The 57,030-nt window shown below is 71.4% G+C and carries 48 protein-coding genes and 2 tRNA genes (1 of these 50 only partly in view); 24 read left to right on the top strand and 26 right to left on the bottom strand.

Annotated features, from left to right (window positions below):
- From OHB00_RS18230 to OHB00_RS18215, 4 genes are all read right to left on the bottom strand, one after another.
- Positions 1-85: the start of a carbohydrate ABC transporter permease gene (locus tag OHB00_RS18230; protein ID WP_406435952.1), read on the bottom strand. The gene continues 857 nt to the left of window position 1, outside the view; only the first 85 of its 942 coding nucleotides appear in the window; the start codon lies at positions 83-85; the stop codon falls past the left edge of the window.
- A gap of 2 nt (positions 86-87) precedes the next feature.
- On the bottom strand, positions 88-1,431 hold the full coding sequence (locus tag OHB00_RS18225; RefSeq protein WP_406435951.1) for an ABC transporter substrate-binding protein: 1,344 nt from the start codon (positions 1,429-1,431) through the stop codon (positions 88-90).
- 73 nt (positions 1,432-1,504) lie between these two features.
- Positions 1,505-2,716, bottom strand: a complete 1,212-nt coding sequence (locus OHB00_RS18220) for an ROK family protein (RefSeq protein ID WP_383704410.1) — start codon at positions 2,714-2,716, stop codon at positions 1,505-1,507.
- A gap of 441 nt (positions 2,717-3,157) precedes the next feature.
- A complete protein-coding gene (locus OHB00_RS18215; RefSeq protein WP_406435950.1) occupies positions 3,158-4,261 on the bottom strand; it encodes a mechanosensitive ion channel family protein in 1,104 nt (367 codons plus the stop codon).
- A 361-nt stretch (positions 4,262-4,622) separates the two neighbouring features.
- On the opposite strand from OHB00_RS18215, the gene OHB00_RS18210 reads away from it, so the two are divergent.
- Positions 4,623-5,159, top strand: coding sequence for an HNH endonuclease (locus OHB00_RS18210; RefSeq protein WP_181805740.1), 537 nt, complete (start codon positions 4,623-4,625; stop codon positions 5,157-5,159).
- 36 nt (positions 5,160-5,195) lie between these two features.
- On the opposite strand, the gene OHB00_RS18205 is transcribed toward OHB00_RS18210, so the two are convergent.
- Positions 5,196-5,600 carry a hypothetical protein gene (locus tag OHB00_RS18205; protein ID WP_406435949.1) on the bottom strand — a complete coding sequence of 135 codons (405 nt, stop codon included), beginning with the start codon at positions 5,598-5,600 and terminating at the stop codon, positions 5,196-5,198.
- A 15-nt stretch (positions 5,601-5,615) separates the two neighbouring features.
- Between OHB00_RS18205 and OHB00_RS18200 the strand changes: the two genes are divergently transcribed.
- The 3 genes from OHB00_RS18200 to OHB00_RS18190 all read left to right on the top strand — a co-directional run bounded on the left by OHB00_RS18200 (position 5,616) and on the right by OHB00_RS18190 (position 9,177).
- Positions 5,616-5,825, top strand: coding sequence for a hypothetical protein (locus OHB00_RS18200; RefSeq protein WP_406435948.1), 210 nt, complete (start codon positions 5,616-5,618; stop codon positions 5,823-5,825).
- Entirely contained in the window at positions 5,826-7,871 is a 2,046-nt protein-coding gene (malQ, locus tag OHB00_RS18195) for a 4-alpha-glucanotransferase (protein WP_406435947.1), read from the top strand.
- A gap of 262 nt (positions 7,872-8,133) precedes the next feature.
- Positions 8,134-9,177, top strand: coding sequence for a helix-turn-helix transcriptional regulator (locus OHB00_RS18190; RefSeq protein ID WP_406435946.1), 1,044 nt, complete (start codon positions 8,134-8,136; stop codon positions 9,175-9,177).
- Positions 9,178-9,208: 31 nt separating this feature from the next.
- Here the strand turns inward: OHB00_RS18190 and OHB00_RS18185 are convergent, their stop codons facing one another.
- A complete protein-coding gene (locus tag OHB00_RS18185) occupies positions 9,209-10,174 on the bottom strand; it encodes an SDR family oxidoreductase (protein WP_406435945.1) in 966 nt (321 codons plus the stop codon).
- Between the two features lie 132 nt (positions 10,175-10,306).
- Here OHB00_RS18185 and OHB00_RS18180 point away from each other — a divergent pair, with 132 nt between their 5' ends.
- Positions 10,307-10,558 (top strand): hypothetical protein, encoded by a 252-nt coding sequence (locus tag OHB00_RS18180; protein WP_406435944.1) that lies wholly within the window; start codon positions 10,307-10,309, stop codon positions 10,556-10,558.
- Between the two features lie 89 nt (positions 10,559-10,647).
- Here the strand turns inward: OHB00_RS18180 and OHB00_RS18175 are convergent, their stop codons facing one another.
- Positions 10,648-11,247 carry a TetR family transcriptional regulator gene (locus OHB00_RS18175; RefSeq protein ID WP_406435943.1) on the bottom strand — a complete coding sequence of 200 codons (600 nt, stop codon included), beginning with the start codon at positions 11,245-11,247 and terminating at the stop codon, positions 10,648-10,650.
- Positions 11,248-11,389: 142 nt separating this feature from the next.
- On the opposite strand from OHB00_RS18175, the gene OHB00_RS18170 reads away from it, so the two are divergent.
- Complete coding sequence (locus tag OHB00_RS18170; protein ID WP_406435942.1) at positions 11,390-12,886, top strand: FAD-dependent monooxygenase; 1,497 nt, start codon at positions 11,390-11,392, stop codon at positions 12,884-12,886.
- Positions 12,887-12,891: 5 nt separating this feature from the next.
- Here OHB00_RS18170 and OHB00_RS18165 read toward each other — a convergent pair whose 3' ends face one another.
- From OHB00_RS18165 to OHB00_RS18150, 4 genes are all read right to left on the bottom strand, one after another.
- On the bottom strand, positions 12,892-13,350 hold the full coding sequence (locus tag OHB00_RS18165) for a DUF5707 domain-containing protein (protein WP_406435941.1): 459 nt from the start codon (positions 13,348-13,350) through the stop codon (positions 12,892-12,894).
- Positions 13,351-13,561: 211 nt separating this feature from the next.
- Complete coding sequence (pepN, locus tag OHB00_RS18160) at positions 13,562-16,135, bottom strand: aminopeptidase N (RefSeq protein WP_406435940.1); 2,574 nt, start codon at positions 16,133-16,135, stop codon at positions 13,562-13,564.
- Positions 16,136-16,236: 101 nt separating this feature from the next.
- A complete protein-coding gene (locus tag OHB00_RS18155; protein ID WP_406435939.1) occupies positions 16,237-17,025 on the bottom strand; it encodes an SDR family NAD(P)-dependent oxidoreductase in 789 nt (262 codons plus the stop codon).
- Between the two features lie 91 nt (positions 17,026-17,116).
- The gene (locus OHB00_RS18150; RefSeq protein WP_406435938.1) at positions 17,117-18,133 is read right to left on the bottom strand and encodes an aspartate-semialdehyde dehydrogenase; all 1,017 of its coding nucleotides are present in this window, start codon (positions 18,131-18,133) and stop codon (positions 17,117-17,119) included.
- A gap of 298 nt (positions 18,134-18,431) precedes the next feature.
- On the opposite strand from OHB00_RS18150, the gene OHB00_RS18145 reads away from it, so the two are divergent.
- Together OHB00_RS18145 and OHB00_RS18140 are read left to right on the top strand one after the other, a co-directional pair.
- Positions 18,432-18,959 (top strand): RNA polymerase sigma factor, encoded by a 528-nt coding sequence (locus OHB00_RS18145; protein WP_406445842.1) that lies wholly within the window; start codon positions 18,432-18,434, stop codon positions 18,957-18,959.
- Between the two features lie 2 nt (positions 18,960-18,961).
- A complete protein-coding gene (locus OHB00_RS18140) occupies positions 18,962-19,762 on the top strand; it encodes a hypothetical protein (RefSeq protein WP_406435937.1) in 801 nt (266 codons plus the stop codon).
- A gap of 47 nt (positions 19,763-19,809) precedes the next feature.
- On the opposite strand, the gene OHB00_RS18135 is transcribed toward OHB00_RS18140, so the two are convergent.
- Positions 19,810-23,115 carry a S8 family serine peptidase gene (locus tag OHB00_RS18135; RefSeq protein ID WP_406435936.1) on the bottom strand — a complete coding sequence of 1,102 codons (3,306 nt, stop codon included), beginning with the start codon at positions 23,113-23,115 and terminating at the stop codon, positions 19,810-19,812.
- Between the two features lie 237 nt (positions 23,116-23,352).
- On the opposite strand from OHB00_RS18135, the gene OHB00_RS18130 reads away from it, so the two are divergent.
- The 3 genes from OHB00_RS18130 (at position 23,353) to OHB00_RS18120 (ending at position 27,854) form a co-directional block, all read left to right on the top strand.
- On the top strand, positions 23,353-23,799 hold the full coding sequence (locus OHB00_RS18130; protein WP_406445840.1) for an NUDIX hydrolase: 447 nt from the start codon (positions 23,353-23,355) through the stop codon (positions 23,797-23,799).
- 244 nt (positions 23,800-24,043) lie between these two features.
- Positions 24,044-25,822: a TIGR03767 family metallophosphoesterase gene (locus OHB00_RS18125; protein ID WP_406435935.1), complete on the top strand. Its 1,779-nt coding sequence runs from the start codon at positions 24,044-24,046 to the stop codon at positions 25,820-25,822.
- An 811-nt stretch (positions 25,823-26,633) separates the two neighbouring features.
- Positions 26,634-27,854 (top strand): glycosyltransferase, encoded by a 1,221-nt coding sequence (locus OHB00_RS18120; RefSeq protein ID WP_406445838.1) that lies wholly within the window; start codon positions 26,634-26,636, stop codon positions 27,852-27,854.
- Between the two features lie 31 nt (positions 27,855-27,885).
- Here the strand turns inward: OHB00_RS18120 and OHB00_RS18115 are convergent, their stop codons facing one another.
- The 3 genes from OHB00_RS18115 to pepN (OHB00_RS18105) form a co-directional block, all read right to left on the bottom strand.
- A complete protein-coding gene (locus tag OHB00_RS18115; RefSeq protein ID WP_406435934.1) occupies positions 27,886-28,422 on the bottom strand; it encodes a GNAT family N-acetyltransferase in 537 nt (178 codons plus the stop codon).
- A gap of 221 nt (positions 28,423-28,643) precedes the next feature.
- Positions 28,644-29,681 (bottom strand): hypothetical protein, encoded by a 1,038-nt coding sequence (locus tag OHB00_RS18110; protein ID WP_406435933.1) that lies wholly within the window; start codon positions 29,679-29,681, stop codon positions 28,644-28,646.
- A gap of 207 nt (positions 29,682-29,888) precedes the next feature.
- Positions 29,889-32,474, bottom strand: coding sequence for an aminopeptidase N (gene pepN, locus OHB00_RS18105; RefSeq protein WP_406435932.1), 2,586 nt, complete (start codon positions 32,472-32,474; stop codon positions 29,889-29,891).
- Between the two features lie 147 nt (positions 32,475-32,621).
- Between pepN (OHB00_RS18105) and OHB00_RS18100 the strand changes: the two genes are divergently transcribed.
- A complete protein-coding gene (locus OHB00_RS18100) occupies positions 32,622-33,284 on the top strand; it encodes a DsbA family protein (protein ID WP_406435931.1) in 663 nt (220 codons plus the stop codon).
- Positions 33,285-33,454: 170 nt separating this feature from the next.
- On the opposite strand, the gene OHB00_RS18095 is transcribed toward OHB00_RS18100, so the two are convergent.
- The 6 genes from OHB00_RS18095 to OHB00_RS18070 all read right to left on the bottom strand — a co-directional run bounded on the left by OHB00_RS18095 (position 33,455) and on the right by OHB00_RS18070 (position 39,827).
- Positions 33,455-34,345 (bottom strand): TauD/TfdA dioxygenase family protein, encoded by an 891-nt coding sequence (locus OHB00_RS18095; RefSeq protein WP_406435930.1) that lies wholly within the window; start codon positions 34,343-34,345, stop codon positions 33,455-33,457.
- Positions 34,346-34,358: 13 nt separating this feature from the next.
- Entirely contained in the window at positions 34,359-35,699 is a 1,341-nt protein-coding gene (locus OHB00_RS18090) for an LLM class flavin-dependent oxidoreductase (protein WP_406435929.1), read from the bottom strand.
- Between the two features lie 124 nt (positions 35,700-35,823).
- A complete protein-coding gene (locus OHB00_RS18085; RefSeq protein WP_406435928.1) occupies positions 35,824-36,537 on the bottom strand; it encodes an ABC transporter ATP-binding protein in 714 nt (237 codons plus the stop codon).
- Positions 36,513-37,355, bottom strand: a complete 843-nt coding sequence (locus tag OHB00_RS18080; protein ID WP_406435927.1) for an ABC transporter permease — start codon at positions 37,353-37,355, stop codon at positions 36,513-36,515. Before OHB00_RS18080 ends, OHB00_RS18085 begins: the two co-directional genes overlap by 25 nt.
- Positions 37,352-38,419, bottom strand: a complete 1,068-nt coding sequence (locus OHB00_RS18075) for an ABC transporter substrate-binding protein (RefSeq protein WP_406435926.1) — start codon at positions 38,417-38,419, stop codon at positions 37,352-37,354. The genes OHB00_RS18080 and OHB00_RS18075 overlap by 4 nt, the downstream gene beginning before the upstream one ends.
- 226 nt (positions 38,420-38,645) lie before the next feature.
- Entirely contained in the window at positions 38,646-39,827 is a 1,182-nt protein-coding gene (locus tag OHB00_RS18070) for an ROK family protein (RefSeq protein ID WP_406435925.1), read from the bottom strand.
- A 442-nt stretch (positions 39,828-40,269) separates the two neighbouring features.
- Here OHB00_RS18070 and OHB00_RS18065 point away from each other — a divergent pair, with 442 nt between their 5' ends.
- A complete protein-coding gene (locus OHB00_RS18065) occupies positions 40,270-40,854 on the top strand; it encodes a biotin transporter BioY (protein WP_406435924.1) in 585 nt (194 codons plus the stop codon).
- 64 nt (positions 40,855-40,918) lie between these two features.
- On the opposite strand, the gene OHB00_RS18060 is transcribed toward OHB00_RS18065, so the two are convergent.
- Entirely contained in the window at positions 40,919-41,575 is a 657-nt protein-coding gene (locus tag OHB00_RS18060; protein WP_406445836.1) for a hypothetical protein, read from the bottom strand.
- 381 nt (positions 41,576-41,956) lie between these two features.
- On the opposite strand from OHB00_RS18060, the gene OHB00_RS18055 reads away from it, so the two are divergent.
- Positions 41,957-43,654: a protein kinase domain-containing protein gene (locus OHB00_RS18055; RefSeq protein WP_406445834.1), complete on the top strand. Its 1,698-nt coding sequence runs from the start codon at positions 41,957-41,959 to the stop codon at positions 43,652-43,654.
- A 3-nt stretch (positions 43,655-43,657) separates the two neighbouring features.
- Here OHB00_RS18055 and OHB00_RS18050 read toward each other — a convergent pair whose 3' ends face one another.
- Positions 43,658-45,091, bottom strand: a complete 1,434-nt coding sequence (locus OHB00_RS18050; protein WP_406435923.1) for an amino acid permease — start codon at positions 45,089-45,091, stop codon at positions 43,658-43,660.
- Positions 45,092-45,296: 205 nt separating this feature from the next.
- Between OHB00_RS18050 and OHB00_RS18045 the strand changes: the two genes are divergently transcribed.
- Together OHB00_RS18045 and OHB00_RS18040 are read left to right on the top strand one after the other, a co-directional pair.
- Positions 45,297-45,791, top strand: a complete 495-nt coding sequence (locus OHB00_RS18045) for a ribose-5-phosphate isomerase (RefSeq protein ID WP_406435922.1) — start codon at positions 45,297-45,299, stop codon at positions 45,789-45,791.
- A 134-nt stretch (positions 45,792-45,925) separates the two neighbouring features.
- Positions 45,926-46,729, top strand: coding sequence for an Fpg/Nei family DNA glycosylase (locus OHB00_RS18040; protein WP_406435921.1), 804 nt, complete (start codon positions 45,926-45,928; stop codon positions 46,727-46,729).
- Here the strand turns inward: OHB00_RS18040 and OHB00_RS18035 are convergent.
- On the bottom strand, positions 46,726-47,967 hold the full coding sequence (locus OHB00_RS18035; RefSeq protein ID WP_406435920.1) for a GNAT family N-acetyltransferase: 1,242 nt from the start codon (positions 47,965-47,967) through the stop codon (positions 46,726-46,728). The genes OHB00_RS18040 and OHB00_RS18035 overlap by 4 nt on opposite strands.
- A 174-nt stretch (positions 47,968-48,141) precedes the next feature.
- Here OHB00_RS18035 and OHB00_RS18030 point away from each other — a divergent pair, with 174 nt between their 5' ends.
- Positions 48,142-49,305: a PP2C family protein-serine/threonine phosphatase gene (locus OHB00_RS18030; protein WP_406435919.1), complete on the top strand. Its 1,164-nt coding sequence runs from the start codon at positions 48,142-48,144 to the stop codon at positions 49,303-49,305.
- A 302-nt stretch (positions 49,306-49,607) separates the two neighbouring features.
- The gene (locus OHB00_RS18025) at positions 49,608-50,063 is read left to right on the top strand and encodes an HD domain-containing protein (RefSeq protein ID WP_406435918.1); all 456 of its coding nucleotides are present in this window, start codon (positions 49,608-49,610) and stop codon (positions 50,061-50,063) included.
- A gap of 15 nt (positions 50,064-50,078) precedes the next feature.
- On the opposite strand, the gene OHB00_RS18020 is transcribed toward OHB00_RS18025, so the two are convergent.
- Positions 50,079-51,221 (bottom strand): acyltransferase family protein, encoded by a 1,143-nt coding sequence (locus OHB00_RS18020; RefSeq protein WP_406445833.1) that lies wholly within the window; start codon positions 51,219-51,221, stop codon positions 50,079-50,081.
- Positions 51,222-51,697: 476 nt separating this feature from the next.
- On the opposite strand from OHB00_RS18020, the gene OHB00_RS18015 reads away from it, so the two are divergent.
- Positions 51,698-51,892: a hypothetical protein gene (locus tag OHB00_RS18015; RefSeq protein WP_093503029.1), complete on the top strand. Its 195-nt coding sequence runs from the start codon at positions 51,698-51,700 to the stop codon at positions 51,890-51,892.
- Between the two features lie 60 nt (positions 51,893-51,952).
- Here the strand turns inward: OHB00_RS18015 and OHB00_RS18010 are convergent.
- A tRNA-Gly gene (locus OHB00_RS18010) sits at positions 51,953-52,023 on the bottom strand.
- Between the two features lie 185 nt (positions 52,024-52,208).
- On the opposite strand from OHB00_RS18010, the gene OHB00_RS18005 reads away from it, so the two are divergent.
- The 5 genes from OHB00_RS18005 to clpX all read left to right on the top strand — a co-directional run bounded on the left by OHB00_RS18005 (position 52,209) and on the right by clpX (position 57,012).
- Positions 52,209-52,285 (top strand) — tRNA-Pro (locus OHB00_RS18005).
- Between the two features lie 187 nt (positions 52,286-52,472).
- Complete coding sequence (gene tig / locus OHB00_RS18000; protein WP_406435917.1) at positions 52,473-53,861, top strand: trigger factor; 1,389 nt, start codon at positions 52,473-52,475, stop codon at positions 53,859-53,861.
- 312 nt (positions 53,862-54,173) lie between these two features.
- A complete protein-coding gene (locus tag OHB00_RS17995) occupies positions 54,174-54,779 on the top strand; it encodes an ATP-dependent Clp protease proteolytic subunit (RefSeq protein WP_406445831.1) in 606 nt (201 codons plus the stop codon).
- A gap of 75 nt (positions 54,780-54,854) precedes the next feature.
- Positions 54,855-55,520 (top strand): ATP-dependent Clp protease proteolytic subunit, encoded by a 666-nt coding sequence (locus OHB00_RS17990; protein WP_406435916.1) that lies wholly within the window; start codon positions 54,855-54,857, stop codon positions 55,518-55,520.
- A gap of 202 nt (positions 55,521-55,722) precedes the next feature.
- Positions 55,723-57,012, top strand: coding sequence for an ATP-dependent Clp protease ATP-binding subunit ClpX (gene clpX, locus OHB00_RS17985; protein WP_360238737.1), 1,290 nt, complete (start codon positions 55,723-55,725; stop codon positions 57,010-57,012).
- Positions 57,013-57,030: the final 18 nt, after the last annotated feature.

Genomic DNA, 57,030 nt, shown 5'->3' with positions numbered 1-57,030 from the left:
CGAACCCGATCAGCCAGGGCGACATGAAAGCGACCGTACGAAGCGCCGACCTGCGGCGCCTCGACGCGAGCGTGATGGTGCTCATCGCTACTTGGCCTGCGCGATGTCCGTGTCGATCTGCTTGGCCGTGGCCTCCAGACCGGACTTGAGATCCTTGACCTTGCCGCTCTCGTAGTCGTATCCGAAGTTCTGGATCGTCGCCAGGTACACACCGCCGTTGATGGAGGCGGGAGAGGTCGTCGAGTTCGGGTTGGCGGCGATGTCAAGGAAGGTCTTGAAACGCGGGTCGTACTTCAGCTCCGGCGACTTCAGCGCGGCCAGCGTGGACGGCACGTTGTGGATGGCGTTGGAGAAGTTCACCACCGCGTCGGTGTCCGTGCTGATGTACTTGACGAACTCCCAGGCCGCGTTCTGCTTCTTGCTGGTCGCGGCGATACCGGCGATGGTGCCGGTGATGTAGCCCTTGCCGTACTGCGCGACCTGGTCGTCCGGTACGGGCAGCGGGGCGACGCCGATGTCGAACTTCGGCTTGGCCGCGAGCGCCATGCCGAGCCGCCACTCGCCGTCGAGCTGCATGGCGACCTGACCGGTCTGGAAGGGGTGCTTGTCGCCCCACTCGTCGCCGAGCGTCGACCGGTACTTCTCCAGCTTCTGGAATCCGCCGAGTTCGTCGACGAGGTCCTTCTGCAGCGTGAACGCCTGGGTGAAAGCGGGGTCCTTGGCGATGTCCGACTTTCCGTCGGCGGTGAAGTACGTCGGCGAGAACTGCGCCGCGTAGTGCTCGGTCGTGGTCTCCCAGCCGTGGTAGTCCGGCATGAAACCGAGCTGCTTGTAGCTGTCGCCCTGGTTGATCGTCAGTTTCTTGGCGTCCTTCTGGAACTCGGTCCAGGTCTTCGGCGGACTGGTGATGCCGGCCTTCTGGAACGCCGTCTTGTTGTAGTAGAGGCCGTAGGCGTCCCCGAGCAGCGGAACCGAGCAGCGGTTGCCGTCGTACTGGGTGTACTCGTTCATCGCCTTCGGGAACGTCGTCGCCGGGTCGATGCCGGCCTTCTTGAAGAACGGGTTGAGGTCGACCAGCGCGCCCGAGGAGCAGAACTTGCCCACGTTGTTGGTGGTGAACGACGAGATGACGTCCGGGGCCTTGTCGCCGCCGCTGCGCAGCGCCTGGTTGATCTTGTCGTCGGTCATGTTGCTGACGACGTTGACGTGGATGTTGGGGTGCGCCTTCTCGAACCCGGCGATCAGTGCGTTGACCGCCTTCACCTCGTTCGGGGCGCTCCAGGCGTGCCAGAAGTTGATGGTGGTGTTCGCGGAGGCGTTGTCGTCGGCTCCGGAGGAGGACTGGCCGGTACAGGCGGTGAGCAGGGCCAGCGAACTGGCCGCCGCGGTCAGGGCAAAAGCCGTCTTTCGGGCAGCGGAGGGTATGGGCATGGCGAGATCTCCCGAGGCGGGCGGTGAGCGAGGGAAGGAAGGGCGGTGTGGCTGTGCGGGGGTCTGAGGGGACTCAGCGCGAGGTGTCGAAGACCTCGTCGCGGGTGGTCGCGAGCGCGCTCTCCAGCGCGCCGCGCAGCACGGGGTGTTCACGGACGTCGCCGACGACGAGCCGCGGCCGGGCGGCCGCCAGCTCCTCCAGCTCGGCCTGGACGAGGGCGCGCAGCACCTCGCCGCCCGAGGTCAGGGCGGTGCCGCTGAGGACGACGAGTTCGGGGTCGAGGACGGAGACGAGGGAGGCCAGACCGGTGGCGAGCCGGGTCGCGTAGGTCCGCAGCAGCTGGTGGTAGGGCCCGGTGGCGTGGTCGGCGGCGCGGGCGACGAGTTCGGCGGCCGCCTCGTCGTACGGCCCGTCCGGCAGGTCCTCGATGCCCAGTTCGCGCGCCAGCCGGGGTACGGCCTGCGAACCGGCGAGTTCCTGGTAACCACCGCTGTTGGCCTTGGTGACCTGGCGTACCAGCGGGGTGCCCGGCACCGGCAGGAAGCCGACCTCGCCGGCGCCGCCGGTCCAGCCGCGGTGCAGCCGGCCGCCGAGGACCAGGGCGGCGCCGAGGCCCTCCTGGTTCCACAGCAGCACGAAGTCGCCGTGGCCGCGGGCCGCGCCGAGCCGCTGTTCGGCGATGGCGGCGAGGTTGACGTCGTTCTCGTACTCGACCGGCATCGGCAGCGCGGCGGCGAGGTCGTCGAGCAGCGCGGGGGAGTGCCAGCCGGGCAGGTGCGAGGCGTACCGCAGCCGGCCGGTGTTGGGGTCGAAGGCGCCGGGCGTGCCGATGACGACGCGGTGCACGTCGTCCCGGGCCAGCCCGGCCGCCTTCACGGCGCCGTCGAGGGCGTCGGTGACCTGCCGTACGACGGACTGCGCGGAGCGCCGGCCGGGGGTCGGCAGCTCGTACTCGCCGACCGTGCGGCCGGTGACGTCGGCGACGGCGGCCCGGATCCGGCCCGGGTTGACGTCCAGTCCGGCGGCGTGGGCGGCGGCCGGGTTCACCGAGTACAGCTGGGCGTTGGGGCCCGGCCGGCCCTCGCTGGTGCCGGTCGCCAGCACCAGGCCGGCCGCCTCCAGGCGGGCCAGCAACTGGGAGGCGGTCGGCTTGGAGAGGCCGGTGAGCTTGCCGATCCGGGTGCGCGACAGCGGGCCGTGCTCCAGCAGCAGGTCCAGTGCGGCGCGGTCGTTCATGGCGCGGAGCACGCGCGGGGTGCCCGGCGTACCGGCGGTTCCTGCCATGGGTTCGACACCTGCCTTTCCAGCCGCTCAGTTTCCCAGTGACCTGGGTGATCGGTCCACCCGGGTGACCCGCTCGAGGCGTCATCCGCCGATCACTGTTAGGAAAGTTTCCTGTTGGCTGGAAAACGTAGGCCGCCGGAAGGAGAGCGTCAATAGCCCGCCGGGGCGGCAACCCAGTCGTTACCTGGGCTTGGACATGCGAAGGGCCCGCCCGGAGGATCCGGGCGGGCCCCGCAGGGTGTCGCGGCGGCGGTGGGCCGTCACTTCACCTTGACGTAGTCACCGGTGGCCGTCGCCGCCGCGGTGGTCGTGCCCGCGAAGACGTACTGGCAGGGAACCTGGAGAACAGCCTCTTCCGGGGTGCCGCGTTCACGGTGCTCTGCCAGATAGCGCGCACGCTCGAAGGCCGATGAGCAGAGGGTCGCCCAGTCGCCCGTTCCGCTACCTTCCCGCGGACGCCGACCGCGGCGAAGCGATCGGGGTCGTCGCCGCCACCTGGGGCGAGTCCGAGTCGGAGAACGCCGACGGTGCCGCCACCCCGGACGTGCCGTCAGGGGTCTCCTCGTCCAGGAGCACGGCCGTCTCGCCGCCCACGATGCGGATGTGCGCCGCGTCGAACGCCCGCTTGATCCGCCAGCGCAGCTCGCGCTCCACGGTCAGCGCCTTGCCCGGCATGGTCTTCGCGGAGACGCGCACCACCATCGAGTCGATGAGCACGGAGTCCAGGCCGAGCACCTCGATCGGGCTCCACAGGACCTCGTTCCAGGGCTCTTCCTTGGTCATCTTCTCGGCGACCTCGTCAAGGGTGGCCCGGACCCTGTCCAGGTCCTCGCCGGCCCGCACGGTGACGTCGACGCCCGCCGTCGCCCAGCCCTGCGAGAGGTTGCCGATGCGCTTGATCTCGCCGTTGCGGACGTACCAGATCTCGCCGCTCGCCCCGCGCAGCTTGGTCACGCGCAGACCGACCTCGACCACCTCGCCGGAGGCCACCCCCGAGTCGATCGTGTCGCCGACGCCGTACTGGTCCTCCAGGATCATGAACACGCCGGACAGGAAGTCCGTGACCAGGTTCCGGGCGCCGAAACCGATCGCGACACCGGCGACACCGGCGGAGGCCAGCAGCGGCGCGAGGTTGATCTGGAAGGCCGACAGCACGGTCAGCGCGGCCGTGCCCAGGATCACGAAGCTCGCCACCGACCGCAGCACGGACCCGATCGCCTGCGAGCGCTGCCGCCGCCGCTCGGCGTTGACCAGCAGCCCCCCGAGGGCCGTGCCCTCGCCGGACTCGACGGTCCGGTTCATCCGGTCGATGAGTTTGGTTATCGCCCGCAGCACGACCCTTCTGAGCACCACTGCGATCACCAGGATCAGCAGCACCTTCAGACCTGTCGCCAGCCAGGTCGACCAGTTCTGCTCGACCCAGCTCGCGGCGTTGGTGGCGCTCTCCTGGGCGTCCTGGAGCGTGGGCACCGCCGGGGTCGGCGAACCCGAGGGGGTCGGCGACGGCGACGAACCGGCGGCCAGTAGGACGGCGGGCAAGGACACGGCGGGTACCTCCAGGCGGTGCGCTACTGCCCTCCGGCACGGCCAACAGGTTCGGGTACGGCTTTCAAGGTCACGGAAAGGTCACCGGACGGGCAGGAACACCACACTAACGGGGCATTGTGTGTGGGCCCGGCCGTTACGAGAAGGAGAGACCGTGCTCACGCCTCTTCTCGCCACCGCTCACCACCGCTTGCACAGGCCCGCTTGAAAAGGGGTGGGACCGGGGGATGAATGCGGTGTGGTCGAAAACACTCCCAGCCCGTTACCGGGAGATGGTGGCGCGTCCACCAGGCATGAGGGGAGACTGGCCACAGATCGTCCCGGCGCGAGCCACGCGCCGCCGACGCCCAAGGAGGCACCCGTGCCGCATGTCCTGGTCCTCAACGCGTCGTACGAGCCGCTCGGCGTCGTACCGCTCCGCCGCGCGCTCGTCCTCGTCCTGGAGAACAAGGCAGTCGCCTTGGAGGAATCCGGCGCCTATATGCACAGTGCGACCGTCACAGTCCCCGCACCCAGCGTGGTCCGGCTCAAGCGATTCGTACGGGTTCCCTACCGGGGGCCCGTTCCTCTCACCCGCAGGGCGCTCTTCGCGCGCGACGGGGGCCGGTGCATGTACTGCGGTGGCGTCGCAACCAGCGTCGACCACGTCATCCCGCGCAGTCGCGGGGGTCAGCACGTCTGGGACAACGTGGTGGCGTCCTGCCGCCGCTGCAACCACGTCAAGGCCGACCGCCATCTCTTCGAGATCGGCTGGCGGCTGCGGCACAAACCAGCCCCGCCCACCGGCCTGGCCTGGCGCATCATCGGGACCGGCCATAGGGACCCGCGCTGGCTGCCGTACTTGCAGCCGTACGGCGCGGACGACGCCCTGGCCCGGATCGACGGCATCTCCGCCTGACGATCCGGGCCTTCGCATACCCCCGTGGCTGCCCGTTCAGCCACGGGGCCCTTCGGCACGCGCGCCCCGTACGACGAACAGCGCGCCGCCCACCGCGAACGCCCCCAGCGCCGCCGCCCAGGCGCCCGGTTGCGCCCCCGGTTGCACCGGCCACACCCACACCGTCACCGCGCTTCCGCGCGCCCCCGCCGAACCCGGATACACGGCACTCAGGTGACCGAACGCCGGCAGCCGGCTCAGCCGGGCCCCGAACAGCGCGGCCGCGGCCGCCGTGACACCCGTATCCCAGCGCCGCGCGTCACCGCCCGCGCCGTCGTCCTTCCAGCGGTCGATCACCCGGACGCGACCGGTGCACGGGGCGGGACCGGCCGTCACGCGTGCCCTCGCGACGACGGGGTAGGGCTCCTTCGACCCGGCATTCGCCGCCGTACCCGACGTCATGACGAGGAGGCCGCCGTGGCCGCAACGGTTCATCATCCGATCCCGGCCCAGTTCAAACCCCCGGTGCGGACCGAGGGGGAGCCCCACCTGTGCGTGTTCAGCGCCGAGAGCACATGCGCCGAGGCCCCGCTGACCAGTGAGCCGCCGCTGCCCGACGCCGAGCCCCTCACCAGTGAACCGCCGCTGGCCGACGCGGTCCCGCTGACCAGCGAGCCGGGGTTGTAGATGAACGAAGCCCTGGACCCGGGGCTGTGCCGGCTCGCGGAGCTGCACGGCGTCGCCACCTCCTACAGCCCCGCCCCGGACCGTACGGTCGCCGCCTCCGCCGGTGCCGTGACGGCCGTGCTGGGCGCCCTGGGCGTCGACGCGAGCGGCCCGGAGGCCGTCCGCACCGCGCTCGCCGACCGGGAGCGGGAGCTCGCCGGACGGCTGCTGCCGCCGACGGTCGTCCACTGGGCGGGCACCGGCGAGATCGCCCTCGGCCTGCCCGCCGGCACCCGCCTGGAGGTGCGGACGGAGGACGGGGAGAACCGGGACGATGTGCGGGACCTGCCGCCCGGGGTGCATCTGCTGACCGTCACCGCCCCCGACGGCCGCACCGCCCGCGCCCACCTGATCGTCGCCCCCGACCGGCTGCCCACCCCCGCCACCCGCTCGTACGGCATCCTCGTCCAGCTCTACTCGCTGCTGTCCCGCCGCTCCTGGGGCATGGGCGACCTCGGGGACCTCGCCGAGCTGGCCGACTGGGCCGGACGCACGGCCGGGGCGGGGTTCGTGCAGGTCAACCCGTTGCACGCGGCCGTGCCCGGAGCCCCGACCGATCCGTCGCCCTACCGGCCGTCCTCCCGCCGGTTCCCCGACCCGGTGCACCTGCGGCCGGAGGCCGTCCCGGAGTACGCCCCCACCCCTTCCGCCGCGGACCGTGCCGGGCGGCTGCGCGCCGCCGTCCTCGACCAGGGCGCCCTCATCGACCGGGACGCGGTGTGGGAGCTGAAGCGCGAGGCGCTGGAGGCGGCGGCCGCCGCGCCCCTCGCCCCCGAACGGCAGGCCGCCTACGACGCCTTCCGCGCCGCGGAGGGACAGGCCCTGGAGGACCACGCCACCTGGTACGCGCTCGCCGAGCGGCACGGCTCCGACTGGCACCGGTGGCCCGAGGCGCTGCGCGACCCCCGCTCACCGGAGACCGCCCGCTCCCGCGCCGAACTGGCCGACCGCGTCGGCTTCCACGCCCGCCTCGCCTGGCTCACCGTCACCCAGCTCACCGCGGCCCAGCGCGCCGCCCGCGAGGCCGGCATGCCGGTCGGGATCGTGCACGACCTGGCCGTCGGCGTGCACCCCGTGGGCGCCGACGCCTGGGCCCAGCAGGACCACTTCGCCGCCGGGATGTCCGTCGGCGCCCCGCCCGACGCCTTCAACGCCCGCGGCCAGGACTGGGGCCTGCCGCCCTGGCGCCCCGACCGCCTCGCCGCCTCCGGCCACGCACCCTTCCGGGAACTCCTGCGCGCCCTCTTCCGCTACGCCGGGGCCCTGCGCATCGACCACGTGATGGGCCTGTTCCGGCTGTGGTGGGTGCCGCAGGGCGGCCCGCCCACCGAGGGCACCTACGTCCGCTACGACGCCGAGGCCATGCTGGCCCTGCTGGCCCTGGAGGCGACCCGGGCCGGGGCGGTGGTGATCGGGGAGGACCTGGGCACGGTGGAGCCGGGGGTGCGCGAGACGCTCCAGCGGCACGGGGTGCTCGGCACGTCCGTGCTCTGGTTCGAACGGGACTGGGCGGGCGACAGCCGCCCACTGCCCCCGGAACGCTGGCGCGCCGACTGCCTCGCCACCGCCACCACCCACGACCTGCCGCCCACCGCCGCCCGCCTCACCGGCGAACACGTCGAACTCCGCGACCGCCTCGGCCTGCTCACCCGCCCGCTCGCGGAGGAACGGGCCGAAGCGGCGGCCGACACCGCCGAGTGGCTCGCCCTGCTGACCCGCCTGGGCCTGCTCGCCGCGTCCGAGTCCGGCGACGAGGAGGCCGAGATCAGTGCCGTCCACCGCTTCCTGCTGCGCACCCCGGCCCGCATGATCGGCGTCTGGCTCCCGGACACCGTCGGCGACCGCCGCCCCCAGAACCTCCCCGGCACCTGGGACCAGTACCCGAACTGGCGCCTGCCCATCGCCGACACGAAGGGCCGCCCGGTGACCCTGGAGGAGCTGACGGCCTCGGAGCGGGTACGGGCGCTGTTCCGGACCCTGCACACGGACAGCCCGGCCACGGCGTGACGACGACCGCCCGGTCCGCGACCGGTCCGGCCACGGCGGGCGGAGGTCTACCGGGCGGACGTGGACCGGGGCGGACGTCTACCGGGCGGACGTGGACCGGGGCGGACGTCTACCGGGCGGACGTGGACCGGGGCGGACGTCTACCGGGCGGATGCGGACCGGGGCGGACGTCTACCGGGCGGATGCGGACCGGGGCGTGACGTCCGGGCAGGCGGAGGCGGCCGGGGGCCGTGCCGGGGCGCCGGTCCGCGATCCTTGAGTCATGCGTGCCGCCCGTCTGATCCGCATGGCGCTTCTCGTCCAGTCGAGCCCCGGGATGACCGCCGACGCCCTCGCCCGCGAACTGGACGTCTCCAGGCGCACGGTGATCCGCGACGCCCAGGCGCTGCAGGAGGCGGGCGTCCCCCTCCGCTCCGACCGCGGCCGCGCGGGCGGCTACCGGCTGGCGCCCGGCCACCGGACCCGGCTCACCACGCTCCACCCCACCGAGGCGGAGACGCTCTACCTCTCCGGCCTGCCCACCGCCCTGCGCGACCTGGGACTGGCCGACGCGGCGGACACCGCCCGGCTGAAGCTGTCGGCCACCCTGCTCCCCTCGCTGCGCGCGGCCGCCGAGTCATCGGTGCGCCGCTTCCACCTGGACGCCCCGGCCTGGTTCCGTGAACCGTCGGCACCGGAACTGCTCCCGGAGCTGGCCCGCGCCGTGTGGTCCGACCGCACCGTGGAGCTGGCCTACGCGCGGCCGGCCGGGGACGGCACACCGCCCCGCACGGTGACCCGCCTGCTGGAGCCGTACGGGCTCGTCCTCAAAGCAGGGGTCTGGTACGTCGTGGGCCGCGTCCCCGCCGAGCGGACGACGGGCCGGGACGGCATCTGGCGTACCTACCGCGTCGACCGCGTCACGGCGCTCTCGTCCGTACCCGGCGCCGGCGAGCCCTTCGTGCGCGATCCGTCCTTCGATCTGGCCGCGCACTGGCGGGCCCAGGCCACCGAATTCGCCCGGGCGCTGCTGCGCACGACCGTCACCGTGCGGCTGACCGGGCGCGGCCTGCGGCGGCTGCCCGCCGTGATGGACCCGGCGGGCGTGGCCGAGGCGCTGGCGTCCGCGATCGCGAGCGCGCCGGACGCCGCCGGGCGGGTCACGCTCGACCTGCCGGTGGAGTCGGAGGACGTCGCCTTCGGCCAGCTGACCGGGCTCGGCGCGGATGCGGAGGTGCTGGCCCCGGCGGGCCTGCGCGCCCGCTTCCGCGAGCACGCGCGGGCCCTGGCCGCGCTGTATGACGCGGCGCCCGGGGACCAGCGGTAGTCGGCGGGGGATCGGCGCTTGTCGCCGGGGATCAGCGGTAGTCGTCCGGTGAGCCGTTCTTCCCGCCGAACCTGACCTCCTCGAAGTACGCCAGGGCGTCCGGCCGGCTGCCGTCCACGTCCCGTACGCCGTACGCCCTGGCCAGCTCCCCGCTGGAGGTGGACCTGCCGTTCCAGCGGGCGGCCCGGTCCGGATCGGCGGCGAGCGCGGCGACCGCGCGGGCGAGGTAGTACGGCGACTCGGCGACGGCGAAGTCCGGTTCCCGGGCGACGGCGTCCCGCCAGTTCTCCTCGGTGACGCCGAAATGGCTCAGCATCTGCTCCGAGCGCAGGTAGCCGGGTGTGACCGCGACCGCCGTGCCGCCGTACTCCGCCAGTTCCTCGCCCAGCCCGAACGCGATGCGGATCGGCGCGTTCTTCGCGAGGTCGTAGTAGAGGTTCTCGCGGTAGCGCCGGTTGAAGACCGCCGTGCCGTCGGTGACCTCCACGTGCAGCGGCGCGGCCGAGCGGACCAGGAGCGGCAGGGCGAGTGCCGCGGTGATCAGGTGCGAGCGCACCCCGAGGTCCAGGATGCGCAGGCCGTCGGCGAGCGGCGTCTCCCAGCTCTTCTTGCCGAAGACGGAGCCGACGAGCAGGTGCTCGCCGCCCCAGAGGTCGTTGACGAGGATGTCGAGCCGCCCCTGTTCGCGGTCGATCCGCTCGACGAGGACCCGGACCTGGTCCGGCTCCAGGTGGTCGGTGGGCACGGCGATGCCGGTGCCGCCGGCCGCTGTGACCAGCTCCGCGGTCTCCTCGATGGTCTCCGTGGTCCGGCCGACCTCGCTGGCGTGCCCGCGGGTGGTGCGGCCCGTGACGTAGACGGTGGCGCCGGCCCGGCCGAGTTCGACGGCGAGGGCCCGTCCGGCGCCGCGGGTGGCCCCGGCGACGAGCGCGATCCGGCCGGCGAGCGGGCCGGTGTCCTGGGTGGCGGTGTCCTGGTTGCAGGTGTCCTGTTCCATGGCACCACGGTGCCCGCCAAAGGTGACAGGTTCCGTCACCTTTTTCCGGGAATCCTCCCCGGCGCCGGGTGGGGGCGGCTTACAGGTACCCCGGGCGCGCGTCCCCCGGACGGGCCAGCTAACTTTGGCTTCGTGGACAAGAAGAACGCCCTGCGCGCCGGCGCCCTGGCTGCCGGTACGACGCTGATGATGCTGCTCATGTCGTCGCCCGCCCTCGCGCTCACGCGTGACGACGGTGACGACCCCGGCAAGGGCCTGAGCGTCATTCAGACGCTGGGTCTCTACGTCCTGATCCCGCTCGTGCTGTTCGGGGTCATCGCCGGCCTGGTGATGGTGCTGGACAAGTCCAAGGTCCGGGTCGTCAAGCCGAAGGCCAAGGCGTAGGCCCGAGGCCTCCAGCTCCACCGAGGGCGCCGGCCGACCTCCGTACGTACCGCACGTACGGGAGCCGACCGGCGCCCTCGGCGCGTTGTTCAGGGGCTCGGCGCGGTCAGGTACCGCTGTACGGTCGGCCCGAGCCACGCCACGATCTCCTCCCGGGCCAGCGCCACGACCGGCGGCAGCCGCACCACGTAACGGGTCAGGGCGAGCCCCAGCAGCTGCGCCGCGCACAGCCCCGCCCGGGCCGTCACCTGCTCGGGGTCCGGGCAGACCTGCTGCGCCACCGGCACCACCTGCTCCCGGAAGATGCCCTGCAGGCGCTCGGCCCCCGCCTTGTTGGTGACGGCGACCCGCAGCACCGCGGTGAGCTCCTCGTTCGCCTCCCAGACGTCCAGGAAGTGGCCCGTCAGGGCCCGCCCCACCTCGGTGCGCGGCACCTGGGACATGTCGGGCATCCGCAGGTCGAGCGTGACGGCGGCCGCGAAGAGGCCGTCCTTGCTGCCGAAGTAGCGCATGACCATCGAGGGGTCGATGCGGGCGTCCTTGGCGATGGCGCGGATGGTGGCGCGCTCGTAGCCGTCGGCGGCGAAGCGTTCGCGGGCGGCGGCCAGGATGGCGGAGCGGCTGGCGTCGGAGCGGCGCGCCGCCGGGCCGTTCGCGGAAGACGAGCTTCTACTGGGGGTGCCGGTCATGTCAACGAGCGTAGGCCAACAAACGTAGGCCAACAAGTGTTGACTGCCGAATGGGCGCGACCTAGGCTTGTCAACAATCGTTGGCCAACAGGTGTTGGTCATCGGGTGTTGGCAAACGAGTGCAGGCATCCAGGAGGCCTCCATGAACGGCACGACCGGCACCCCCGAGAACTCCCGTGTGATCGTCGTGGGCTCCGGCCCCACCGGCCTGCTCCTCGCCGGTGACCTCGCCGCCGCCGGCATCCCGGTCACCCTCCTCGAAAAGCGCCCCCACGAGATCAGCAACCTGTCCCGGGCCTTCGTCCTGCACGCCCGCGCCCTGGAGCAGCTCGATGCCCGCCCGTCGCCCACCACCACCCCCAACGGACGCGCTGCGCGCGCGCCTCTTGCCCGGAGCCTCGCCGACGACCTGGAGGCCGTCGGCCGGCCCATCACCCGGATGAACCTCTTCGACGGGCTCACCCTGGACCTCGGCGCCCTTCCCTCCCGCTTCAACCACGTCCTCGTCCTCCCGCAGTACGAGGTGGAGAAGGTCCTGGAGCGCCGGGCCGCCGAGGCGGGTGTCGACTTCCGCCACGACTGCGAGGTGACCGGCCTGACCCAGGACGCGGACGGCGTGACCGTCCGGGTCAAGGGCCGGGAGGACCTGCGCGCCGCGTACGTCGTCGGCACCGACGGCATGCGCAGTGTGGTGCGGGAGGCGGTCGGGCTGCCGTTCCCGGGCAGGTCGGCGATCCGGTCCGTGGTCCTCGCCGACGTGCTGCTCGCCGAGAAGCCCGAGACGCTGCTGACGGCCGCCGCGGTCGGCGACGCGTTCGCCTTCCTCGCACCCTTCGGCGACGGCTACCACCGGGTCATCTGCTGGCACCGCGGCCGAGACGTCCCCGACCACGAGCCGGTGGACCTCGACGAGATCAAGGAGATCACCCGCCTCGCCCTGGGCCGGGACTACGGGATGCACGACGCCCGCTGGATGTCCCGCTTCCACAGCGACGAGCGCCAGGTGCCCAGCTACCGGGTCGGCCGGGTCTTCCTGGCCGGCGACGCGGCACACGTGCACACCCCGGCCGGCGGTCAGGGCATGAACACCGGCCTGCAGGACGCGGCCAACCTGAGCTGGAAGCTCGCCGCCGTGCTGCGCGGCCACGCGGACCCCGCGCTGCTCGACACCTACCAGAGCGAACGGCACCCCGTCGGCCGGACAGTGCTGCGCAGCAGCGGCGCGATCGTCCGCCTCGCGATGGCCAAGGGCTGGCAGCTGCCCGTGCGGGCCGCGCTCGCCACCGCACTCGACCACTTCGCTCCGGCCCGCCGTAAGGCGGTCGGCCAGGTCACCGGCATCGGCTACCGGTACCCCGCCCCCAGGGGTGCGCACCGCCTCACCGGCACCCGCGTCCCCGACCTCGCCCTGGCCGGCGGCGGCCGTCTCTACGAGGCCCTGCGCGGCGGCCGGTTCGTGCTGGTCACCCCGGGCTCCTACGACCCGGGCACGGAACGCGCGGACCGCCTGACCGTGGCCCGCTGGGCGAGCGACCGTCGTACGACGCTGCTGGTACGCCCCGACGGCTACGTGGCCTGGGCGGCCGGGAGCGCCCGGGCGCCGGAGATCGAACAGGCCCTGGCCACCCACCTCGGGTGACGGGTTCAGGCGAGGGTGAAGTCCGCGGCCTCGGTGTCCAGGGTGGTGTGGCCGTCCTTCGCCGTGGCGAGCACGGCGATGTGCCAGGCACCGTGCGCGGACGACGCGGCGTCGGCGGCGGACACCGGAGCCCTGTACACGCACCGGACGGTGCGGGCGCCGGCCGGGGTGCAGGTCGCCGACTCCACCTCCGCCATGTCCTTGGCGGTCAGCGGCTTCTTCGCGAACGGCGACTTCCCAGGCCACGCCAGCACCTTCAGGTTCTTGACCCCGGAGGGCGCGCTGACCTCGGTGGTGAAGGAGAGCGAGCCGTCCCGGCCACCGTCGGGAGCGGTGTAGTGGACGCTGCTGTGCGCCAGGGCGGGGGAGGGGTCCTGGTCCCCGGCATAGGCGAGGGCGAAGGCCCCGGCTCCCGCGAGCACGACGGCACCGGCGACGACGGACAGGGCGATACGACGGGACATGGCGAGTTCTCCGTGACTGGCTCAGGCCGGCCCGGACTGTCCGAGCCGAATGGACCGGCGCTCGCTGCCGCGCCGTCGCGTCGATCCTCGCAACGCGCGGCCGCCCCGGGCGTGAGCACGGATACTCAACTCGTCCTGGGTGATGAGTACTTCGCGAGTGAGGCGGGGCGCCCGGTGCGTGTCACCACCGGGCGCCCCGCCGACGTGCCGCCTACTGGGCGGCCGCGTCCGCCGCCTGGGCCTTCAGGGCCCGCTCGACGCCCGCGCGGGACTCGGAGACGAGCCGGGCCAGGGCCGCGTTCGGCTGGGCCGAGGCCAGCCAGGCGTCCGTCCTGGACAGGGTCTCCTGGGAGACCTGGAGGGACGGGTAGAGGCCGATCGCGATCTGCTGGGCCATCTCGTGCGAGCGGGAGTCCCACACCGACTTCAGGATCTCGAAGTACTTGTCGGTGTACGGCGCCAGCAGCTCACGCTGGTCGGTCTGGACGAAGCCGCCGATCACCGCCTCCTGCACGGCGTTCGGCAGCTTGTCGGAGTCGATGACCGACGCCCACGCCTCCGCCTTGGCCTCCGTGGTCGGGCGGGCGGCGCGGGCGGTGGCCGCGTGGCGCTCGCCGGCGGCGGTCCGGTCCCGCTCGTACTCGCCCGCGATCTCCGTCTCGTCGAAGCGGCCGACCGCCGCCAGCCGCTCCACGAACGCCCAGCGCAGCTCGGTGTCGACGGCCAGGCCCTCGATGGTGTGGGTGCCCTCCAGCAGGCTGTCCAGGAGGTCCAGCTGCTCCGGGGTGCGGGCGGCGGCCGCGAAGGCACGGGCCCAGGCCAGCTGGTGGTCGCTCGCCGGCGCGGCGGACCGCAGGTGGGCCAGGGTGGCGTCGGTCCAGCGGGTGAGCAGGGCCTCGCGGGCGGCCGGGTCGGCGTACAGCTCGATGGCGAGCTTCACCTGGCGGTGCAGGGACTGCACGACACCGATGTCCGACTCCTTGCCGATGCCGGACAGCACGAGGGACAGGTACTCGCGGGTGGGGAGCTCGGCGTCCCGGGTCATGTCCCAGGCCGACGCCCAGCACAGCGCGCGGGGCAGCGAGGCCTCGAAGTCGCCGAGGTGCTCGGTGACGAAGCGCAGGGACTCCTCGTCCAGGCGGACCTTGGCGTAGGACAGGTCGTCGTCGTTGAGCAGGAACACCGCCGGGCGGCGGCGGCCGGCCAGCTGCGGTACGGCCGTCAGCTCGCCGTCCACGTCCAGCTCGATCCGGTCGGTGCGGACCAGCTTGCCGGTCGCCTCGTCGAGGTCGTACAGGCCGACCGCGATCCGGTGCGGGCGCAGGACCGGCTCGCCCTTGGCGCCGGCCGGCAGCGCGGGGGCCTCCTGGCGGATGGCGAAGGAGGTGACGACACCGTCGGCGTCCGTCTCCACCTCCGGGCGCAGGATGTTGATGCCGGCCGTCTGCAGCCACTTCTTCGACCAGGTGCTCAGGTCACGCCCGGAGGTCTCCTCCAGGGCGCCCAGCAGGTCGGACAGGCGCGTGTTGCCGAACGCGTGCCGCTTGAAGTAGGCCTGCACGCCCGTGAAGAACTCGTCCATGCCGACGTACGCGACGAGCTGCTTGAGGACCGAGGCTCCCTTGGCGTACGTGATGCCGTCGAAGTTGACGAGCACGTCGTCCAGGTCGCGGATCTCGGCCATGATCGGGTGCGTGGAGGGCAGCTGGTCCTGCCGGTACGCCCAGGTCTTCATGGAGTTGGCGAACGTCGTCCACGAGTGCGGCCACCGCGACCCCGGCGCGTACGCCTGGCAGGCGATGGAGGTGTAGGTGGCGAACGACTCGTTCAGCCACAGGTCGTTCCACCACTCCATGGTGACCAGGTCGCCGAACCACATGTGGGCCAGCTCGTGCAGGATGGTCTCGGCGCGCGTCTCGTACGCCGCGTCCGTCACCTTCGACCGGAAGACGTACTGGTCGCGGATGGTCACCGCGCCCGCGTTCTCCATCGCGCCCGCGTTGAACTCCGGCACGAACAGCTGGTCGTACTTGGTGAACGGGTACGCGTAGTCGAACTTCTCCTGGAACCAGTCGAAGCCCTGCCGGGTCACCTCGAAGATCGCGTCCGAGTCGAGGAACTCCGCGAGCGACGGCCGGCAGTAGATGCCGAGCGGGACGCTCTGGCCGTCCTTCTCGTACACGCTGTGCACCGAGTGGTACGGGCCGACGATCAGCGCGGTGATGTACGACGAGATGCGGGGCGTCGGCTCGAAGACCCAGACGTCGTCCTTGGGCTCGGGCGTCGGCGAGTTCGAGACGACCGTCCAGCCGCTCGGCGCCTTCACGGTGAACTGGAAGGTCGCCTTCAGGTCCGGCTGCTCGAAGGAGGCGAAGACCCGGCGGGCGTCCGGCACCTCGAACTGGGTGTAGAGGTAGGCCTGCTCGTCGACCGGGTCGACGAACCGGTGCAGACCCTCACCCGTGTTGGTGTACGCGCAGTCGGCGACGACCCGCAGGATGTTGCGGCCCGCCGGCAGGCCGGGCAGCGCGATCCGGGAGTCCGCGAAGACCTCGGCGGGGTCGAGGGTGTCACCGTTCAGGGTGACCTCGTGGACCGCGGGGGCCACCAGGTCGATGAAGGATTCGGCGCCGGTTTCGGCGACGTCGAAGCGCACCGTGGTCACGGACCTGTAGGTACCGCCCTCCTGCGCGCCGGAGAGGTCGAGATCGATCTCGTACGAGTCAACGGTGAGCAGCTTCGCCCGCTGCTGTGCCTCTTCGCGAGTCAGGTTTGTGCCAGGCACGCGGTCATCTCCTCGTTATGTGTGGGTTGCGCCATCCTTCCACGGGAGCGGGGAGGAGGGCGACGAGGGAAAACCCCAGAGATCGCGCGGGACCGGCGCGGTCAGGCCGCCGTCGTGCCGCCGTCGACCGGCATCGCCGCGCCGGTGACGAAGGAGGAGCGGTCGCTGCACAGCCAGAGCGCGGCCTCCGCGACCTCGGCGGGGCCCGCCATGCGCTTCTGCAGCGTCTCGTCCTCGAACCGCGCCCGCAGCTCCGGCATGGTCCGGACGGCCCGGTCCATCATCTCGGTGCTGGTGCTGCCCACCACCAGCGCGTTGACCCGGATGCCGCGCTGGGCGTACTCGGCCGCGGCGGCCCGGGTCAGCCCGAGGACCGCGTGCTTGGCGGCCACGTACGCAGCCGACGCGCCGGTGGCCCGCTGTCCCGCGACACTCGACGTGTTGACGATGGTGCCGCCGCCGGCCTCCAGCATCTCGGGGATCTGGAAGCGCAGACAGTTCCAGACCCCGCGCACGTTGACGTCCATGGTCTGCTCGTAGACGTCCTGGCCGGTCTCGTGCAGCTCGGTGCCGGCGGTGCCGAAGCCGGCGTTGTTGAAGGCGCAGTCGAGGCGGCCGAAGGCGTCGACGCCGGCGCGGACCACCCGCTCGACGTCCTCGGCACGGACGACGTCCCCCGGCACCGCCAGGGCCCGGCCGCCGTCGGCGGAGATCTCCTCGGCCAGCGCCGCCAGCCGCTCCGCGCGCCGCGCCGTCAGCACCACGGCCGCCCCCTCCCGCGCGAACAGCCGCGCGGCAGCCGCCCCGATCCCACTGGACGCCCCAGTGATCATGACGACCTTGCCGTCGAGGACGCGTGAGCTGCCGCAGGCAGACCGGGTGTCACTCATATGTGAAGGCTCCCCTGTATGACGGACGTGAGCATCAGCGCCCCGTCAGGGGCGCGGGGCTGTGCCGATATGCGGCTCCGCCGCGCGTTCCCTAAGCCGACAGCTCCTCCGCCACCAGCTCGGCGATCTGCACGGCGTTCAGCGCAGCCCCCTTGCGGAGGTTGTCGTTGGAGACGAACAGCGCGAGCCCGTTCTCCACCGTCTCGTCGCGCCGGATCCGGCCGACGTACGACGGGTCCCGGCCGGCCGCCTGGAGCGGGGTCGGGATGTCGGACAGCTCCACGCCGGGAGCGGCCGCGAGCAGCTCCGTCGCCCGCTCAGGGGAGATCGGACGGGCGAACCGCGCGTTGACCTGGAGGGAGTGCCCGGAGAAGACCGGGACGCGGACACAGGTGCCGGAGACCTTCAGCTCGGGGAGCTCCAGGATCTTGCGGGACTCGTGGCGCAGCTTCTGCTCCTCGTCGGTCTCGTTCAGCCCGTCGTCGACGAGGTTGCCGGCGAAGGGCAGCACGTTGAAGGCGATGGGCCGCTTGTAGACCTGCGGCTCGGGGAAGTCGACCGCGCCGCCGTCGTGCGTGAGCTTGTCCGCGTCGGCGGCGACCTTCTGCACCTGCCCGTGCAGCTCCGCGACGCCCGCGAGACCGGAGCCGGACACCGCCTGGTAGGTGGTGGCGACCAGCGCCTCAAGGCCCGCCTCCGCGTCCAGCACCTTCAGGACCGGCATCGCGGCCATGGTCGTGCAGTTCGGGTTGGCGATGATGCCCTTCGGGCGGACGGCGATCGCGTGCGGGTTCACCTCGGAGACGACCAGCGGGACCTCGGGGTCCTTGCGCCAGGCGGAGGAGTTGTCGATCACGACGGCACCCTGGGCGGCGACCTTCTCCGCGAGCGCCTTCGAGGTGGCCCCGCCCGCCGAGAACAGCACGATGTCCAGGCCCGAGTAGTCGGCGGTCGCCGCGTCCTCCACCGTCACACCGTCGAGCACGGTCCCGGCCGAGCGGGCCGAGGCGAACAGGCGCAGTTCCGTGGTCGGGAAGTTCCGCTCCTTGAGGATCCTGCGCATGACCGTGCCGACCTGACCGGTGGCTCCGACGATTCCGACCCTCACAGCGACTCCCTCTGCATACGTTGACGTGTGTCTGCGGCCTTTCCATCATGCGGCCGACCCGGGTCAGCCTGTCCAATTCTTTGCGCGCCACGCCCACCGACTGGACCACCCGCTCCGTGGAACTCCCGCCCCCACCCCCGCTGAGCTGCAGGAATTACCTCCACCTGGCCGTCGTACCGCAAGCTGTGCTGCCCGGCGCGCCGGTGTGACGTACGCCTCGGAAAAGATTTCCGGGGATCCGGGCGAACGTTTCCGGGGGCCCGGGCGTCGTAGGAGAAACGCGGTGAGGGGGTGGGTTGTGCTGCGCAGAAAGGCCCGCCGCGCCCAGGGGGACCAGCAGGGGGATCCTCTGGACGCGGACCAGGAGCGCCGGGTGCGGGCGGTGCTCGCGCTGGGCGGCGTACCGCAGGCGGACCTGCCGGACGGGGTACAGCAGGTACGTCTGCGGTTGCTGGAGCGGGCCGCGAGCGGCCAGGAGGCGCCGCGGGACGTGTCGGCGTGGGCGGCGGTCGTCGCCTCCCGGCTCGCCATGGACTGGCACCGCGCCAAGCGCCGCCAGGAACGCCTCGGCGAACGGCTCGCCTCCCTCCGCCAGCCCGACCACGCCTCGGGCGAGGACAACAGGCTGCTCTCCGTCGCCGTCGCCCGCGGCCTGGACGAACTGCCGGACGCCCAGCGCCAGGTCCTCGTCCTGCGCTTCTACGCCGATCTCCCGGTGCGCGGGATAGCCGAGGAACTGGGCATTCCCGAGGGCACGGTCAAGAGCCGGCTGCACACGGCGGTACGGGCCCTGCGCGCCCGCCTGCACGAGGACGAGGTGGTGTGAACATGCCCGCCGAACACGACGCCCACGAGCGTGACGACGACCGGGACGGACGCGACGGTCAGGACGGAGCGGGGACCGACGCGCTGTTCGCCGTTCTCATGGACGAGCCGCTCTCCGCCGAGCAGCGGGCCGACCCCGCCTTCATGGCCGAGCACCGCGCCGCCACCACCGACGTGGCACGCCTGCGCGAGCACCTCGGAATCATCGGCGACGCCCTTGCCGACGGGCCGGGTCCGCAGCCGGCGCCCCGCCCCCGGCCCCGCCCGGCCGAGCGCCGCAGGCTGCGGGAGCGCCCCGGCGTCCGGGCCCTCGGTCTCGCCGGTGCCCTCGCGGCCGCGTTCACGGGGGCCGTGTTCGGCATCGGCTGGCTCGCGGCGAACGGCGGATCCGGCGCCATGTCGAACGGTGCCAGTGCGGACAAGGCCGCCGGCAGCGCGGCGAGCTCGGCGGGCCAGGGCGGCAAGGAGCAGGGCGGCGGTCCCGGCTACCTCGCCTGCGCCCGGCTGGTCGTCGAGGGCACGGTCACCGGAGTGCAGCGGCTCGCGGGCTCCGGCGAGGAACGCGTCACCCTGCGCGTGACCCACGCCTACAAACCGGCGAAGACCGCCGCGGAGGTGGAGTTCCGCTTCGGTTCCGGCACCGACGCCCGGGTCCGCACGGGCGTCCGCCTCCTGGTCGGCATCACGGACGGGCAGCAGGTGCCCGACCGGTACGCGGTCGGTGCGGCGGAGATCGCGACGGAGCGGTCCTGGATCGTCCGCGACCTGCCCGAGTCGCGGACCATGACGTGCCAGGACAGGTGAAGGGGCGGGCGCCCCGCAGGACGCCCGCCCCCCGGCAGCCGACCTGCCTACTGCGTGACCTTCTCGATCTTCACGCTGCCGACGCCCGCGGCCGTGCCGCGCGCGTTGACCAGCTGGACCTGCCCGAAGAACTCACGTCCCTCGGGGGCCGCCGCGGCCGCCGTGACCTGACCGGTCACCGTGGTCGAGGCGCCCGTGCCGAGCTTGACCGGCGTCGAGCCGTCCACCGTGACGGAACCGAGCGCGGCGGAGAAGAACACGTCCCGGTAGTCGTAGTCGGTGGAGCCGGACGGGACCGAGTAGCCCACGACCTCCACCGTGTACGTCCCGGCGGCCGGCGAGGCGATGGAGACAGCCTCCTCCGAGTCGCCGTCGGCGGACTGCGCGACCTGCTTGCCGGACGCGTCGTACACGGTCAGGTCGAGGTCGGCCGAGGCGTCCGACACGTTGCCGATCGCGACGTCCAGGGAGGTCGCGCCCTCCGGCACGGTCACCGTCGTGCTCTGGGTCTCGCCCTCCTTGATGGCCGGGCGGGTCGTCTTCGAGGAGCCGAGCGGGCCGCCGACCAGCTTGCCGTCGAGGGCGGCGAACCCGTTGGTCACCTTCCAGGAGGCGGTGACCGGGGTGCCGACCTTCGCCTCGGGCACGGTCACGGTCTCCGGGTCGAAGGCCGCGCCGAGCACGGTGACGCCCAGCCGGTACGGGTTGTCGAGCAGCGGCGAGGTGCGGCGCGCCTCGACCTCGATCTCCCAGACCCCGGCCTGCGGGTCGGCGTACGAACGCACGTCGGGGGCGCAGCCGTTGCCGTTCAGGTAGTTGTTGTAGCAGTACGGGGTGCCGGTGTTGTCGACCGGAACGCCGTAGGGGTGGATGGCGATGAACCGCGTCTGGCTCTTGTCGGCGAGCCCGCTCATCGCGACCTCAAGGGACTTGGCGCCCTCCGGCACGGTCACGAAGTAGGAGATGGAGCTGTTGCGCTGCACCGAAGCCGACGCCGAGTACGTGTAGTCGACCGGAGCCGACACCACGACGGTCGTCAGGATCTGCTTGTCGACGCCCTCGGTCCGCGGGTCGTCGACTTCGAGGATCGCGGACTTGATGCCTGAACTCTTCGCCCTCGCCTGCACCTTGATGGTCACCGGCTGGTTCAGCGGCAGCTTCACCTCGTCGGAGCCGAGGATCCTGAAGGTGTGACCGGCGTTGTTCTCGAAGCGCAGCTCGTGCCGGATCGCCCGGTCGGCGCCGGAGGTCCGGGTGACCGTGATGTCGTACGTCTTCTTCTGCCCGGCCTTCAGACCGCCCTCGCGGTCGTAGAGCCCGGTGCCGTAGCCCGGGGTCTTCAGCGCGGAGTCGATCGCGGTGTCGACCGGCGCCTTGACCGAGTAGTCGTGGGCGGTGGCGTGGTCGCGGATGGACTCCCACGCGTCGACGATGTCGATCCGGCCCGCGCCCTCCTCGTAGGCCTGGACACCCTTGATGTGATGGGCGGTCGAGGTCAGTGCGGTGCGCAGGCCGGCGGGGGAGAGGGCGATGCCCTTCTCCTTGGCCGCGCTCAGCAGCAGCGCCGAGGCGCCCGCGGCCTGCGGGGAGGCCATCGAGGTGCCCTGGAGCATGGAGTAGCCGGCCGGCAGCGAGTAGCCCGCCTCGGCGACCGGGGCGCCCGGCAGCCAGGTCTGGGTGGTGTTGATCGCGGCGCCGGGTGCGACCAGGGTCGGCGTGAAGCCGCCGTCCTCCCGCGGGCCGCGCGAGGAGAAGGGGAGCAGCTGGTACTTGGTGGTCACCTGGGAGCCGTAGTTGGCGGCCCAGGTCTCCTTGGAGATGGCCGCGCCGACCGAGATGACCTTGTCGGCCAGGCCGGGGTCGCCGATGGTGTTGGCGCCGGGGCCGGAGTTCCCGGCGGAGATCACGAGCTGCACGCCGTAGGTGTCGATGAGCCGCGTGTACAGCTCGGCGCGGGCGTTGTTGCCGTCGTTCAGCGCCGGGAGGCCGCCGATCGACATGTTGACGATGTCGACGCCCCGGTTCGCGACCAGGTCGATCATGCCCTCGGTGAGGGCGACGTTGGTGCAGCCGCCGGTCCAGGTGCAGGCCCGCGAGGAGACGATCTTCGCGCCCGGGGCCGCGCCGTTCATCTTCCCGCCGAACAGGCCGTTGGCGGCGGTGATGCCGGCGACGTGGGTGCCGTGCTCGGACTCGATGACCCCGATGTTGACGAAGTCGGCCGTCTTGCCGACCCAGTCCCCGCCGTACGGGTCCATGGGGACGTCCTTGCGGATCTGCACGACGAACGGCTGCCGCTCGACGACGTCGGTCGCCGGGTTGTCGGTGCCGAACCAGCCGATCTGGTAGCCGTCCTTGTACGGCTTCATCGGCGTGTCGTCGGAGAAGTCGTTGTTGTCGTTCAGGTCGACGGTGACGGTGCCGGCCGCCGGGTCGTAGAGCACGCCCCAGCTGTCCGTGGTGTCCCCGTCCCGGTTGGCGTCACCGGCCGCGTCGCCGCCCGCGGTGTACGACTCCTTGAAGGTGCTGATCCGGTACGACCCGGCGGGCGCCGTCCAGGTCCTGCCGCCGTAGGAGAAGCTCGGCCCGGACACGGCCGTGACCATCGGGCGCCAGGTCTGGTCGCCGTCGACGATCGGGTCGGTCGAGGTCACCCAGTCGACGATCTTCCGCTCGCCGGTGGTGGTCCGCTGCAGCGCCGGGTGGCCGAGGTCCACGCCGGAGTCCAGGATGCCGATGGTGATGCCCCGGCCGTCCGCCTTCGGGTGCTCCTTGACGAAGCCGACCGCGCCCGTCTCGAAGGACGGGTTGTACGGGTTCTCGGCGGGGGTGTTCCTGTTCGGCGCCGGGTAAGCGGCCTTGCCCTTCGACGCGTTGGCGCCGGCGGCCGTCGGGTCGTCGAGCTGGACCTCCTGGCGCAGGTCGATCGCGTGCACCGAGGACAGCCTGGCGGCGGCGGCGATCGCCGTGTCCGCCCGCCCGGTGGGGACGGTGGCCCGGACGTAACCGAGCCTGTCGTAGGTACGGCCCACCGAGCCGCCCTTGACCGCGTCCAGTTCCCGGGCGACCTGCTCGGTCTGCCCCGGTGCGGTCGCGATCATCATCGTGACGTTCTTGGCGTTGTCCGCCTTGGCCTCGGCGAGCAGTTCGGCGTCGTCCGAACCGAGCTTGTCGTGGGCCGACTTGACGCCGGGGTCGGCGGTGGCGGCGGACGCGGCGGGGGCCGTGGTGGCGGCGGCGGCCAGGGGTAGCGGCCCGGCGGCGGAGAGCGCGGCCACCACACCGGCGGCGACGGCCAGCCGGCCCAGGCGTCTGTGGCCCGGTATCGGGTCGTGCTGGGGGGTGAGGGTCATCTGCATCCCTTGTAGGTAAAGGAACGAGCGTTGAGTGACCGGACACGGTCATGTCCGGCGCACAGGCGCACAGCTTTTCCCAAGGGAACGGTCTTTTGGGAACGTTGACCGAATCGATATCAACGTATGGGGAAAACCCCCGGTCATCCCGCGGTCGCTCCACGGTCCCGTCGCGGAAACCCGGTGGCCACCGCGCGCTCCACGCCCTACCGTGCCGACGTGCGCGAGAAGCTCAGGGTGGCGGCCTACGCCGTGTGTGTCCGTGACGGTCAGATCCTGCTCGCCCGGTCACCGGCCGACGACGGCACACCCGAATGGGTCCTGCCCGGCGGTGGCATGGAGCACGGCGAGGACCCCTACGACACGGTCCGCCGCGAACTCATGGAGGAGACCGGCTACCGCATCGAGGTCACCGGCCTGCTCGGTATCGACTCCCGGCGCCACCTTTTCCCCCGCGCGGGTCTGCGGCGCCCCGCCACCGACCACCACGGCGTGCGGATCGTCTACACCGGCGAGGTCGTCGGCGGCGAGCTGAGGCACGAGGTGAACGGCTCCACCGACATGGCCGCCTGGCAGGACCTCGACGCCGTACCGTCCCTCCGGCACGTCCCGCTGATCGACGTCGCCCTGCGGCTGTGGCGGGAGCGGCCGGCGGCGGGGCGGTTTGCACAAGAGCAGTCGTAAGTGCCGGAGACCCTCCCCTACCCCGGCAGATGAACGCGGAGTGGCCGGACCCCGGACGCCCGAAATCCGCTCCATGACCGGTCCCCACCTCGGCTGATCCACGTACGGTGATCGGCGCTGCGCGTTGCCGCCGCGTTCACGCACAGGTCACCCCCGATGTCAACGATCCGTAGTGAGCGGGAAGTTCGCGGAAGCGATCGCCCGCGACCACTGCCGACGCGTTCGTACTCGGGGAGATCGCGCCATGTCGCGCATACGCTCTGTCGCCACCTCCGCGGCCCACAAGGGCCGCGAGGCACTGGAGATCAACCGCCGTACCGTGCTCGCCGCCGCCGGAGCCGTCTCGCTCTCCGCAGGCGTCGGCTACGCCCTGCGCCCCACCGACAGCGAGGCCGCCACCGCCACGGCCACCGAGCAGCAGCCGGTCGCCGAGGGCCGTCCGGCCGCCGCGGCCCCCCTCGCCCCGTACACCAAGGGCACCACCCTCGCCTCCGTCGCCGCGCCCCGGAACAGCTCCGGTTACCGGCGGCTCGGTGACGGCGCCGGCTGGACGCGCGTGCTGCGCTCCGACCTGGCCGCCGCCAAGTCCGGCCGGGCCGGCCGCCGTACCGCCCTCGCCGCGTTCGTGCAGTTCACCGACCTGCATCTGATGGACGTCCAGCACCCGCTGCGCCTTGAGTTCCTGCGCGCCCACGACCCGCACGCCTGGCGCCCGCACGAGGCGCTCACCGTGCCCGGTGCCATCTCGCTGGTCGAGCGGGTCAACGCGCTGCGCGGCGCCCCGGTCACCGGCTCGCCGCTGCACTTCGTGATGACGACCGGCGACAACACCGACAACAACGCCCACTCCGAACTGGAGTGGTTCATGAAGGTGATGAGCGGCGGCCGGATCACCCCCAACACCGGTGACCCCAAGCACTACGAGGGCGTCCAGAACAGCGGCCTCAAGCTGTACTGGCAGGCCTCAGCCGCCGTCCGCGACAACGACAAGGCGCTCGGCTTCCCGCACCTCGCCGGCTTCCTGGCCGCCGCGATCCGCGAGGTGAAGAGCCCCGGCCTCAACCTGCCCTGGTACTCCACGGTCGGCAACCACGACGCCCTGCCGCTCGGCTGCTTCGGCTCGCACGCCGACCCCTACCTCGCAGCGGCCGCGATCGGCGGCAAGAAGCTGATGACGGTGACCGACGCCGAGGCCAAGAAGCTCCAGGACTCCATCCGCAAGGCCCAGGACCCCAAGGGCAGCGGCTACCGCGACTTCCTCAAGGCCCACGCCCGGTCGATGCGCTCGGTCACCGCGGACGACAAGCGCGCCCCCTACACGGCCGCGGACTACCTCAAGGCCCACCTGGACCCGGCCTACCAGGGCCTCGGCCCGGTCGGCCACGGCTACTCGTCCGCCAACGTGGCCGCGGGCACCCAGTACTACGCCTTCCGTATCTCCGACGACGTCATCGGCATCAGCCTCGACACGACGGACGCGGGCGGCCACTACGACGGATCGATCGGAACGGCCCAACTGGCCTGGCTGGAGAAGACCCTGAAGGAGAACAAGGACTCCTACGCGGTCGTCTTCAGCCACCACACCAGCCAGACGATGACCAACACCCGCCCCGACCCGGCCCACCCGAGCGACCACCGCCACACGGGCGCCGAGCTGGTCACCCTGCTCAACCGCCACGCCAACGTGCTGGCCTGGGTGAACGGCCACATCCACCGCAACCTCATCACCCCGCACAAGGCCTCGAACGGCAACTCCTTCTGGGAGATCACCACCGCCTCGCACGTCGACTACCCGCAGCTCGCCCGGGTCGTCGAGCTGGCGGACAACAAGGACGGCACGATCTCCCTGTTCACCACCCTGATCGAGTCCGCCGCCCCGCACCGCACCGACTTCTCCGACCTCTCCCAGACCGGCCTCGCCGCCCTCTACCGCGAACTGGCCTTCAACGCACCCGGTTCCAGCAAGGTCCTCGGCGGCAGCACGACGGACCGCAACACGGAGCTGGTCCTGAAAAAGGGCTGACAGCCGCTCAACCGGCCGCGCCGCGGGCCACCGCACCGCCGACGAACGAGTCCCTCCCCCCGACCGAGTACGACCACTCGGCTGGGGGGAGAGACATGCTCGTACGTACGACACTGACGGCGGCCACCGCACCGGCCCTGTCGGCAGCGCTCGCGGGACCGGCACCGGCGGCACCGGCCGGCCCGGCGCCGACGGCACCCGCGGCCGGCCACCGGGCCACCCGCGAGGCGATCCACGCCGCGGTCGAGAGCGGCGTCCCCGGGGCGACGGCCACCGCCCGCGAGACACCCACAGCACCTGGTCGGCGACGGCCGGGACCGGCGACACGCGGACCGGCGACACGCGGACCGGCGCCCCGCGGTCCCCGTCGGCATCCGCGGCTCCTCCTCCCTCGCGGCCACCACCCCCGACCGCCGCCACGCCCTGGTGAGCCGCGGCGCCCCCGGCACGGCTGTGCGCGGAGGCGGCCGGCCGCGGCTGCGCACCCACCGCGGCCGGTGACATCGTCGCGCGTCCGGGCACCTGGCTTGCCGATTTTTTGCCGTCGGCCACGCTGGTCCGGAGGCCGCGAGGGAGCCCGAAGCTCCTGTAAAACAGCAGGTCAGGAGGATGGTGGCAGGGGAAGTGGAATGATGTTGACGACCCGGGGTCCGATGCTCGCCCTGTCAACGCAGCCGACTCCGGGACGAGACGCGCCGTTCATCCGAATGAAACGTCCGTACCGCCTCATATCGGCTAACCCGCGGTTCCCGGGGATGGCTCGATATGGTGCAAGGTTGGTGGTCGTGTGAGCGCTCGGCTCGGACTTCGTGTGCTCTCGGTCTACGAGGGTTTTTTCTCCGGGGGAGCCCGGATCGTGCACAGTGATGTGCTGCTGGGCCTGGTGGAGGGCGGACAGCAGTGGCATCGGGTGCTGAGTCTGCACGGTGAGGTCCACCGAGAAGCCACCACACAGCGCATGGAGGACGACGCCTGTTACCGGGCCCTCACGGCCGGTGGCATCGAGGTCTCCTCCCTCGGCCGCACCGCCGGGCTCGTCGACGGCACCGTCGCCGCGTCGGTTTTCAGCGGGCCCGAGCTGGCGGACACGGCGCGGGCCATGGCCGGCGCGGACGTCATCCTGTCCCTGAAGGAGCAGCCGCTCGCGCTGCTCAACCAGGCCGGGCTGCCCCGCCGTCCCGTCGTCGTCTGCCTGCACCGGTCCGACCCGGAGAACCAGGGCCCGGCGCTGGACGAACTGAAGGCCGCCATCGCGGACGGGACCGTCGTGGCGTGCGTGTGCTGCGCCGAGTCCACCCGGGACGCCTACGAGGCCGCCGGGATCCCCGGTGAGCTGCTGCACGTCATCCCGAACGGGGTCGACCTGCTCCGCTTCCGGCCGGACGCGGCGCTGCGGCTCGCCTTCCGCGAGTCCCTCGGCATCCCCGCCACCGCTCCCGGCGGCCCCGGCGCCCCCGTCGTCGTGTTCGCCGCCCGGTACGCCGGCATGAAGAACGTGCCGCTCTTCCTGCGGGCGGCCAGGGCCTGGCTGGCCCGTGAGGGCGGCGGCCACGTCGTCATGTGCGGGGCCGGCATGACCGAGGACAACCCCGCCCTCTGGGCCGACATCGAGGTCGCGTTCGGCGCCGACCGGGCCGCCCTCGGCGACCGCGTGCACCTGCTCGGCGTACGGCACGACATGGAGACCGTCTACGCCGGCTCCGACGTCGTCGCCCTCACCTCCGCCTCCGGCGAGGCGGCGCCGCTCTGCCTGATCGAGGGCATGATGTGCGGCGCCGTCCCGGTCACGACCGACGTCGGCGACAGCGCCTCGATCGTCGAGGGACACGGCTTCGTGACGCCCTTCGACCCCGACGCGATCGCCTTCGCCTGGTCGGCGGCGGTGGCCGACAGAGAGCTCTTCGCTCCCGCGCTGGCGGCGAGCCGCGAGCGGTTCAGCCGGACCCGGATGATCGCCGCCTACGCCGACCTGCTCGCCCATGTCGTCGGCGACGTGCGCGACGAACTGCGCCCCGGCGTCAGCGGGCAGTAGCGCCCCCGCGACGGCCCGCTGCCCGGCAGGCTCACCCGGGCAGCGGGTCGTCGCGCAGGACGCCGTAGAGGACGCAGTCCCGCCAGTGGCCGTCCCGGAACACCATGCCGCGCATGACGCCCTCCCGGGTGAAACCGGCCTTCTCCAGGGCGCGTTGCTCGGCGATGTTGGCCGAGTCGGTGTCGGCCTGGATCCGCTGCACCGGGGTGTGCGCGAACAGGTAGCGGACCAGGGGGCGCTGGGCGCGGGTGCCGATGCCCCGGCCGCGGGCCCGAGGCGCCAGGGCGATGCCGACGCTCCAGCAGTACGACGTGGGGCCGGTCGTCAGCTGGTGCCAGGACACGAAGCCGAACGGGCCGTCGGACGCGGCGTCGGTGTCGACGATCAGCTGGCCGCCGTCCGGCCCGAGCAGACCGTTCTCCGCGAAGCGGCGCCGGAACCGGTCGGGGTCCCGCCAGCCGAACCACTGGAAGCGGCTCGCCGCCTCGGGGTCGAAGAGGAACCGCTCCAGCAGAGGAAGGTCGCCCTCGCGGGCGGGGCGCAGTATCACGGCGTCGTCGTCGCTCATCCCGGTCACTGTAGAGGGCGCCCGAAGCGACCGGCCCCGGCCGTGCGGCGCGAGAAGAGGCCGTCGGTTCCCCTCCGAACCGGCGGCCTCTTCTTCTGGCGGCGCCGCCCCGATGCGCCGTTGTTCCGCTGCGGCGCCGTCGTGGCTGGTCGCGCCCACGCGGCGGTAGCCGCACATTCGATACAGCCCCGCGCCCCTTCGGGGCCTCTTCGGGGCGCTCCTCAGCGAGGCAGCACCACCACGTACGCGGCCGGGTCGCGGTCGCCGGCCGCCATCAGGGCTGTGCGGACCACCGCCGCCTGCTGCTCCATCGCGTTGCGGAGCTTCTTCGGGGTGAGGTACACGACCGTGATGCCGAGGCGCTCCAGGTGCTCCCGCTTGCGGGTGTACTCGGACCACAGGGCGTCGTCGTCCTGGCGTGGGGCGCGGGTGTCCAGCTCGACGGCGACCGCCTGCTCGGGCCAGTAGGCGTCGAGGCCGCCCAGGTGCGGGCCGCCCGGCAGCCTCAGGTCCACGTTCCAGACCGGGTCGGGCAGGCCGTACTCGTGGACCATCCGGTAGAGGCGGTCCTCCGCGATGGCCCGGCCCTCGGCGACGAGCGAGTCCACGGCGTCCACCACGTGCGGGCGGGAGAGCAGCTTGGCCTGGGTCAGCTCCCGCACCACCGCGGCCGGGTCGCAGTGGCCGCCGCGCACCGCCTCGGTCAGCAGCCGCCGTACCGCCTCCGCGTCGGTCAGGTCCGCCACCGCGTCCGCCAGAGCGCGCGGGACCGGGGCCACCGGGACGCCCGTGACCTGCACGGGGGTCGGCAGGGCCGGGGTGCGGAGCACCCGGACGTAGGAGGTGGAGCGCAGCCGGCGCATGCGCGGGACCAGGACGTCCACGTGGTCCAGGGAGAGCAGCGGCGGGGTCGCGGAGAAGCCGTGCAGGGTCAGCGCCGCCAGACCCGTGATCATCGCGTCCGTGTAGACCGGGCGGTGCGGGGAGTCCGGGGTCGGCTGCGCCGGGACGCCCGGGGCCGGTTCGCGCGCCGTGAACAGGAGGGCCGCGTGCAGGCGTTCCTCGCTGGTCGGCGGACCGGGGTGCAGCAGGACGACGCCCGGGAGCAGTAGCTGCCAGGGGCCGCCCGGCCGGCACTGCTCGGCGATGTCGGTGGCCGCGACGCCGTGGGAGCGGAGCTGGGCCGTCGTCAGCACCCGGCGATGGACGTCGGACAGATGGCGGAGGGGGCGGGGGGAGAGCGGGGTGTTGTGGGTCATGGCATCGGGATTCCCGGGGCCGGCCGGGTCCTTAACCGGTGTTACACGTTCGTCGATAAATACGGACAAGACGGGACTAAAGGACGGATGTTCGGGTGCCGAGTAGGGGCCCGGAACCCCTGGTCCGGACGGGTGGGGACCAGAGGTTACGGCCATGATTGACTGAATTGCGTAACGGTCACCCGGAGGGCGACCTGTGGCCAAAGGTCAGTCGGCGAAGGCCGCCGCGGCCCGCGCGTCGCACTCCTGTCCGCGCAACGTCCGTGCCAGGTCGTCCCGGGCCTCCAGGACCAACCGGCGCAGCGCCGGGGGCGCGTCGGCATGGGCCGTCAGCCACGCGTCCGTCGCCTCCAGGGTCTCCGGGCGGTCCTGCAGGGAGGGGTACAGACCCCGGACCACGTCCATGCCGATCTGGATCGAGCGCTCCGCCCAGATCCGGGCGATGACCTCGAAGTACCTCTCCGTGTACGGCGCCAGCAGCTCCCGCTGCGACGGCCGGGCGAAGCCCGCGATCGTCGCCTCCACCAGCGCGTTGGACAGCGCCTGCGACTCCACGACCTGCGCCCACGCCTGCGCCTTCACGGCCGCCGACGGCCGGGCGGCCAGGCAGCGCACCTGGTGGCGCTTGCCGGACGCCGTGTCGTCCCGGGCCAGTTCGGCCGCGAGGACGGACTCGTCGGCGGCGCCGTGTGCGGCGAGGGGTTCGAGGAACGCCCAGCGCAGCTCCTGGTCGACGTCCAGACCGTCGATCGTGGCGGCCCCCGACAGAAGTTCCTCAAGCAGCCGGAAATCGGCGTCGGCCGCCGCCGTCGACGCGAAGAACCGCGCCCAGGCCAGCTGGTGCTCGCTGCCCGGCGCCGCCTGCCGCAGCTCCCGCAGCGCGCCCTCGGCGAGCAGTCGCCCGACCGCCTCCCGCCCCTGGGGCGCCACATAGTGCACCAGCGCCGACTCCGCCCACGCCTGGAGCATCTGGAGCACGCCGATGTCCGACTCGCGGCTCGCGAACCGCAGCACCAGGCCGACGAAGTCCCGGGCGGGCAGCAGCGCGTCCCGGGTCAGGTTCCACAGCGCCGACCAGCACAGCGCCCGGGCCAGCGGATCGGTGAGCGAGCCGAGGTGGCCGCGCAGGGTCGCCAGCGACGTCTCGTCGAAACGGATCTTGCAGTAGGTGAGGTCGTCGTCGTTGACCAGGACCAGCTCCGGGGCCTCGGCTCCGGCCAGCTCCGCGATCACCGTGCGCGGGCCGTCGACGTCCGCCTCGGCACGCGCGTACCGCACCAGATCGCCGCCCTCCAGCCGGTACAGGCCGATCGCCACCCGGTGCGGACGCAGCTCGGGGTGCGACTCGGCGGCCTCCTGCACCACGGCCAGCTCGTCGACCCGGCCCTCGCCGTCCAGCAGCACCTGCGGGGTCAGCGAGTTCACCCCCGCCGTCTGCAGCCACTTCCCGGCCCAGGCGCCCATGTCCCGGCCGCTGGTCTCCTCAAGGACCGACAGCAGGTCGCCGAGGCGCGTGTTCCCGTACGCGTTGCGCTTGAAGTAGCGGCGGGCGCCCTCCAGGAACGCGTCCTGGCCGACGTACGCCACGAGCTGCTTCAGCACGCTCGCCCCCTTCGCGTACGTGATGCCGTCGAAGTTGAGCTTGGCGTCCTGGAGGTCGCGGATGTCGGCCGTGATCGGGTGCGTGGAGGGCAGCTGGTCGGCGCGGTACGCCCAGGCCTTGCGGCGGTTGGCGAAGGTGGTCCACGCGTTCTCGAAACGGGTCGCGCCGACGTTCGCGAACGTGCCCATGAAGTCCGCGAAGGACTCCTTCAGCCACAGGTCGTCCCACCACACCATGGTGACCAGGTCGCCGAACCACATGTGCGCCATCTCGTGCAGGATCACGTTGGCACGCGCCTCGTACGACGCCTGCGTCACCTTGCCCCGGAAGATGTACTCCTCCCGGAACGTCACCAGGCCCGGGTTCTCCATCGCGCCCAGGTTGTACTCGGGCACGAACGCCTGGTCGTACTTCCCGAACGGGTACGGGTAGTCGAAGTGGTCGTGGAAGAAGTCCAGGCCCTGCTTGGTGATGAGGAAGACGTCGTCGGCGTCGAAGTAGGGGGCGAGACCCTTGCGGCACATCGCGCCGAGGGGGATCTCCAGCGTCGAGCCGTCCGGCAGGGCGCGGGAGTACGACTCCGTCACGTAGTGGTAGGGCCCCGCCACCACACACGTGATGTACGTCGAGATCGGCTTCGTCTCCGCGAACCGCCAGACCCCGTCGGCGAGCTCACCCGCCCCGTTGCTCCACACCGTCCACTCCTCGGGCGCCCGCACCTCGAAGCGGAACGGCGCCTTGAGGTCCGGCTGCTCGAAGTTGGCGAAGACCCGGCGGGAGTCGGCCGGCTCGTACTGCGTGTAGAGGTAGACCTCGCCGTCCTCGGGATCGACGAAGCGGTGCAGTCCCTCGCCGGTGCGGGAGAAGGCGCACCGGGCATCCACCACCAGCTCGTTCTCCGCGGCCAGGTCCTCCAGGGCGATCCGGGTGCCGTCGAAGACCTCGCCGGGGTCCAGGTCCTTGCCGTTCAGGGTCACGGCGGTCACGCTCGGCGCGATCAGGTCGGCGAAGCTCGACGCCCCCGGCTCGCTGCAGCGGAAGCGGATCGTGGTCACCGAGCGGAAGGTGCGCGGCTCGTCCTGGCCCTCCCCGACCGCGGACCGTACGTCGAGCGACACGTCGTACCCGTCGACCGAGAGCAGGGCGGCCCGCTCCCGGGCCTCGTCGCGGGACAGATTCTCACCGGGCACGGGCGGCACTCCTTCGTGTCGATACGCGTCGTCGTAGGTACGCCGGAACAGCACCGATCCTCCCACGTGCCCCTGACGCCGGGCACCCGGGAATGGGGTGGTCGGTGCCGGTGTTGCCGCTGGAAAGGACCGCATTTGAGGAGAACCATGTCCGAGACCGTGACCAGCTCCGGCAAGACCCCCGTCGACTTCTGGTTCGACCCGTTGTGCCCCTGGGCCTGGATGACCTCCCGGTGGGTGCTGGAGGTGGAGAAGGTCCGCGACATCGAGATCCGCTGGCACATCATGAGCCTCGCGGTCCTCAACGAGCCCAAGCTCGACGAGCTGCCCGAGGAGTACCGCGAGCTGCTGGAGACCAAGGCCTGGAAGCCGATCCGCGTGGTCACCGCCGCCTGGCAGAAGCACGGCGCCGACATCCTCGGCCCGCTCTACACCGCGCTCGGCACCCGTATCCACAACAACGGCGAGGGCCCGACCGTGGAGGCCATCGCGGGCGCGCTCGCGGACGTCGGCCTGCCCGCCGACCTGATCGACTACGCCGACCAGGAGGACTTCGAGTTCGACGCCCAGCTGCGCGCCTCCCACAAGGAGGGCATCGAGAAGGTCGGCCAGGACGTCGGCACCCCGGTCATCGCGGTCCCCGGCCCCGACGGCGAGCAGATCGCCTTCTTCGGCCCGGTCGTCACCCCCGCCCCCCAGGGCGAGGAGGCGGCCCGCCTGTGGGACGGCACCCTCGCGGTCGCCTCCGTCCCCGGCTTCTACGAGATCAAGCGGACCCGTACCAAGGGCCCCGACTTCAGCAACCTGTAGGCCGCCCGTCCGCGCCCGGCCGTCCCGCCGGGCGCGGATCCTCTCAACGGCCCCGCACGCCCCGTCTCCCGTAGCGCCATGGGCACATGACCCCACGTGCCGTCACGTGAGGGCCTCGGAAGCAGGGTCGCCGCGGGGGCGGCCGTCATCGTGGCGTCAACGCCCCGTGGTCACTCGGCCACGGAGGTGTAGTGCGAGGCGTCGCCCTCGATCGAGTAGCTTTCCTTGCCCTCGATGCCGACCGGGATGTCACCGGCGACGGTGACCCGGTTGAGGCGGCGCGGCGCGCCGTCGTAGTTGTCGACGGCGTAGTGCTGGGTGATGCGGTTGTCGAACAGGACGAGCTGGTCGGGGGACCAGCGGTGGCGCAGGATGTTCTCGGGACGGGTGACGTACGCCTGGAGCAGGTCGAGGATCCGGCGGGACTCGTCCTTCGACAGGCCCACGATCCGCTGCGCGAACCCCCCGATGAACAGGCCGCGTTCGCCGGTCAGCGGGTGCACCCGGACCACCGGGTGGACCGTGCGGAACCTGATCGAGGTGAACTGGGCGCGCTGGGCGGCCTTCTCCTCGTCGACCTCCTCGTCCGGTACGGCGTAGTCGTAGTCGTTGGTGTGCTCCGCCCACAGCGTGTCGGCCAGCGCCCGCAGCGGCTCCGGGAGCTGCCGGTAGGCGGCGGCCGAGCTGGTGATCAGCGTCTCGCCGCCGTACGGCGGGATCGTGATGGAGCGCAGCGTGCTGGCCTGGGGCGGGTTCAGGACGAACGTCACGTCGGTGTGCCAGTGGTTGGCCCGGCCGCGCTCGCTGTCGACGGGCAGCACGTTCGGGGCGCCGTCGACGGCGGGCACCGTCGGGTGGGCGGTGGTGAGGTCGCCGAAGTGCCGGGCGAAGGCCTCCTGGCCCTCGTCGTCGAGGCGGACGTCGTCGAAGACCAGGGCCTTGTGGACGTTCAGGGCCTCGCGGATCGCGGTGACCTGCTCCTCGTCGAGCGGCTTGGAGATGTCCACGCCCAGAACCTGGGCGCCGATGTTCGCGGTGACTTTACGGATCTCGATGGACATGCGGGTGGTCCTTTCAGACGGTGGCGAGTGCGGGAGTGACGTACTGGTTGGCGGGGCGGGGCAGGCCGTAGCGCTCCCGCAGGGTGCGGCGCGGGCCGTACTCCGTGCGCAGCAGGCCGCGGGCGCGCAGGATCGGCACGACGTGGTCGACGAAGCTCTCCAGGCCGGAGGGGAGCACGGGCGGCATGATGTTGAAGCCGTCGGCGGCGCCCTGGGTGAACCAGGTCTCGATCGCGTCGGCGACCTGCTCGGGTGTTCCGGCGAAGGTCAGATGCCCGCGGCCGCCGCCGAGCCGGCCGATCAGCTGCCGCACGGTGAGCCGCTCGCGGCGGGCGAGCCCGACGACCAGCGTGTAGCGGCTTCTGGCACCCTCGATGGCGTCCTCGGGCGGCAGGCCGGCGGGGAGTTCCGCGTCCAGCTCCAGGGCTCCGGCGGGGAGGTGGAGCAGCCGTTCCAGGTTGGCGACCCCGTGCCGGTGCACGATGTGCTCCTCCAGGAACTCCTCGTGCGCCCGTGCCTCGGCCTCGGTCGAGCCGATGACGGGGACGATGCCGGGCAGCACCTTGATGTGGTCCGGGTCGCGGCCGGCCGCGACCGTACGGGCCTTGAGGTCGGCGTAGAAGGCGCGGGCGTCCTCGACGGTCTGCTGCGCCGTGAACACCGCCTCCGCGTACCGGGCCGCGAAGGCCTTGCCGTCCTCGCTGGAGCCGGCCTGCACCAGCAGCGGGTAACCCTGCGGGCTGCGGGGCACGTTGAGGGCGCCCTCGACACGGAAGTACGTGCCCCGGTGCCGGGGCGGGTGGATCTTCGCGTCGTCGCCCCAGACACCGGAGTCCTTGTCGGCGAGGATCGCGTCGTCCTCCCAGCTGTCCCAGAGCTTCAGGGCCACGTCGAGGAACTCGGCGGCACGTGCGTACCGCTCGGCGTGCGCGGGCTCCTCGTCGATCCCGAAGTTGCGGGCCGCCTCCGCCCCCGCCGTGGTGACGATGTTCCAGCCCGCCCGGCCGCCGCTGATGATGTCCAGCGAGGCGAACTTGCGGGCCAGGTTGTAGGGGGAGTTGTAGGAGGTGGAGGCGGTGGCGATCAGGCCGATGTGCTCGGTGGCCGTCGCCAGCGCGGTGAGCAGCGTCAGCGGCTCCAGGGCCCCGGCCGGCCGCTGCGCGACACTGCCCCACAGATGCGGTCCGTCGGCCAGGAAGAGTGAGTCGAAGGTCCCGCGCTCGGCGGTCCGGGCGAGCCCGGCGTAGTGCGCGAGGTCGACATGCGCGTAGGGGTCACTCTCCGGGAGCCGCCAGGAGGCTTCGTGGTGACCGGTGTTCATGAGGAAGGCGTTGAGGTGGAGCTGGCGGGTCATGCGAGGTCCTTTGCGTGTCAGCGCCGATGACTTTCAGCCCGTCCGGCGTTTGAGGACGAGGCCGTTCAGGCCGAAGCGGGGGTCCGGGGGCGGCAGCCCCCGGGACGGTCACCGCGACCGGCGGTCACGCGACGTCCTCCGTGACGCCCAGCGCCGCCAGCAGCCGGCTTCGATACCCGCTGCGCGGGTGCTCGTGATCGATGGTCAGGTCGACGCCGACCCGGCCCTTCTCCAGGACGAGCACCCGGTCGGCGAGGGCGATCGCCTCGTCGACGTCGTGGGTGACGAGCAGGACGGACGGGCGGTGCCGTTTCCACAGCTCGCGCAGCAGGTGGTGCATCCTGATCCGGGTGAGCGCGTCCAGGGCGCCGAACGGCTCGTCGGCGAGGAGCAGTTCGGGTTCGCGGACCAGGGAGCGGGCGAGCGCGGCGCGCTGTGCCTCGCCGCCGGACAGCTCGCTCGGCCAGGCCCGTTCCCGGCCGCCGAGGCCGACCTCGTCGAGCGCGGCGCGCCCCTTGTCGTAGGCGTCCCTGCCGTCAAGTCCCAGGACCACGTTGTCCAGCACCCGGCGCCAGGGCAGCAGCCGGGAGTCCTGGAAGACCACCGACACCCGTTCGGGGGCGGTGAGCTGCCCGCTGCCGGTGACACCGTGGTCGAGTCCGGCGACCGCCCGCAGCAGCGTGCTCTTGCCGGAGCCGCTGTGCCCCAGCAGGGCGGTGAACTGCCCGGCCGGCAGGTCCAGGTCGATGCCGTCGAGGACGGTACGGTCGCCGAACGACCTGGTGAGTCCTCGGAGTTGGACCGCGGGGCGGATCAGCTGCTCAGTGTGCGGCGCCATGACAGCACCCTCCGTTCGACGAGTCGGACCACGGTGTCGGAGACGAGACCGAAGACGCCGTAGATCAGCAGACCGACGAGGATGATGTCGCTGCGCCCGTAGTTCTGGGCCTGGAACATCATGTAGCCGAGGCCGCTGGTGGCGTTGATCTGCTCCAGGACGACCAGGCCCAGCCAGGAGCCGGTGACGCCGAGCCGGAGTCCCACGAAGAATCCGGGCAGCGCGCCGGGGATCACGATCTGCCGGATGAACTGGGGCCTGGACAGGTCCAGCACCTCGGCCAGTTCGACGTAGCGGCTGTCGATGGCGGCCAGCGCGGCATGGGTGTTCAGGTAGACCGGGATGTAGACGACGATCGCGATGATGGCGATCTTGAAGGTCTCGCCGATGCCCAGCCAGAGGATGAACAGCGGGATCAGTCCGAGGGTGGGGATCGCCCGGTTGATCTGCACGGTCCCGTCGATCAGCGCCTCGCCGGTCCGGGTGAGCCCGGAGGCCAGGGCCAGCAGCACCCCGGCGGTCAGCCCGATCGCGAAGCCGTACCCGGCCCGCTCGACCGAGGTCAGGATGTCGGTGCGCAGCGTCCCGCCGGTCCACAGGTGGACGGCGGTGTCCAGGACGGTCCAGGGCGCCGGGATCGCGTTCGGGTCGAGCTGCCCGGCGGCGGAGGCGATCGCCCACGCGGCCAGGAAGACCAGGGGGCCGGCCAGCCGGGCGGCCGGCAGCCGTCTGCCGGGGGACAGGCGGCGCCGCGGGCGGACCCGGTGGGTCTCCTCGGCGACGGGGACCGGAACGGTGCCGGTGGTCACGGCGGTCATTTGCGGTACTCCTCCGGTACGGCCTTCGCGGCGAGGCCCTCGAAGCGGTGGTCGAAGAGCGAGGAGACGTCGGTCTTCTTCACGAAGCCGCCCTCCGCCAGCAGGTCGGCGGTCTCCTGCTCCCACTTGATCGCCTCGTCCCAGCTCGGCGGGAACAGAGGCTTGTTGGCGAGCTTGGTGATGCCCTGGGCCTGGGCGAGGGTCAGGTTCTGGGTCTTGACGTAGAACTCCTCGTTCCAGGTGTCCGGGTGCTCCCACTGCCAGACCTGGCCCTTGGCCCACTCCGGGATGTACGCGGCGATCGCGGCGGCCTTCGCCCGGTCGTTGAGCACCGCCTGCGGCGCCCAGAGCAGGTTCAGCAGGTCGACGACGCCGGTGGTGATCGTGCGGGCACCCTTCGAGCCGTACTGCTGGAGGTAGGCGGGCACCTGGGTGTTGGCCAGCGGCGCGACGTCCACCTGACCGGACTGCAGGGCGGTGAGGAACTGGTTGCTGGTCAGCTGCACCAGCCGCACGTCGTCGTACGAGAGCCCGGCCTTCTTCAACGCCCGCAGCAGTACGACCCCCTGGGCCTGCCCCTGTGAGAACGCGAGCTTCCTGCCCTTGAAATCGGCGACCGTGTGGATGTCGCTGCCGGGCTTGGTGGCGAACAGGTAGTTCGGCTTACGGGTGATGTCGATCGCCACGATCTTCGCCGCGAAACCCTGGAACTGCGCCTGGATCGGCGGAATACCCGCGTTGTTCGCGAGGTCCAGCGACTTCGCGCGGAACGCGTTGATGACATCAGGACCGGCCCCGATGTTCAGCCAGCTCGACACCGTGAACGGCAGCTCGGGCAGCTTCGCCAGCTTGAACTGCAGCTGCTGCTGGCCCAGATAGGAGGCGATCTTCAGGCTGGTGCCGGCCGGCACCTTGGCGGCCGGCGGAACGGTGGAGGCGGCCGCCGTGTCGGCGGCGGCACTGCCGCCCGCGCAGCCGCTCAGCCCGGCCACGGCCGCCGAGGCGCCGAGCAGTGAGGTGAGGAAGACCCGGCGGTCGACGCCGGAAGGGGACGCAGAAGGCATGGGAGTACTCCGGGGAGGAAAGCAGCAGAAAGGCAGCGTGAATTACCGGCGACGCAGGGCCGGAAAGAGAGATCTCGCAGCGGGGGATCTCATGCAGAGCATGCGGGGCATGCGGGGAAACGCGCGCCTTGGGCGCGCCAAGACGTCAGCAACAAAGAGTGCGACAGGTCATGAGAAAGATGTTCCTTGTCGTGCGCGACGGCTGTCAATATTCCGAGTTTCTGAATTAAATAAGCTCTGGTGACGCGCTCAACGGGTCCCGGTACAGCACGTCCAGGACCACGGAACCGCCCGCGACCGCCAGCACGCCGGCCCCGAAACTGGTCGGCGCCACGGGCGCCCGCCGGGGCCCGACCGCCTCCCGCAGCGCGGCCAGGCAGTCCTCCCGGTACAGCGCACCCACCTCGGTGACGACCACGCTCTCCGGATTGAGGACGTCGAGCAGCAGCGCAGCCGCCCGCCCGGTCAGCCGCGCCCGCTCCACCAGCAGCCGTACCGCCACCGGGTCGCCGGCCCGCGCCGCCGCGAGGACGTCCATCGGATTGCCGCCCTCGACGACCCCGGCGGCCCGCGCCCGCCGTACCAGCGTCAGCTCGCTCAGCTCCACCTGGAGACAGCCGGTCCGCCCGCAGCCGCACGGTTCGGTGCCGCCCGGCACCGGGAGATGGGCGATCGTGCCCGCCTGGGAGCGCGGACCGTGATGCACCTCGTCGCCGGTGGCGAAGGCCGCGTCGACCACGTTCCCGACGAACAGATGCAGCACGCTCCGGCTGCCCCTGGCCCGCCCGAACAGCCGCTCGCCGTTGACCAACGCCCGCGCGTGCCCGTCCACATGGACCGGCAGTCCGGTGCGCGCGCCGAGCAGCTCGCGCACCGGCACCTCGCGCCAGCCCAGCAGCGGGTGCTCGACCACGGTCCCGGTGTCCCGGTCCACCCAGCCGCCCACGGCGACCCCGACGCCCAGCGGCCGGCTGCCGGGCACCTCGTCAAGGAGCGCGGCCAGACCGGCGCCGGCCCGCGCCAGCACCCCGCCGGGCTCGGTGTCCCGGTGCTTCAACTCCCGTCGTACGACGACCCGTCCGCGCAGGTCGAGCAGGGCGACCGTGGTGTACGGCACGGCCACATGGACCCCGCCGACCACGAACCGCGAGTCGTCGAGGTCGACCGGGACATGCGGCCGGCCCACCCCCCTGACGCGCCGCGGTACCTCCGTCTCCCGGATCAGGCCGAGTTCGGCGAACAGGGCGCAGTAGTCGGTGACGGAGGCCGGGGACAGCCCGGTCAGCCGGGCGATGGTGGAGCGGGCGACCGGCCCGTGCTCCAGCACCGAGCGGAGGACCACACTGGCGCTGGTCCGCCGCCGGTCACGGGGCGCGGAGGTGAGCGGGGGTGCCGCGGTACGGGGCATGGGAAACCGTCCTCGGGAACGGGGGCCGACACGTCTCGGGGTGCGAGGCGCGCCGGACCGGTCTCCCGCGGCGCGGCCTCAGGCCGGACGGCGACAGGTGGCAGCCCCTTGCCGCCGCAGGTCGACATAGCGACGCGACGTGAGGTTCAGGGACTGGGCGACCATGTCCCGAAGAGTAGGCCAGAAACAGGGAATCCCACCAGACCGCTAGGGTTCGATTGGCGGAACTCCACAGCCCTGTCGAATGCCGTTGACGTGACTGAAACATCTCTGCCTCAGTGATCGGCGTCACCCCGTACCGCGTGTAACCCACATCCTTTGTGGGGAGCCCACCAAGTGCCGCTTCCGGCCTTTGTCGATCGCTGACGTGTCCGGCTCAGACCGGCCGGGATAGCGTCACGATGTCCGTGTCCGTCTGCCCACCCCACCCCGCGGAGTCCCCATGAGCACCGCCACCGCCGCCGCGCCGACCCGCCCCGGCACCGTCCTCGCCGACCTTCTGCCCGCGTCCCGGGTGCGCGACGTGGCCCTCGTGGCCGGCGGCGCCGCGCTCACCGGCCTCGCCGCCCAGATCGCCGTCCCGGTGCCCGGCTCCCCGGTCCCGGTGACCGGCCAGACCTTCGCGGCCCTGCTCGTCGGCACCGCCCTCGGCGCCCGCCGCGGCCTGCTCTCCCTCGCCCTGTACGCGCTGGCCGGCCTCGCGGGCGTGCCGTGGTTCGCGAGCGGCACCTCCGGGGTCTCCGTCTCCTTCGGCTACATCCTCGGCATGATGCTCGCCTCCGCCGCCGTCGGCGCCCTGGCCCGGCGCGGCGCCGACCGCGGGGTCCTGCGCATGGCGGGCACGATGCTCCTCGGCGAGGCGATCATCTACGCGATCGGCGTGCCGTACCTGGCCTACGCCGCCGACATGTCCGCGTCCGCGGCGATCGCCGCCGGCCTGACCCCGTTCCTGATCGGCGACGCGGTGAAGGCGGTCCTGGCGATGGGCGCGCTGCCCGCCGCGTGGAAGCTGGCCGACAGGCGCTGACCCGCCACGACCGCGCGGGGCCCGGGATGCTTCGGCATCCCGGGCCCCGCCGCTTTCGGGCGTGTCACGACTGCTGCCGCGGCCGCCGCTGCGACCACCACACCCCCGCCGCCCCGGCCGTGATCAGCGCCGCGCCGGCCGCGCCGAGCGGCAGCAGGTCACGTCCCGCGCCGGTCTTCGGCAACTGGTCGCCGCCCGGCCCCACCGGCTTGTTGTCGGTGCCCAGCAGCAGCGGGGTGGCCGGGGCGTTCGGCGCCGGGTTCGTCGTACCGAACGGCACCGGGCCCTGCTGCCAGAACGTCTTCTTCCCGTCCGCGCTCTGCACGGGCAGACAGATCTTCCCGGTCCTGCCGAGGTCGAACGTCGCGTCGACCGCGTACGACTTCGACGCGCCCGCGCCGAGCGCGCCGACGGAGCAGCTGAAGCCGCTGTTCGAACCGGCCGGCAGATCCTTCGCCGCGATCGCGTCGCAGCCCTGGACGCCGTTGACCCGCAGGCCGTCGAAACCGACCACCAGAAGCCTGATGTCGCCGCTTTCCTTGGTTCCCCCGTTCCTGACGGTGGCCGTGATCGCCGTTTTCTGCGAACTGTTGTCGACCGAGATCTTCTCGGGCAGCGTGGTCGTCAGCCGCACACCCGCCGGTGCCTGGTCAACCGCCTTTCCCCCCTTGCCGCTTCCCGGTCCCTGGTCGTCGGCGGCGGCCGTGAACGGCAGGATCATCACGGCCGAAAAAGATGCCGTGACCAGTGATCCCGTGACCACGGCCAGCCGCCGGGCCATACGACGAGAACTCATGTTCGTCCCCCTTGCAACCCCCTGGACCGCGCCTGAATTCGCGGTCACTTGAAGAGGTACCACAAGATTTCTCCGCACTATGCTGGTACGGCCGTAAGTGTGACCATTGCGTGTCGGCAGGGGCGGTCGTTGAGGGGGTGCAGCGAATTGCCGGGGAATTCAGGGAGTTCAGGGAACTCGGGGAATTCGGAGAACTCAGGGAATTCAGTTGGCGCGGTGAGTCCGGAGAGCGCGGGGCAGGGTGGGGCGCCCGGGCTGCTGGTGACCGGCCGCTACCGGCTGGCCGAGAGCATCGGGCAGGGCGGAATGGGGCGGGTGTGGCGGGCCGCCGACGAGACACTCGACCGGCAGGTCGCCGTCAAGGAGATGCGGATCGACGGCCTCGACGCGGAGGACACCCGCACCCGCCGCGAACGCACCCTGCGCGAGGCCAGGGCCACCGCCCGGATCGACCACCCCAACGTCGTACGGGTCTACGACGTCGTCGACGAGGGCGAACGCCTGTGGATCGTCATGGAGCTGGTCAACGGCCGGTCGCTGGAGTGGATCATGGCCGAGGAGGGGCCGCTGAGCCCGCGCGCGACCGCCCGGATCGGCCTCGGTCTGGTGGCGGCGCTGCGGCAGGTGCACGCCGGGGGAGTGCTGCACCGCGACATCAAACCCGCGAACGTGCTCGTCGAGAACACCGCCGGCCGGGTCGTCCTCACCGACTTCGGCATCGCCGCGATCCAGGACGCCAAGGCGCTCACCATGGCAGGCATGCTCGTCGGCTCCCCCGACTACATGGCGCCCGAGCGCGTCTCCGGCCGCCCGCAGGGCCCGCCGTCCGACCTCTGGTCGCTCGGCGCGACGCTGTGCGCGGCCCTCGGCGGCCGCTCCCCCTTCACCCGCGACACCACCCTGGCGACCCTGCACGCGGTCCTCTACGAGGAGCCCGAACTCCCGTCGGAGGCAGGCCCGTTGCGCGACCTGCTGGCAGCCCTGCTGGAGAAGGAACCGACGGTGCGACCCGGACTGGCGGAGGTGGAACGGGAACTGACCCCGGTGGCGTACCCGGCCCAGACTCCGACGCAGACCTACCCGGCCCCCACGGAACGCCCGACGCCGCCGTACGTGCTACGCCTCCAGACACCGGAGGACCAACCCCCGCAGCCGCCACCACCGAACAGCGCATCGACGGAGGCCCCGTCCGAACCCCGCTCGGAGACCCGCTCGGAAACCCCGTCGGGCAATTCGAAGGTCCCGACCCTCCCGGCCCAACCTCAGGCAGCCCCCGCACTTCGGCGCCCCGCACCACAGCGCCCCGGAAGAGGCGCGGGGCCGCATCGGTCAGCGGTTTCGCCGCGGAGCGCGACCAGCCACAACGCACCCGCAGCGACCCACCGCCGCACACCCCCCAAACGCACGACTCTCCTCGCCGTACTGGGGATCGCAGCCGTAGCCACCGCCCTCGCCATCCTCCTCACCACCACGACCGGCAGCGGCGACAGCGGCAAAGCGACCGGCACCTCCTCAACGCCCTCGGCCCCGACGCCCACTTCATCGGCGCCCACAGTCGAGGGCACAGCCCGCCCCCGCTCCCTCCCGCCCGGCACCCACGAGGAGGCCGGCGGCTACGCGTGGGCACCCCCCGCCGGCTGGCGCAGGGACGTGAAGACGGGCGCCGAGGTCCACTACACCTCCCCCGACGGCCGCCAGGAACTCGTCGCCAGGTCCTCGCTCGCCCGCGGCGACCTCATGGAGACCTGGAGCGCCTCCGAACGCAGCGCCCACCAGGGCCAGGACTACACCAAGATCCGGCTGGCCGAGACGACCTTCCGCGGCTACCCGGCGGTGGTCTGGGAGTACACCTTCACCCTCAAGGGCACCCCCTGGCACGCACGACTGCTGGGCTTCGACGCCGGCGGCAAGTCGTACCAGATCAACACCTGGTACCAGCCGGCGGTCGAAGCCCAGGCCGTGCGGACGTACGAGCAGGTGAAGGAGGGTTTCACCCTGCTGTGAGGGTCAGCCGACGGACACCTTGTCGGCGGGCTCGGCGACCGCCTCGGCCATACGGCCGCCGGTCACCTTCTGCTTGACCACGGCGACCACGACCACCACCGCCGCGACCAGCAGCGAGAGCAGCACCGTCGTACGGCCGCTGCTCTCGCCCTCCGTGTCGGTCAGCATGTAGCCCAGCACGAAGACGATCAGCCCGGCCGTCGCCCAGGTCAGGTACGGGTACAGCCACATCTTCACGACGAGCTTCTCCGGCGCCTCGGCCTGGATGATCTTCCGCATGCGCAACTGGGAGAAGCAGATGACGAGCCAGACGAACAGGGCCACCGCGCCACTGGAGTTGACGAGGAAGAGGAAGACGGAGTCCGGGAACTTGTAGTTGAAGAAGACGGCGACGAACCCGAAGAGCACGGACGCGACGATCGCGGCCATCGGCACCCCGCGGGCGGTGGTCCGGGCGAACGCCTTGGGTGCGTCGCCCCGCTGCCCGAGCGAGAAGGCCATCCGGGAGGCCGTGTACAGGCCGGAGTTGAGACAGGACAGGACGGACGTCAGCACGATGACGTTCATGATCTGGCCGGCGTGCGCGATGCCGAGGGAGTCCAGGGCGGCGACGTAGGAGCCCTTCTCCTTGATGGAGGGGTCGTTCCACGGGAGCAGCGAGACGACGATGAGGATCGAGCCGAGGTAGAAGACGCCGATCCGCCAGATGATGCTGTTGGTGGACTTGGTGACCGCGCGCTGCGGATCCTCCGACTCGCCGGCGGCCAGGGTGGCGATCTCGCTGCCCATGAAGGAGAAGACGACGAGCAGGACGCCGGTGAGGACGGCGCCGGGACCGTGCGGCAGGAAGCCGCCCTGGCCGGTGAGGTTGGAGAAGCTCGCCTTGTCGTCGTCGACACCGGGCAGCACGCCCAGCACCGCCAGCAGGCCGACGACGATGAACGCGCCGATCGCGACGACCTTGATGCCGGCGAACCAGAACTCGAACTCGCCGTAGGAGCCGACCGAGACCAGGTTGGTGGCGGTGAGCACCACCATCACGATGAGTGCCCAGCCCCACTGGGGCACGGCCGGGATCCAGCCTTCCAGGATCTTGGCGCCGGCGGTGGCCTCGACCGCCAGCACCACCACCCAGAAGAACCAGTAGAGCCAGCCGATGGAGAAGCCGGCCCAGCGGCCGAGCGCGCGGTCCGCGTGTGCGGAGAACGACCCGGAGGCCGGGTTGGCGGCGGACATCTCGCCGAGCATCCGCATCACCAGCACCACGAGCGTGCCGACGAGCGCGTACGACAGCAGGATGCCGGGTCCCGCGGTGGCGATACCGGTACTGGAGCCGACGAAGAGGCCGGCGCCGATGACACCGCCGATGGCGATCATCGACAGATGGCGGTTCTTGAGTCCTGCTTGGAGACCGTCTTGGGGACCGTTGCCAGTCATGGGGGGAATTCCTTTGCGCCGGGTGAGCGGGCCCTCGCACGAGCGGCGTACGAGTTGGTCCAGTGAAACGGAGGAGAACTCATTCCTGAACCTTTGAATCCAGATCGTTATTTGAGGTTTTCCTGAGGTTCTGTAGCATTGCTCACAATTTCCGAGGCCTGGCCCCGCCCCTGCCGAGCGTTCACACCCATGTCACACTCATCCCATGCGCGTGTATCTCGGCTCCGACCATGCGGGCTTCGAACTCAAGAACCACCTCGTCGAGTGGCTGAAGGCGGCGGGTCACGACCCCGTCGACTGCGGCCCCCACATCTACGACGCCCAGGACGACTACCCGCCCTTCTGTCTTCGCGCGGCCGAGCGGACGGCGGCCGACCCCAAGTCCCTCGGCGTAGTGATCGGCGGCTCCGGCAACGGTGAGCAGATCGCCGCGAACAAGGTGAAGGGCGTCCGGGCGGCCCTCGCCTGGAGCGAGGAGACCGCGTCGCTCGGCCGACAGCACAACAACGCGAACGTCGTCGCGGTGGGCTCGCGCATGCACACCCAGGAAGAGGCGACCAAGTTCGTCGAGACCTTCCTCAACACGCCCTTCTCCGAGGACGAGCGCCACATCCGCCGCATCGACATGCTGGCGGCCTACGAGACGACGGGCGACCTCCCGCCGATCCCGGCGCACCACCCCTCCGGGGACGACCGGTAACCGACGGCCGGCAGGCGTTCGGCTGCGGGCGCGCGGGGGCCGGCCCCTTACCGGGGCCCTGCGGTTGGGCGCTCTTCGACGTTCACCCTCCGGCTGACCGGGTCGGGCGGGCGGATGGGAAAGGAATCACCTCAGTGCCAGAAGGGCACACGATCCACCGGCTCGCGCTGGACTACCGTCGGCTCACCGGACCCGTCAGGGTCACCAGTCCGCAGGGCAAGTTCTCCGACGCGGCGAGCCTTCTCGACGGCGCCCAACTCACCCGCACGGAAGCCCACGGCAAGCACCTCTTCCTCGGCTTCCGCGACAGCGACTGGGTGCACATACACCTCGGCCTCTTCGGCAAGGTCACCTTCGGCGACGCCCCCGCGCCCCCGGCCACCGACACCGTCCGCCTCCGCCTGGCCGACCCCACCGCCTACGTCGACCTGCGCGGCCCCACCACCTGCGCCCTGATCACCGACGACGAGAAGAACGCCGTACACGCCCGCCTCGGCCCGGATCCGCTCCGTGACGACGCCGACCCGGACGCGGCGTACCACAGGATCTCCCGCAGCCGTACGACGATCGCCGCCCTGCTGATGGACCAGAAGGTCATCGCCGGCGTCGGGAACGTCTACCGCGCCGAGGTCCTGTTCCGGCACGGGATCGACCCGTACCGCGCGGGCCGGGACCTCACCCCCGCCGAGTGGGACCGCGTCTGGGCCGACCTCGTCGCCCTGATGCGCGAGGGCGTCCGCAACAACCGCATCGACACCGTCCGGCCCGAGCACACCCCGGAGGCGATGGGCCGCCCGCCGCGCGTGGACGACCACGGCGGCGAGGTGTACGTCTACCGCCGGGCCACCCTGCCCTGCCACCTCTGCGGCACCGGGATCCGCACCGCCGACCTCGCCGCCCGCAACCTCTTCTGGTGCCCCACCTGCCAGCGCCGTTAGAAACCGTGCGGCAGCCACGGCAGGGCCGGGGAGCCGAACGCCACCGACGCCTCCGCCAGCGCCCCCGGCCGCAGTTCGCCCACCCGGCCGGCCCGCGCCAGCGACAGCAGGGACACACCGCCGAGGTACGCCGCCGCCAGCTCCCGCACCGACAGCGTCAGTTCGGCGGCGTCCGTGGTGCGCTCGCAGGACGCCCCCTTGGCGTCCCCGGTCAGCCGCCAACACCCCGCGTTCCAGGGGCAGAAGGCGTCCGCCACCTCCAGCACCACGTCCACCGGCGTCTGGTAGGTGCGCGCCGCGAGCGCCGCACCGACGTCGACGAGACGGACGTACCCCATGTCCCGCACCCGCGTCAGGCAGCGCCGGATGTCGGAGACCTGGTACTGCCAGGCGTCGTCGACCGGCCGCCCCCGTACCGTCAGCCTGGACATCAGGTCGATGCCGAACAGGAACCGCCACAGCGCCGCGTCGCTCGCCGGATCGAGCGCGGCGAGGTCCTCCAGCGACACCGTGCCGTCGTGCCCGCTCGGCGACCAGCCCAGCTTGGTACGGAACCGGGCGTACCCGGTGACCTTTCCGTCCCGCTCGGCGAGCACGCACTGCAGCGCCGACGCCCCGTCCCGCCCGCTCTCCGGGTCGAACACCCCGACCCGCTCCCAGCCGGGCTGCCGGGCCAGCATCCCGGGCCGCAGCGGCACCAGCTCCGCGTAGACCGCCTCGCACGCGCCGAGCACGTCCGCCGGGGCCGCGTACCGCAGCCGTACGTCACCGGTGCCGGCCGGCACGTCCAGGGTCACCCGGCTCGTGTCGATCTCGGCCTGCAGCTGGAAGGTCGCCGCGTCGTACCCGAAGCGGCCGTAGATCGCCGGCTCGGAGGCGGTCAGCGCGGCCAGCGGCTCGCCCCACTCCCGTATGTCGTCCAGCTGACGGCGCATCATCGAGGTCAGCACCCCGCGCCGCCGGTGCGTCGCGGCCACGCTCACCATGGTGATCCCCGCGGTGGGCAGCACGGCACCGCCCGGCACCGTCATCCGGAACCGGAACGCGCCCGCCGTCCCCACCATCTCGGAGCCGTCCCAGACGGCCAGCGACCGCTCGGACTCCGTGAGGGACCGGTCCAGGTCGCGCTCCTCGGCCGGCGCCGGACCCGCGCCGAAGGCCCGCACCAGGTGCTCCCACCACCCGTCGAACTCCTCGGGACGCAGCACCTTCAACTCGGTCGCACGCTCGGTCGCCATGAGCCATGCCTACCAGGGCATTGCAGGGCGAGCCAGCGAATTTCTCCCGTACGGCGACGCGGGGGCCGTCGGTGAAGTTCACTGTGAAGTCGCACTCGCAGGGCAGCCTCGGACGGGGGACAAGTGGGACCTCCCGTGCCAAGCAGCTGGTTCGATGGATAGGGTCCCGAACTAATGGCAGTAGACCGAGAGCGGCGCGCGAAAGCCGAGACGCTTCCGGCCCGGTGGAAAGTGCAGTGGCACCGGGTCCGCGTCGGCGTGCGCAGAAGCGCCGTGGACTACTTCCGCGGCGACGGCTCCGACTGGATCGCCCTGATCGGGCTGTTCCTGACCGTCCCGGTCCTCGCGGCCATGACCCTCGCCAACTCGGTCTGGTTCTCCCCGGCCTCGCTGGTCCTGCCGATCATCGCGGGCGGCCTGCTGCTGCGCCCGGCGAGCCTGCTCGGTCTGTACGCGGCGGCGGCCACCGCCCTGATCGTGGAGTCGGTACGGCTCGGCCCCTACACCGAGGGCCCCTCCCGGGTCACCCCCGGCGTCGTCCTTGTGGTCGCCGCCTGCGGTTTCTTCGGTCTCCTCACCGCCCAGTTCCGCAGCCGGGTCGGCGTGCCCTGGCGGCGCGGCGGCACCATGCTCTTCGACCTGCGCGAACGCATCCGGGTACAGAGCAAGCTGCCGAAGCTGCCGCCGGGCTGGCACCGTGAGATGGCCCTGCGGCCGGCGGGCGGGCAGTCCTTCTCCGGCGACTTCGTGGTCGCGGCCCGCACGAACAACGGCCGCACGATGGAGGTCGTCCTCACGGACGTCTCCGGCAAGGGCATGGACGCGGCGTCCCGCGCCCTCCTCCTCTCCGGCGCCTTCGGCGGCCTCCTCGGCTCCCTCCCGCCGCACGCCTTCCTCCCCGCCGCCAACGGCTACCTCCTGCGCCAGGACTGGGACGAGGGCTTCGCGACCTCCATACACCTGGTCCTGGACCTCGACTCCGGCGACTACGAGCTGTACTCCGCGGGCCACCCGCCCGGCCTCCAGCTCAGCGCCGGCAGCGGCCGCTGGGAGGAGAAGGCGGCCGAGGGCCCCCTCCTCGGCGTCTACGACGGCGCCCAGTTCGACCCGGTGAAGGGCTCCCTGCGCCCCGGCGACGTCCTGATGATCTTCACGGACGGCCTGGTGGAGACGTCCGAGCGCGACATCGTGGAGGGCATAGACCGCCTCACCGGAGAGGCCGACCGCTACGTCGCCGGCGGCTTCCACGGCGCCGCCTGGCACCTGATCGAGGCGGTCGCGAAGGACGTCAACGACGACAGGGCGCTCCTGCTGATCTGCCGCGAGGCAGCAAGGTGAACCCCAGCCGCGGCGCGGTTGCGCCGCGGGGACAGCGGGGTGGCCGTGGGCCGGGGTATGGCTGTGTTGTGGGGAGGCGGTGGGGTGGCCGTGGGCCGGGGTGCGGCTGGGTTGCCGGGGGTGGCCGTGGATCGTCGGCGGCTGCGGGTGCGATGTGGCTGGTCGCGCAGTTCCCCGCGCCCCTGTGGGGCGCGCTGCCCAGCCGTGTCTTTCGTCCAGCCGTGGGGGAGGGCGGGCGCGGGCGGCACCCTGCAAGCGCCGGTAGGTGACACCCCTCACCCCGGCCACGACATACTCGCACCGTGACCACCCCGACCCCTCTCACCCTCCCCGAAGTCGAGAAGCTGGCCCGAGCCGTGCACGCGGCGCAGACCGACAAGGCCGGCCGCCCCTACGCGGAGCACCTCGCCGCCGTCGCCCACGGCGTCCAGGCCCGCGGCGGCGACCCGGACCAGATCGCCGCCGCCTGGCTGCACGACTCCGTCGAGGATCACGCCCTCACCGAGGAGTGGCTGGACACGGCCGCCCTGAGCCCCCGCACGAAGGCCGTCGTCCGTGCCCTCACCAAGCACCCCGGCGAGCCCCCCGAGTCGTACGCCCGCCGCATCCTCGCCACCCCCGGCGCCCTGCTCGTCAAGGAGGCCGACCTCGCGCACAACGCCGACCCCGCCCGGCTCGCCGTCCTGGACGAGGCCACCCGGAACCGGCTGACCGAGAAGTACGCCCGGATGCGCGCCCTCCTCGGTCTCCCCGCGTAAGCGGAACGAGCGGCGTCAGGCGTCGGCCATCTCCCGGCGCTCCCCGCTCCGCGGACTCCGCTCCCGGCTCTCCCCGCTCCGCGGACTCCGCTCCCGGGCCAGTTCCGCCGCGTCCCGCCGGAACGCCCACTCCATGCCGGGCTCCATGGCGAACCGGAACACCCGCCGCACGGGCCGGGTGCACAGCAGTGTCACGCAGCCGCCCGCGAGCGCGGTGACGAGGATCTCGCCGAGCGGCCCGTGCAGCCACGTCGGGTCGAACCAGCCCGCGTGGACGCCGTACTTCACGACGAAGCCGTGCAGGAGATAGCCGTACAGGGTGCCTGCGCCCAGCGCCGTGAACCACGTCCGCCGGCCCGGCACCCAGGAGAAGAAGCCTGCCGTCAGCACCATCGAGCAGCCGAACATGGCGAGCACCATCACCGGCCCGCACCACCACGGCGCGCCCAGCTCCTGCGCGGAGTCCCGGTGGTAGAACCACGCGGTGTTCATCCGCGGCACCGACCACCAGGCGAACGCCAGCGCGAGGGCGAACACCGGCACCGCGGCGATCCGCACCGGCCACCGGCGCACCAGCCGGAAGTGCTCGGGCCGCAGGCACAGGCCGAGCACGAAGTACGGCAGGAACTGCAGGACCCGCTGGAGGTCGAGGTCGTCACCGATGGACGGGGACACGGATGCCAGCATCGCGATGCCGAAGGCGACCGGCAGGGGGTGGCGGACCGCCTTCCACAGGGGCGTGGTCAGGCGCCAGACGAACAGCGCGCACAGGAACCAGGTCAGGTACCAGGGGTCGAGCAGGCTGATGTCCTGGTCGGGGGCGCCGACGACGAACCGCTGGAAGAGCGAGTAGGCGGTCTCGAACAGGACATAGGGGACGACGACCCCGGTGACCAGCCGCCTGAGCCGGTCCGGACGCATGTCGAAGGTCCGGGAGAAGTAGCCGGAGACGATGATGAACGCCGGCATGTGGAAGGCGTACACGACGCAGTACATCGCTTCCAGGACGCGGCTGTCGCCCTTGAGCGGCTCCCATGAGTGACCCATCGCGACGAGCACGATCGCCAGGTACTTGGCGTTGTCGAAGAACGCGTCGCGGTGTCTGTCCACCGGCGGCCGGGCCGGGGGACGGGGTGTTCGGTTCTGGCCGGGGGACATGGCGGCGTCAGACATTTGAGGCACCCTAGCGTCGCCTGTGGGATTGCGTAAAACCACCGATGCGAGTCCTGGACATCGGTGACGACGGCCTGTGAACAACCGGGTGATTTACCGGAACAGATGCCTGGGCCTATGCCGCCCCATGGGACGCTTACGCCCGGGATGTCCTTGTTAATCCCTACTAATTGGTGCATAGCGCCCGCCGATGATCGCCCTTTGCCGTGCCTGTGTCGGCAATTCGAATTAGCTGCGCGCGAGTTGTGTGGACACTGAAACCATGTCTGTCAATTGCCCTGGATCCACCGGGGGGTGGGCCCTCGAATTGCAGTGCGGGCGGTTGTCGGTGTGGGGCGTGATGTCGACGTTGTGTCACGAACCGCATAGTGCGGCCGGGTTGGTGGCACGATGGATCTGGCGGGGGTGCGGGGGTCGTACCCCAGGGCCGGAGAGCGGACCGACCGAGGGTGTGATCAGTTGTGGCCATTTCACTGTCTGTGGTGTTGCTGTTGGCGATCATCCTTGTGGTGATGATGAGAGGGGGAAGCATCAAGGCGGGCCCCGCCATCGTCGCCGTCCTCTTCGGCTTCTTCCTCGCCTCGACCGGGATGGCCCCGTCCATCCAGCGGTTCCTCGACTCGCTGGCGCAGACCATAAACTCGATCAACTTCTGAGAACGCCGAAGGCCCAGGGAGAGGAGGTCCGCAACCTCTCACCTGGGCCTTCGCCGACAGAGCGGGCGACGGGAATCGAACCCGCGTAGTCAGTTTGGAAGACTGAAGCTCTACCATTGAGCTACGCCCGCACAACACGCGCCGCACGTCGGTGACCGCGGCACAGAAGGCATCGTAGCGGGTCGTCCGCCGGGTAGGCCAACGTGTTGGTCTGCACGGATGGGATACGGACGGGACGCGGACCGGATGCCGACCCGGGTGAACAAAGCGGCCGACGCGGGCGGCCCGGGCATGTACCCTACGTGTCGCACCGAAACGGGGTGTGGCGCAGCTTGGTAGCGCGTCCGCTTTGGGAGCGGAAGGCCGTGGGTTCAAATCCCGCCACCCCGACCACCACCTGACGGCGTCCGTCTTGATCGCCTTTTTGGGGCCCTGAGCCGCTGCGGTTACTATGCAAGCTGCGCGCCCGCGTGTCCCGGCCCCCAGACGGCGGCCTGCGAACTCCTCCGGGCGGCGAAACTCCGCCGGGCCCCTCTGGTACCGGCGGAACCCGAGAAGTCAGCCACAAGGAGACCGAACCGTGAAGAGCGCCGTGGAGACCCTGAACCCGACCCGGGTTCGGCTCACTGTCGAGGTGCCCTTCGAGGAGCTCAAGGACAGCCTCGACGCGGCGTACAAGAAGATCAACCAGCAGGTCACGGTGAAGGGCTTCCGCAAGGGTAAGATCCCGGCCCGCGTCATCGACCAGCGGTTCGGCCGCGGTGCGGTCCTGGAGGAGGCCGTCAACGACGCGCTCCCGAAGTTCTACACCGAGGCGGTCAACGAGGCCGAGCTCAGCCCGCTCGGCCAGCCCGAGGTCGACATCACCGAGCTGAAGGACGGCGAGACGCTGAACTTCACCGCCGAGGTCGACGTCCGCCCGGCCCTGGAGATCCCGGACTACACGGGCATCGAGGTCGAGGTCGACGCCGTCGAGGTGAGCGACGAGGACGTCGAGAAGTCGGTCGAGCAGCTCCGTGAGCGCTTCGCCTCCACCTCCCCGGTCGAGCGCGCCGCCGAGGACGGCGACGTCGTCACCGTCGACCTGGAGGCCAAGGTCGACGGCGAGGTCCTGGAGGACGGCATCGCCAGCGGTGTCTCCTACACCATCGGCTCCGGCGAGCTGCTCGACGGCATCGACGACGCCGTGAAGGGCCTGGAGGCCGGTGCCGAGGCCACCTTCACCTCGGAGCTCAAGGGCGGCTCCGCGGCCGGCCGGGAGGCCGAGGTCACCGTCAAGGTCACCCAGGTCGCCGCCCGCGAACTGCCCGAGCTGGACGACGAGTTCGCGCAGCTCGCCTCCGAGTTCGACACCCTGGACGAGCTGAAGGCCGACAGCCGCAAGCGCCTCGCCGACATGAAGACGTACGACCAGGCCACGCAGGCCCAGGAGCGTGTCCTGGAGAAGCTGCTGGAGCTCGTCGAGGTGCCGGTCCCCGAGAAGCTGCTTGAGGACGAGATCAACACCCGCAAGCACAACCTGGAGCACCACCAGCTCGGCCAGATGGGTCTCGACCTCGCGAAGTACCTGGAGATCCAGGGCAAGACCGAGGAGGAGTTCGAGACCGAGACCAAGGAAGCCGCGGTCAAGGGGATCAAGACCCAGTTCGTCCTCGACGAGCTGGTCAAGCAGGAGAAGCTCAACGTCAACCAGGAGGAGCTCACCGAGCACCTCATGCGGCGCGCGGCCTCCTCCGGCATGTCCCCCGACCAGTTCGCCCAGGCCGTCGTCGAGGGCGGCCAGGTCCCGCTCCTGGTCGGCGAGGTCGCCCGCGGCAAGGCCCTGGCCGTCGTGGTCGAGGCCGCCACGGTGAAGGACACCAACGGCGAGATCGTCGACCTGGACGACGAGGACGAGGACGAGACGGAGGCCCCTGAGGCCGCCGCTGAGGCCACGGACGCCGCCGACGAGGAGAAGGCCGAGGGCTGAGCCCTCCGGCGCCCGTAACGGCGTACAGGGGCCCCTGGGACCATTTCGGGGGCCCCTTTGCCATGGGCGTCGCAGGAACCCGCCCAAGGGGCGCGGGGAACCGCGCGACCAGCCCCCACGTACCCGCACACGTCCCCGTACCGCACCCCGAACGGCGCTACGCCCCCGGCGAACAGCGCTGTTACCGGGATTCCCCGAAGGGACCATCGCGTTAGGGTCCATGAGTACGAGGGCAGCCAAGCCCCCGGCTACGGAAACGTGAGACGGCCCGGCGCCGTCGTAAGACGAGCAGGTGGATACGTGACGAATCTGATGCCCTCCGCCGCCGGCGACCCCTCCATCGGTGGTGGCCTCGGCGACCAGGTCTACAACCGGCTGCTCGGAGAGCGGATCATCTTCCTCGGCCAGCAGGTCGACGACGACATCGCCAACAAGATCACCGCGCAGCTGCTGCTCCTTGCGGCCGACCCCGACAAGGACATCTACCTCTACATCAACAGTCCCGGCGGCTCGGTGACGGCCGGCATGGCGATCTACGACACCATGCAGTTCATCCCGAACGACGTGGTGACGATCGGTATGGGCATGGCGGCCTCGATGGGCCAGTTCCTGCTCACCGGCGGCACCGCCGGCAAGCGCTTCGCCCTGCCGCACACGGACATCATGATGCACCAGGGCTCCGCGGGCCTGGGCGGTACGGTCTCGGACATCAAGATCCAGGCCCAGTACCTGCTGCGTACGAAGAAGACCATGACCGAGCTGACCGCGTTCCACTCCGGTCAGCCGGTCGAGACGATCCTTCGCGACGCCGACCGCGACCGCTGGTTCACCCCGGACGAGGCCAAGGAGTACGGTCTCATCGACGAGATCATCAGGAACGCCTCGGGTGTTCCGGGAGGCGGCGGCACCGGCGCCTGACGCCAGGCCCCGGCCATGCCACGCACCGCCGAGACTCCAGCTCCCCCGAACGCCACCAGGACGGTGAACACCCTCATGAGCAACTTCCCCGTCGCCGCCGACGCCCGTTACGACGGTCCGCGGCCCGACGCCCGCTACGTCATCCCGCGCTTCGTCGAGCGCACCTCCCAGGGCATCCGCGAGTACGACCCGTACGCGAAGCTCTTCGAGGAGCGCGTGATCTTCCTCGGCGTCCAGATCGACGACGCCTCCGCCAACGACGTCATGGCGCAGCTGCTGTGCCTGGAGTCGATGGACCCGGACCGGGACATCTCGATCTACATCAACAGCCCGGGCGGCGACATGACCGCCCTCACGGCGATCTACGACACGATGCAGTTCGTGAAGCCCGACATCCAGACGGTCTGCATGGGCCAGGCGGCCTCCGCCGCCGCGATCCTGCTGGCCGCCGGTACGCCCGGCAAGCGCATGGCGCTGCCGAACTCCCGCGTGCTGATCCACCAGCCGGCCGGCTCCACCGGCCGCGGCCAGCTCTCCGACCTGGAGATCATCGCCAACGAGTTCACCCGGATGCGCACGCAGCTGGAGGAGATGCTGGCCAAGCACTCCAACCGGCCGATCGAGCAGGTCCGCGACGACATCGAGCGCGACAAGATCCTCACGGCCGAGGAAGCGCTGGAGTACGGCATCGTGGACCAGATCATCTCCACCCGGAAGATGAACAACGCTGACGTCCGCTGACAGAAGCCGCCGGCAGAGAATGTATTCTCTGCCGCCCTTGGCACGGTTTGACCGCACGCACCGCACGGTGCACGTCAAAGTGAACCGTGCCAAGGGGGGCCCGTACGGGGGGCCCGGCAAGGTACCGTCGACATAAGGCAGCACCAGGAGTCGCTGGATTCGGAAGAGTCCAGGCGTCTCCCAGGCGAAGGGGAAGCACACCGTGGCACGCATCGGTGACGGCGGCGATCTGCTCAAGTGCTCGTTCTGCGGCAAGAGCCAGAAGCAGGTCAAGAAGCTCATCGCAGGGCCCGGTGTGTACATCTGCGACGAGTGCATCGATCTCTGCAACGAGATCATCGAGGAGGAGCTCGCCGAGACGAGCGAGGTGCGCTGGGAGGAACTCCCGAAGCCCCGCGAGATCTACGAGTTCCTGGAGGGCTACGTGGTGGGCCAGGAGCCCGCCAAGAAGGCCCTCTCGGTCGCGGTGTACAACCACTACAAGCGCGTCCAGGCAGGGGAGAACGGCGGCGCCCAAGGCCGCGACGACGCCATCGAGTTGGCGAAGTCCAACATCCTCCTGCTGGGCCCCACCGGCTCCGGCAAGACGCTCCTGGCGCAGACCCTGGCCCGCATGCTGAACGTCCCGTTCGCGATCGCCGACGCCACCGCGCTGACGGAGGCCGGCTACGTGGGCGAGGACGTGGAGAACATCCTCCTCAAGCTGATCCAGGCCGCCGACTACGACGTCAAGAAGGCCGAGACCGGGATCATCTACATCGACGAGATCGACAAGGTCGCCCGTAAGAGCGAAAATCCTTCGATCACGCGAGACGTCTCCGGCGAGGGCGTGCAGCAGGCCCTGCTGAAGATCCTGGAGGGCACCACGGCCTCCGTCCCGCCGCAGGGCGGCCGCAAGCACCCGCACCAGGAGTTCATCCAGATCGACACGACGAACGTGCTGTTCATCGTGGGCGGTGCCTTCGCCGGCCTGGAGAAGATCATCGAGTCCCGGGCGGGTGCCAAGGGCATCGGCTTCGGCGCCACCATCCGCTCCAAGCGCGAGCTGGAGGCCAAGGACCAGTTCGAGGACGTCATGCCCGAGGACCTGGTCAAGTTCGGCATGATCCCGGAGTTCATCGGCCGCCTTCCGGTCATCACGAGCGTCCACAACCTCGACCGGGAAGCCCTCCTGCAGATCCTCGTCGAGCCGCGCAACGCGCTGGTCAAGCAGTACCAGCGCCTCTTCGAACTCGACGGCGTGGAGCTGGACTTCGAGCGCGAGGCCCTGGAGGCCATCGCCGACCAGGCCATCCTCAGGCAGACCGGCGCCCGCGGCCTGCGCGCCATCATGGAGGAAGTCCTCATGTCGGTGATGTACGAGGTCCCGTCCCGCAAGGACGTGGCCCGCGTCGTCATCACGGCCGACGTCGTCCACTCCAACGTCAACCCGACCCTGATCCCGCGCGACGCGCGCAACGGCCGCGGCCCGGGCGAGCAGAAGTCGGCGTAACCCCCGTCAACACCGAAG

Origin of the sequence: Streptomyces sp. NBC_00631 (assembly GCF_045206895.1) — a bacterium.
Lineage (GTDB): Bacteria > Actinomycetota > Actinomycetes > Streptomycetales > Streptomycetaceae > Streptomyces.
The sequence above is the reverse complement of the archived record's forward strand: the minus strand, read 5'-3'. Positions and strand labels throughout refer to the sequence as shown.

Excerpts from the sequence above, each read along its gene's own strand:
- OHB00_RS18225 (WP_406435951.1), bottom strand. The coding sequence starts at position 1,431 with ATGCCCATACCCTCCGCTGCCCGAAAGACGGCTTTTGCCCTGACCGCG.
- OHB00_RS18220 (WP_383704410.1), bottom strand. The coding sequence starts at position 2,716 with ATGGCAGGAACCGCCGGTACGCCGGGCACCCCGCGCGTGCTCCGCGCC.
- OHB00_RS18205 (WP_406435949.1), bottom strand. The coding sequence starts at position 5,600 with ATGACGTCGGGTACGGCGGCGAATGCCGGGTCGAAGGAGCCCTACCCC.
- malQ (WP_406435947.1), top strand. The coding sequence starts at position 5,826 with ATGAACGAAGCCCTGGACCCGGGGCTGTGCCGGCTCGCGGAGCTGCAC.
- OHB00_RS18190 (WP_406435946.1), top strand. The coding sequence starts at position 8,134 with ATGCGTGCCGCCCGTCTGATCCGCATGGCGCTTCTCGTCCAGTCGAGC.
- OHB00_RS18185 (WP_406435945.1), bottom strand. The coding sequence starts at position 10,174 with ATGGAACAGGACACCTGCAACCAGGACACCGCCACCCAGGACACCGGC.
- OHB00_RS18175 (WP_406435943.1), bottom strand. The coding sequence starts at position 11,247 with ATGACCGGCACCCCCAGTAGAAGCTCGTCTTCCGCGAACGGCCCGGCG.
- OHB00_RS18170 (WP_406435942.1), top strand. The coding sequence starts at position 11,390 with ATGAACGGCACGACCGGCACCCCCGAGAACTCCCGTGTGATCGTCGTG.
- OHB00_RS18165 (WP_406435941.1), bottom strand. The coding sequence starts at position 13,350 with ATGTCCCGTCGTATCGCCCTGTCCGTCGTCGCCGGTGCCGTCGTGCTC.
- OHB00_RS18155 (WP_406435939.1), bottom strand. The coding sequence starts at position 17,025 with ATGAGTGACACCCGGTCTGCCTGCGGCAGCTCACGCGTCCTCGACGGC.
- OHB00_RS18140 (WP_406435937.1), top strand. The coding sequence starts at position 18,962 with ATGCCCGCCGAACACGACGCCCACGAGCGTGACGACGACCGGGACGGA.
- OHB00_RS18135 (WP_406435936.1), bottom strand. The coding sequence starts at position 23,115 with ATGACCCTCACCCCCCAGCACGACCCGATACCGGGCCACAGACGCCTG.
- OHB00_RS18125 (WP_406435935.1), top strand. The coding sequence starts at position 24,044 with ATGTCGCGCATACGCTCTGTCGCCACCTCCGCGGCCCACAAGGGCCGC.
- OHB00_RS18115 (WP_406435934.1), bottom strand. The coding sequence starts at position 28,422 with ATGAGCGACGACGACGCCGTGATACTGCGCCCCGCCCGCGAGGGCGAC.
- OHB00_RS18110 (WP_406435933.1), bottom strand. The coding sequence starts at position 29,681 with ATGACCCACAACACCCCGCTCTCCCCCCGCCCCCTCCGCCATCTGTCC.
- OHB00_RS18100 (WP_406435931.1), top strand. The coding sequence starts at position 32,622 with ATGTCCGAGACCGTGACCAGCTCCGGCAAGACCCCCGTCGACTTCTGG.
- OHB00_RS18095 (WP_406435930.1), bottom strand. The coding sequence starts at position 34,345 with ATGTCCATCGAGATCCGTAAAGTCACCGCGAACATCGGCGCCCAGGTT.
- OHB00_RS18090 (WP_406435929.1), bottom strand. The coding sequence starts at position 35,699 with ATGACCCGCCAGCTCCACCTCAACGCCTTCCTCATGAACACCGGTCAC.
- OHB00_RS18085 (WP_406435928.1), bottom strand. The coding sequence starts at position 36,537 with ATGGCGCCGCACACTGAGCAGCTGATCCGCCCCGCGGTCCAACTCCGA.
- OHB00_RS18080 (WP_406435927.1), bottom strand. The coding sequence starts at position 37,355 with ATGACCGCCGTGACCACCGGCACCGTTCCGGTCCCCGTCGCCGAGGAG.
- OHB00_RS18075 (WP_406435926.1), bottom strand. The coding sequence starts at position 38,419 with ATGCCTTCTGCGTCCCCTTCCGGCGTCGACCGCCGGGTCTTCCTCACC.
- OHB00_RS18070 (WP_406435925.1), bottom strand. The coding sequence starts at position 39,827 with ATGCCCCGTACCGCGGCACCCCCGCTCACCTCCGCGCCCCGTGACCGG.
- OHB00_RS18065 (WP_406435924.1), top strand. The coding sequence starts at position 40,270 with ATGAGCACCGCCACCGCCGCCGCGCCGACCCGCCCCGGCACCGTCCTC.
- OHB00_RS18060 (WP_406445836.1), bottom strand. The coding sequence starts at position 41,575 with ATGATCCTGCCGTTCACGGCCGCCGCCGACGACCAGGGACCGGGAAGC.
- OHB00_RS18055 (WP_406445834.1), top strand. The coding sequence starts at position 41,957 with ATGGGGCGGGTGTGGCGGGCCGCCGACGAGACACTCGACCGGCAGGTC.
- OHB00_RS18050 (WP_406435923.1), bottom strand. The coding sequence starts at position 45,091 with ATGACTGGCAACGGTCCCCAAGACGGTCTCCAAGCAGGACTCAAGAAC.
- OHB00_RS18045 (WP_406435922.1), top strand. The coding sequence starts at position 45,297 with ATGCGCGTGTATCTCGGCTCCGACCATGCGGGCTTCGAACTCAAGAAC.
- OHB00_RS18035 (WP_406435920.1), bottom strand. The coding sequence starts at position 47,967 with ATGGCGACCGAGCGTGCGACCGAGTTGAAGGTGCTGCGTCCCGAGGAG.
- OHB00_RS18030 (WP_406435919.1), top strand. The coding sequence starts at position 48,142 with ATGGCAGTAGACCGAGAGCGGCGCGCGAAAGCCGAGACGCTTCCGGCC.
- OHB00_RS18020 (WP_406445833.1), bottom strand. The coding sequence starts at position 51,221 with ATGTCCCCCGGCCAGAACCGAACACCCCGTCCCCCGGCCCGGCCGCCG.
- OHB00_RS17995 (WP_406445831.1), top strand. The coding sequence starts at position 54,174 with ATGCCCTCCGCCGCCGGCGACCCCTCCATCGGTGGTGGCCTCGGCGAC.
- OHB00_RS17990 (WP_406435916.1), top strand. The coding sequence starts at position 54,855 with ATGAGCAACTTCCCCGTCGCCGCCGACGCCCGTTACGACGGTCCGCGG.